Here is a 56,258-nt window from a genome sequence, read left to right on the forward strand (position 1 = left end):
TAGCAGGTCTTCACACCCTGCTGACTCTGGTCCCATCTCTTTACATAGGGCTGAAGGTTGCAGGGGGTTGCTATCTTTTATGGCTGGCGTTAAAAATGTTCCGTCGTCCTTCAAATCGTTTTAGTGATTCTGCCGGTACCGAGGAAATAAGCGCCTCAAAAGCTTTTATGACTGGCGTATTTACGCAAATCAGCAATCCCCATACAGCACTGGTCTTTGCCAGTATTTTTTCCGCAGCGCTTAGTGAAAATATTCAGCCTGTTATGTATATCATCTTGCCTACAATGGCATTCGTTATTGATGTGCTCTGGTATGCAGTCGTTGCATGCTTATTATCAACTGACGGGCCACGTCAGGCTTACATTAAATACCGTAAGTTTTTAGATAAACTCAGCGGAAGCGTTATGGCCCTTCTGGGAATACGACTGCTGTTGAAATAAGTCAGACGAGCACAATTTAGTCTCCTGACAAGAAATGTGCATGTCCGCTTTTCGCTCAAAGCGGACGTTCCTCATATCCCACTACCAAGCACATTGCTTTCTGCTAATCATCCAGTCAAAACCCCCTTCGGAGAACCGTTATCAGTTGGAGGAGAGATCGGAACGATCGCCTCGCGTTGTAGGATGAGAAATAACGATAAATTCTACGGGTAGCTGGCTGTCGTTTCTGGCCTGATGTTTTGCCTCGGGAGGAATTTCCAGACCCTGCTGGGCCTTGATCTCATGTTTAACCCCTTCCAGTTCCATCGTCAGATTGCCCTCAAGAACATAAAAAAACTGTCTGGAAATGGAGTGAAAGTGCCGCTTTTCATGCGTACCTGGAGGCATCTTTTCATGAATAATCAGCATATCTTGCCGGTTTACCAGATACCAGCCGTCGCAATCATCACCCCAGATATAATGTTCAGCATTGTCTTTTGAAATCATTGTCCTTCTCCTTTTTACACCCTTCGTTCAAATCTCGCCGAAGTGATTACTTATTGAGCAAATGTACGGTTTGTATATGTAGATGAAACTAGACCCGGCTACCGTGCCGGGCTTTTTTATGTCCCCACAAGATGCCATCACACTGCCCCCTTTTCAAATCCAGAATACTTTTGTGTGACCTGCCAGCAAGAGGGAGAATGCGTGACTGCTAGAATAAAGATGAACAAAAGGGATATCCCTAAATCCGAAAAAGCAGCGCGCACTATCCAGAATGCCAATCTGTTTGACTTCCACCTCAGTGATAGTGAAATACTGGCGATTGATAACCTGAACATAGGCCTGCGGGGCGGCCACATGCCTGATGAGGGCAATCGCAACATATTCCCGGCACTGATAACTAACTCATTATATTGAAGATTTTATTAACCTATGAAATAAAATCGATTAAAATAACATTTTTTAACACTGATAAAAATCGGTGGGAGATGGCTTCCGTTGCTTCTGGAAATTCTTAACGAGGTCTCTCCTTTAGCTGCGAACTTTTCAATGCCACTTTCTGATAGAATCTGAGAAAGGTTAACGACATACCAAGAATGTTAAATATACATTATATTTATATGTTTTATTTTTCCTTTGTTTGTTTTTTTAGTGCCATAAAAGTAGTTATTGTAATATTTTGTTATTCCTCCTGAATTATCCAAACCAATTACCCAGACAATTCCGCTCTTGATAAAAATTAAGCACGCATTCCTAAAAACCATTATACATATAGGGATAGAATCTTGTTCTAGCTTACGTCAAATATTTGGGTAAGCGAAAGAAAACATAAGACAAAGATGAAGAGTTTTAGATCTATTCGATGCTGCTGGCACTAATCCTAAGTACAAGCCAATTGATGAAATCCAGCGTCTAGAAGCATTGAAAAGGAAAACAGCTAAATGATCGTGCATTAGCATTGATGGATTTTTTGGTTTCTCCATTGAAGACAAAAAATCGTCCTTCACTTAGTGAAAATAATCCCTTACAAGCGCCTGAGAATGATTACAAGGAGAATCACCCCCTGCATTTTTCGCGCCTCTTGAGATTATGATTGTGCTTTAAATTTCCATCTAAAAAATGGCATCAAATAGGTATAAGTGACTAATGAAAAAATTAATTTTTGCATGTGCATTACTGGCTTCATTTGGCGCTAGCGCTGAATGTGATTCAAGCCACTGGATTAATGAAGTGGTTGGTGATGGGAAAGTTATCACGCTTGAAAATGAAGCTGTGCTTTTAGTTGATGATAGTGAAACTTACAACACTAATCTGTGGTTGCCTACTGAAGATCTCATTATTTGCTCGGTAGATGGCAATTCATTTAAAGTGCTGGATAAAGATAATGGCAATGACGGCTTTATTATAATGAGGCTGGCCAGTGGAAGTATTTAAGATGAAGCGCTTAATGCTCATAGCGGCTACAGCAACTGCTCTCACAGGCTGTGCTGAACATGCGCGCCATTACCAGTGTCAAAGCTACGCAGACAAAGCGAATGGGGCATCGTGGGGGGCAGCAGCAGCCGGAACATATATAGCCCAGATTCAAGCCAATATAGCAGAACGCCAGTATGAACGCTGTGAGACAGCTTTTGATCTAGTGGATGCGCAGAAAGCAACAACAGAGGTACAGTCTTACGACTCATCCCCGGTTCCTTCTAACGTGCCTTCAGCGCCAACTAGAGGTGATACCCGATTCAATGATCTGAAGGGTGTGCAGATAGCTTATACACACAATGGACTTCTAATGATGGGAAGTGAGCCATACAGCTTTGTGAAAGCTAGCCCTGTGAAGGTGCTCACTGAAGATGACACAGATACTTCAGCTAAGAAGGGTGACTCTACCCATAGTGAAGCCTATGTGAATAACTCACATACTTCAGGGGCATTAATCTTTTCAGACTCAACACAAAGTCGCTACTGGATCGGAACATTCAATATTCTGAACGGTAAGCCCGATAAAACAACATTGAACATAACTGAAGTTAAATTAGGAATCTGACAAATGAAAACAATATTAGCAGTGGTTTTGATTATAGCATCAGCTTCGGCTTTTGCTTGCCCTAAAGGTGAACATCCTCACGGTGGATATGGTAGCCATCATAAGGGGGGTTGGTGTTCTTTTGATAATGGTGACTATTAATGAAGAAAATCCTGTTAGGTGCTATTTTGTTGCTAACGCACAGTTACGCATGAACAATTTTTAGCGATAAATCCAATTTTCGCTCATGGCTAACCTAAACCCTACTGAAACAAGGCCATAACGACCTCTCTTACGCATGCGCAATTATCTTTTTACAATCGGCAGATCTGCCCACCGGGTCGTGTAGCGCGGCGAGAGCATCTCGCGCTTCATCTGCCACGCCTGCTGGATCCCCTGCCCGGCAAAATAGAGCGTCCCCTGCCCGCGTTTTTTGTTCAGCTCGTCCAGCACCGCCATCAGCGCCTCGCTACCCGGACGCGGCGCGTTAGCGTCAAAGAGATCGAGCTGCGCTACGCCCTGGCTGTAGAAGTCCCCAAGCATGACGCCCGCTTTCTGATAGCGATGCCCCTCGCGCCAGATGGTGTCCAGACAGCGTGTCGCGGCGTGGATAATATCCCGGCTGTCCTGGGTGGGGGTGAGCAGCTTCACCATTGCGCTGTTGCCGTAGTAAGATTCCCCTGCCACAAAGGGCGAGGTTTTCACAAAGGCCGAGATGAAGCGACAGTATTGATGCTGGCCGCGCAGCCTGGCCGCCGCCTGCGAGGCGTAGGTGCAGACGGCCTGCCTGACAGACTCATAGTCCGCGGTACGCTCGCCAAAGCTGCGGCTGCAAACAATCTCCTGCTTTGCCGGAACAAACTCATCGAACGCCAGGCAGGACTCCCCCCGCAGCTCCCGCACCGTACGCTCCATAACGACGCTGAACTGCTTGCGGATAAAACGGATATCACTATCGGCGAGCTGCAGTACGCTTTTGATCCCGTGCGCATCCAGCGCTTTCGCAAGGCGTCGCCCAATGCCCCACACCTCCCCGACCGGCAGCCGTTCCATCAGCCGCCGTTGGCGATCGACGTTAGAGAGATCCACCACGCCCCCCAGCTGCGGCCAGCGCTTGGCGGCATAGTTAGCCAGCTTGGCCAGCGTCTTGGTCTGCGCAATCCCCACCCCGACTCTCAGGTGGGTCTCACGCCACAGTGTATTGCGGATCTCCTGACCAAACTCCTCCAGCACCCGGCAGTTACGCACCCCGGAGAGATCGCAGAACGCCTCATCAATGGAGTAGACGTCCACGCGCGGGCAGAGCCTCTCCAGCGTACCCATGACGCGGCGGCTCATATCGGCGTACAGCTCATAGTTGCTGCTAAAGCAGGTGACGCGGTGGGCGCGAAACAGATCGCGCTGCTTGAAGAACGGTGCGCCCATGGTAATGCCCAGCTTTTTCGCTTCCGCACTGAGAGCGATCACGCAGCCGTCATTATTGCTGAGCACCACCACCGGCTTGCCTTGCAGATCGGGCCGGAAGACCGTTTCACAGCTGGCATAGAATGAGTTCACATCCACCAGGGCGAACATGATTCAGCACGTGAATTTGATAATGTGAGTGACGACGCCGAAGATTTCGAGCGCCTCTTCACTGCCAATGCGGATGGGCGTATAGCGGGGATTGCGGGGGTTAAGCTGAATAACGGGGCGAAGCTGAAGCTCTTTAACGGTAAACTCGCCGTCGACGGCGGCGATAACGATATCGCCATGGGCGGCGGTGCGGGCGCTGTCTACCACCAGCAGGTCGCCATCGTTAATCCCGCCGTCGATCATCGAGTCCCCCGCCGCTTTGACAAAATAGGTCGCGTTGGGGTGGTGGATCATTAATTCGTTTAGGTCGAGACTCTGTTCTACATAGTCCTGCGCCGGTGAGGGAAAACCGCACGGCACCAGATCGCCAAAGAGAGGAAACGCGAGAACTTCGCGCAGCTCTGCGGGCTTGTAAAATGTTAAACTCACGACGTCACCTTATTATAATAGTTACTGTGTATTTATACAGTAGATTTATATGATGTCGTGATCAAGTGGCTTAAGTAAACGCTGCTCGTCGCTTATCTAATCATGAATAATAAAAAGATATATTTATCAATGCATTAACGCATATGTAAATTTTTGACTTTTGTATTCAATCGCTTAATTTATACGCGCAACGTATTTAAATCCCCATCGACTGGCCGTCACTGTCCTCCGTCTCATGGCAGATGCGAAAAAACACAATATGTGATGTAAAGCATTAAGCCACAGCAGGCGGTTTCTATTCTCCCTCTCACCATGGCCTAAATGTGGCTTATGTTCTGTTGGTCCATAATTCAGGGTTTCAGAATGACTTTTGTCCAGCCATTATCACGATCGTCAAAATGCTTATATCCCTCGGGGGCGTCTGACAGCGCGAGACGATGTGAGATGATCTGCGCCGGATTGGCTCTGCCCTGATGGATAAGCCTGGCGAGCTGGCGGTTGTACGCTTTTACGTTACACTGACCGGTCTTAATTGACTGACCTTTGAACCAGAAAGTACCAAAATCGAAAGGCACTTTACCTTCTTTAGCCAGATCGGTCGCCCCCCCGGGATCCTGAGGGATAAAAACGCCTACCGCACCAATGCCGCCCGTGGCTTTGGTTGATGCGACAAGGCTATTCAAGGTGGCGGAGTTATCCTCGTGGCCATGCTTATTGCAGCATTGATAACCCACGCATTCGCAGCCGCAATCCGTGCCGCGCCCATCGGTTAATTCGAGAATTTTATTTACCGCATCATTACCCACACCGTTGATCGCCACCGCACCAAGTTGTTCGGCCAACGCCAGTCGGTCTGAATGGGTATCGACAACAAACACCTGTGATGCGCCTTTAATCATGGCCGAATGGGCAGCCATCAAGCCGACCGGGCCAGCACCGTAGATGGCAACACTCTCCCCTGGGCGTAATCCTGCCAGCTCAGTGGCATGCCAGCCGGTGGGGAAGATATCGGAAAGCAAAACGTAATCGTCTTCCTTCTCAACTGCATCCGGAGGCAGTAGCAGACAGTTAAAGTCAGCATAGGGAACGCGCAATAACTCCGCCTGTCCACCATCCCACTCGCCCATATCCGCAAAGCCATAGGCGGCACCGGCCGAACCCGGGTTTGCCGTCAGGCAGTAGCCGGTTAGCCCTTTCTCGCAATTTTCACAGAATCCGCAGCCGACATTAAAGGGCAGACAGACGTAATCACCGACTTTAATTCGCTCAACAGCGCTGCCGACTTCAATCACCTGTCCCAGATTCTCATGGCCGAAGATGCGACCCGGCTCGAAGCTGGTTCGCCCTTCATACATATGCAGGTCGGAACCGCAGATATTTGTGGTGGTAATACGGACAATCACATCAGTCTGGCGAACGATTTTGGGGTCCGGAACGTTTTTGACTGAGACGTCAAAAGGTCCGTTATAGACAACTGCTTTCATAGTGTTCTCCTCTCACGCACGATCGGTTTGAGGGTTGCGACTGCGTGACGCTTTGCTGTCGCGACCCTCCTATTGATGCTGCTTTTTCAATCAAAAAGCGTGGTTGAAGATGTAAGTGTAGAACAGCTCATGGGGCAGTTGGGCGAAATTAATGTCATGTAACTAATTGAAATATATAGCCGCTTCGCTAGAAGACCGGTTGTATTCCCGCCGATCGAAACATCAGCACACCGATTTATTCGGGTCTTCCCTGCTCTACCCAACTGGCCAGGTCATCAATTGCTTTCTGGTTTAACGCCGCAGAGGGATAGCCCGGCAATGCCTGAATATAACGGCGTATAGTGCGTACAGCGCCAGGGTAGCGCTGCACGTTATCAATCAGCGCCGCCGCCTCCTCATCCAGCGTTTCACTGCTCACAACACGCGTCACGATCCCAAGCTGCTGCGCCTCCTGCGCCGGAACCCGCCGTCCGGTGAGTACCAGCTCTTCAGCGATACGCGGTGAAATAAAGTGCGGCAGATAAGCGACCACGATAAGCGGTGCGAGATTATGGTCAATTTCATCAAAACCAAACTCAGCGCGCTCCGTTGCCAGCGTAATGCTGCTGTGCAGCGCAATGCCACTGCCAAAACCCAGCGCAAGCCCGTCAATCAGCGAGATGCTCACCCCGCTGAAGCCACGCAGCGCCGCATTGGCCTGCAATATGAGTCCCAGATTATCGCGTAACGGCACATTCGGCAGCCGCTCCTTCTGGTCTCGCCCCCAGGTAAAAACGTCGCCTTTTGCGCTGATAAGCAACACCTGCGCCTGGTCCTGCTCGGCCTGTTGCAAACTCGCGATAAAATCCAGCAGCAGCTGGCGCGTAAAATGGTTGCCGGTTTCCGGCGTGTCTAGCGTCAGTCGCGCTACGCGACCATCAAGCTGATAGTGGATCATGGTTGCCCTCCAGGCCTAAGTTTTCTCGTAAGGTATGACCGCGGTAGTCACGCTGGAACAAGCCGCGCCGTTGCAGCAGCGGCACCACGGATTCAACAAATCGATGCAGTCCGTCCGGTAAGGCGTCAATCATTAGGTTGAAGCCATCGGCCGCCTGCTGGCGATGCCAGCTCTCAATAAGATCGGCGACCTGCTCTGCGGTACCAACTACCTGCAAATGGCCGCCGCCGTTGCGCCATAACAGCTCACGCACGGTCAGGTTTTCCGCCCGGGTTAACGCGATTGCCGCCTGGCGAAAGCCTTCCGACCCGCGAAAATCAGCGTTGGCGAGGATTTTTTCCACCGGCAGTGGGCGATCGGGATCCAGCTCGGCCACGTCAATGCCTACGCGCAGCGCCAGTTTTCGCAGCTCGCTGTCGCCTGCCAGCCGGTCCAGCTCGGCTTTACGCGCCAGCGCTTCCGCTTCCGTGCCGCCAATAATGGGCATCAGTCCCGGTAACACTTTCAGCGAGCGTCCAACGGCTGCCGCCCGGCTTTTCAAATCGCTATAAAAATCACGCGCCTCGCTCAAGGTGTTTTGTGCGGTAAAAACGACTTCGGCATGCCGCGCCGCCAGCGTCCGCCCCGGCCCGGATGCGCCCGCCTGAAACAGGACTGGTTGCTGCTGCGGCGATGGCGGCAGCGTTAATGGGCCTTCTACCGAGAAGTGTTCGCCCTGATGGCTGATAGGCTGAATACGATGAATATCGGCATAAATACCGTTGGCTTTGTCATCGACAATCGCGCCCGGCTGCCAGCTGCGCCACAGCGCTTTCACCACCTGAACAAACTCCTCCGCCCGCTGGTAGCGCGCTTCACCCGGCGGTAAAGAGGCTGCGCCGAAATTTGCCGCGACCTGGGGCACAAAGGTGGTGACCATATTCCAGCCCGCGCGTCCGCTACTAAGGTGATCGAGCGTCATAAAGCGCCGGGCCAGGTTGAACGGCGAGTTAAAGGTGGTCGAGGCGGTGCCAACCAGCCCGAGCCGGGAGGTGACAGATGCAAGCGACGCCAGTACCGTTGCCGGATCCATCGCACCCAGCGAGGGGCGCTGATATGCCTCCTCTCCGGCTGCCAGGGTATCGGCGAGGAACAGAGCGTGCAGATGGCCCGCCTCCGCCGCCTGGGCTATCTCACGGTAGAACGTCGGTGTCAGGTTGGCTGCACCGGAGCGCGTTCCCAGACGCCAGGCTCCGGGGTGCATCCCCAGCCCGAGCACCGTGGCATTCAGAATAAGGGTGCTCATATCCGTAGGCCTTCCGCCTGCAACAGCGGCAGCACCGCTTGTGCAAAATAGGCCAGCTCCGGCTCGTAGTCGTAAAAACCAATCTGCACGCCGTCGATGCCGGCCGCATGTAGTTGCTTAAGCGCGGTGACGACATCCTGCGGGTCGCCGACGATCTGGATATGCCCGCCCAACACCCGGTCCGCCGGAATATGCTGTTTCCAGCCTTGGGCATCGCCACCCTTATGTCGCGCGGTATAGGCCGCGATGGATTCGACATCTGCCTGCGCCACGATGGCGTCGCGCCGGGCAAATGCCTCTTCACGCGTCGGACAGCAAATGATCAGAGGAAAGATGATGATCTTCGGCGTCTTGCCCTCTGCCTGGTAGGCTTCGCGAATCGCCTGGGTATGGGCTGGCAGCGCGGTTATCGCCTGCTCGAAGATGGCACCCGCCGGGCTTGAGGTGAAGACAATATCGGAATGCTTCGCCGCATAGGCAAAGCCCGCCGGAGAGGCGCTGGCGGATACCATAATCGGGCGGCCATAGCGCGGGCGCGGCGAGATATAGGCCTGCTTAAGCTGGTAAAAACGCCCAGAGAAGTCGAGGTTATCCTCTCCTTCCCAAAGGGTCTCCATAATGTGGGAAAACTCGCTGGCACGATCGTAACGTGCATCGTGATCCAGCCGATCCATACCAAACATCAACGGCTCTTTCGCGTCATAGCCGGTGACGATGTTGAGCCCAAAACGCCCCTGCGCAATGTGGTCCGCAGTGGCGGCAAAGCGCGCCAGATAGAGAGGGTGCAGGTTGCCATACAGCACGTTCACCGTTGATATGGTGATGATGCGCCGGGTCAGCGAGCTGAGTGCGACCGTTGTAATAAAGGGGTCGAGAAAGTTTTCACGGTAGTGCGCCTCGCCGCCGAACCCGCCCTTCTGTACCCACTGTTGCAGGCTGAAGACGAAATCAAAGCCATGTGCCTCTGCGGCAAGGGTCAGCCTGGCGTTGTACTCAAACGACCAGTCGGTGTCGCGCGGGTACGTTGACTGGGAAAAGCCGCCGGTCTGGGTTGGCAAAAATAGCCCCAGCATCAGCGGCTGCTTTACAGCCTGCGCCAGCGGGCTGTCCGGAAAATCCAGGGGACTCGGTCGGGATTCAGACATGGCAGCAATCCTCATTTTGCGTTGAAGCCGTTCCATATCGGCTGGAAGGAGGTATCCACAACCTGATCAAACGCAGGCAGCGGGGCGTCAATAGATTTGCTTTCGAGCAGCAGATGGCCGGTTTTCGCCAGCGCGCTTTCGGTCAGTACGGGAGAAAAGGTATGCGCCTGACGCTGTAGCGATGATTTGATGACCGCAACGCCTGGATTGCCATACTCCTTATTGGCGGTCTCCGCCACCGCGTCGAGATTGGCGGGCGTGACGATGTACTGCAACGCATCGACGATGGCCTTTACAACCTTATCGCTGGTTTCGCGGTTCTCTGCGATGTAGCTCTTCGTGGTTTGCAGGGTGGTGTAGCCCAGCCCCTGGAATACATCCGGTCCCTGCCCTTTGGTCAGGTCCAGCACGTACTCCCACTTATCGCCACCTTCAGTGGCTATCACGTTCCACGGCTCCATCACGAACGCGGCATCTATTTCACCTGCTTCCCCGGCGGTGAGCTGGCGATCGGCCCCGCGAATGGGAATAAGTTCTATATCCTTCTCGGGATCCAGCCCGGCGCTGGTGGCGATATAGCGCATTGAGACATCGGCAAAACCGCCGCGCGCCAGCGTGCCCACGCGTAACCCTTTCAGGTCCGCCACGCCCGGCGCGTGTCCGAGGGCTTTTACGGCCTCTTTACGCACTATGACGGCACCGGCGAAGTCGGTTTGCAGGTTGGCGATGCTGACGATCTCCTGCCCTTTCTTCACCGCTTTCAGGTTGTTTTCAAACGCGGCGTCGATAAATTGCACCGAGCCGCCAATCAGCGCGGCCGTTGCCGGCACACCGCCGGCGAAGTAGTCGATGGTGACGTTAAGCCCTTGCTGTTCAAAAAAGCCTTTTTCTTTGGCAATCAGCACTGGCAGACCAAGCAGCGAACGGTTGGAGATGCCAATATGCACATCCTGGGCGGCGCTGGCATACTGGGTCAGGCCGCTGAACAACAGGGTAGCGGCAGCCAGCTTTAGCGCCGGGCGTGAGAATTTTTTTATCATCATGGCTCCAGAAGGATTTCCCGGTGGGTTAATGAGCGGGCTGTTGCCGCCAGTGTAAGTAGTAAGAAGAGACCGCCAGCAAAACGCGGTCGAGCGCGAAAGAGACAATCATCAGTACAAACAGCGGCATCAGCATGCCGGTGGTATCAAAACCCCCTGCGGCCTCATCCATCATGAAACCGATGCCTGCCCGCGCGGAGATAAACTCCCCGACGATGGCACCGATAATGGCAAAGGAGAGCGAGACGCGCAGGCCGGAGAAGAGCCAGGGGATGCAGTTGGGCAACAGTACTTTGGCGAACAGCTGCCAGCGGTTTGCTTTCAGCACCTTCATCAAATTGAGCTGAACGATGTCGACGGACTTGATGCCCTCCCAGGTGTTAATCATCATCGGCACCACCACCAGCGAAAACGCCAGCAGAAATTTTGAGGCGAAACCGATCCCGACAAACATCACGATCAGCGGGGCCAGCGCCACGCGCGGCAGGCTGTTTAGCGCGACGATAAAAGGCTCCAGCGCCAGGCCAACGATACGACTCATTCCCAGCAGCAGTCCGAGTGCAATACCCGCGAGAGCGCCAACGACCAGGCCGCTGAGCGCTTCCGACAGCGTGACGCCGAGGTGAAAGGTGATTTTGTTCTCAGCCAGCGAGCTGACAAATGCCTGAAGCAGCATCGACGGGCTGCTGGTCCAGAACGGGTTGATCAAGCCAAGCCGCACGCCGCCTTCCCACAGCGCAATGGCACCAACGAAAATCAGCGCCTGCAGCAGGCGAATTTGCTGTGCTTCACGCATCGCGCTGCCCTCCGGTTACCGTGTGGCTTTTAATGTCCTGCCACAGCTGGTTGAGCAGAGATCCGAAACGAGACGAGCTCCGCAGCGTGTCGAAATGACGCGGGCGCGGAAACGTGATGTCATACTCCGCGACGATCCGGCCCGGACGCGCGCCCATGACCACAATACGGTCGGAGAGAAACAGCGCCTCCGCCAGGTCGTGGGTGACAAACAGCACGGTTTTTTTATGGGTTTCCCAGTAGTGGCTGAACAGCTCCTGGATAAACACGCGGGTCTGCGCATCCAGCGCGCCAAAGGGTTCGTCCATCAGCAGGATATCGGGACTGCTGACCAGCATCCGCGCCAGCGCGACGCGCTGACACATCCCCCCGGAAAGCTGGGCGGGATAGTGCTGCTCATAGCCTGTGAGGCCCAGGTCATCCAGCACCCGCTGGCTGCGTTCAGCAATATCACACTTCGCCACGCCCTGAATTTCCAGACCCAGTCCGACGTTATCGCGTACCCTACGCCAGGGCAAAAGGCCATGCTGCTGGAACATATAACCCAGCGAATAGACCTCTCCCGGCTGCTTTTCCGCCAGATGGATTTCCCCCTGCTGTACCGGAAGCAAACCGGCGATGAAGTTTAGCAGCGTGCTTTTGCCACAGCCGCTGGGGCCGACGATGCTGACAAACTCCTGCTCCCGCACGTTGAGGTTAAGGTTTTGCAGGATAGTCTGCCCGGTCGCCCTTTTTTTGAGCGCGGGAGCCTGAAATCCGAGATCGCGGATCGTCAGCACCGGAGGAGGCGAGGCTGGCAGTATGGATGCCAGCTGTGTGCGCCCGCTCATGGCGTATAGCCTGACTGTTGATAGAAGTACGCCAGCGCGGCTTCAGCGACGATGATGTCCTCCTGCGCCGTACCGGAACTGATACCGATCCCCGCCACAATTGCGCCGCCTTCCGTTACCGGAAAGCCGCCGCCGATAATAGAGAAGTGACCATCATTGGTGATGTGGATCCCAAAGGTTGGCTGGCCAGAGACACAAAGCTGGTTATAGATATGCGTCGGTTTTCGCGCCGTGGCGGCGGTAAATGCTTTATCAATAGCGATAGAGATGCTGGTTATCTTGCCGCCGTCCATGCGCCGGAACGCGAGTAAGTGCCCGGACTCATCAGTGACGGCAATACACATTGGGATGTTCAGCTCGCGGGATTTAATTTCCGCGCCGGTAACAAGCGTGTCCGCTTCTTCGACGGATAGGCGTTTTATATTAAGCATGGTGGGTCCCCTGGTGTTGAAGGTCAGTCGTGTGCAGATAGCGCTCCAGCATTTCGCGATCGAGGCCAGATAGCGCTGAATAAGGGGGATAAGGTTCGCCTGCGGAAACACCCAGCCACTCCATAGCGGCTTTCATGACGGGGGTGAGTCCGTGCCTCATCCACTGCGCCGGGAACAGGGCGAACTGCTGCTGAAGCGCTCTGGCGCGAGTCTGATCGCCCGCCTGCCAGGCGTTGATAAGTTGTCGCCCCAGTGCCGCAGCGGGCGGTGGCATGGTTGCCCCTGCCCCTCCTAACTCAAGGGTGATCAGCAGCATCTGCATGGTGGTGTAGTAGCGCGCCAGCCCGGCGTGATCTATCTGCTGGATCAGACGCGACACGCGGGCGAGATCGCGGGAACTCTCTTTCAGGTAGTGAATCTGTGGGATCTCTGCCAGCGCTACCGTGGCCTCGACAGAGACGTCTGCGCCGGGGCCGGCGTTAAGGTAGAGCATGATCGGTAGCTCCGTTTCCGCAGCGATGCGGGTGAAATAACTCACCAGATCGTGCTCCGACGGCGCGCCACCGAAGGGCCGCAGAGGGGCAAGGATTTGCACGGCCTGCGCCCCGGCACGAGCGGCATAGTCGGCCAGCTCTAGCGCGACACGAAAGGAGGGGTGAGAAATGCCTGCCACCACGGGACGTCGTCCGGCCACATATTCAATGGTGCGGTCAATCAGCGCCTTGCGCTGGGCCAGCGTCAGGCAGCTGTACTCCTGCGCCTCGACGCCCGCAGCGATAACAAAGCTGGCGTCGCAGACATCAACGACGTAATTTACCTGCGCCTGTAAACGCGGTTCATCAACCCGCAGCTGAGCATCAAACGGCGTTAAGGGTGGAACAATTAATCCAGGACTTATATTCATCAGGACGTCTCAATTAAGCAAATGACTATATGAGTTACTGCTTTCTAATATGACGCCACTATTACTTAGTGATGTTTGAATTCAAAACATCAAATAGTGATTTTAATTGCCAGAATAGGCATAAGTTAGCACGCAAAAAAGCTGGTCGAGATGATTTTCATATGCAAGATTACTAATATGAAAATATGAGGAAAGAAAATGATGTGTACCACTGACGCCGCAACAACGCCCTTTTTGTATGATGAAGCACCGGATTTCACTGCGCGCAGCACGCATGGTGATATTAGCCTGAGCGCTTTTCGCGGCCGCTGGGTGCTGCTCTTTTCTCACCCTTCAGACTTTACGCCGGTCTGCACCAGTGAATTAATTGCGTTCGCCCGCCAGTCTGAAAAATTCGCTGCCTTAAATTGCCAGCTGCTAGCGCTGTCTATTGATGGCTTATATTCACACCTGGCCTGGTTAAACAGCATCAAGGTTAATTTCAATATTGATATTCCATTTCCTTTAATTGAAGATCCCTCTATGGATATTGCCCGCGCTTTTGGCATGTTGCCTCGCCATTCGCATTCGTCGGGCACGGTGCGGGGGACATTCCTGATCGATCCAGAAGGCATTATTCGCGCCATCAGCTGGTATCCGATCACGACAGGTCGCTCGGTGCTGGAACATCTGCGCCAGCTGGAGGCGATTCAACTTAGTCATAACGCCCCCTTTTATACCCCGGCGGAGTGGCAGCCCGGCGACGATATGATTATCCCGCCACCGCGTACCATTGAAGGCGCTCGCGCCCGTCTTGCGGATACCAGCGCGCCAGACTGGTATTACAAAACCCAGAAAGGAAAATCCCATGAGTGAGCATGAGGAGATCGCCGCCCTGCTGCATCATCTGGGCCACCCGGTCCGCTTGCGCATTGCCCTGCTGCTGCAGGCCTCACAGCTCACCGTTTCCCATTTAGAGGAGCAACTCCAGATCAAGCAGCCTAATCTCTCCCAGCACCTGGCGGTGCTACGCAAATCGGGCGTGGTGCAATCCGTGCGTGAAGCAAAATCGGTAACCTATACGCTGGCCGCAGGATTACCACAAAGGCTGACGGCCGCTATTGTTGCCCTACAGCAGGATAGCGAGCCGCCTGTGTCTGCGCCCGCCGCCCTGCCCGAGAGTGAGACCAACCACATGCCGCATACCGCGGGCGATGAGTTGGTTTTTGCCACCATTAAGTATCCTGAGCGGCCCTGACAGGGGCCTGTCACTTAAGCATTCAGAAACCCACCGCCTGGCCGTCGCGACGGCTGTCGCTGGCAATAACGTAGCCGTCACTGCCCTCCGTCGTCAGCTTCCAGATAAACTGGCCTGATCCAAAGTCCATGTACGGGTCGTTAAGCGAGGTAAAGCGATGCCCGCGCTTTCCGAGCTGCTCCGCCACGCCCTGATGAAAACCGACCTCCAGGTCGAGGGAAAAATCGCGGTTCACCTTCCAGCGCGGCGCATCGCAGGCGGCCTGCGGCTGCTGCTGATAATCCAGCATCCGCACCAGCGTCTGAACGTGCCCCTGCGGCTGCATATCCCCACCCATGACGCCAAAGCTCATTTGCGGCTGGCCGTCTTTGGTAAGAAAGCCGGGAATGATGGTGTGGAAAGGCCGCTTGCCCGGCGCGACGACGTTGGCGGAACGCGGATCGCTTGAGAACCCCGCGCCCCGGTTTTGCAGGCTGATACCGTACTCCGGCACCACCACGCCCGAGCCAAAACCCATATAGTTCGACTGAATAAATGACACCATCATGCCGCTTTCGTCGGCGGTGGTGAGATAGACGGTGCCGCCGCTGGCGGGCATTCCTGGCAGGGGCTGGCTGGCCCGCGCCGGATCGATAAGCCTGGCACGTTCGGCCAGGTAGCTGTCATCCAGCATCTGCTCAGGCGTAATGTCCATCGCGCGCGGATCGCCAACGTATTTATAGATATCGGCAAAGGCCAGCTTCATCGCCTCAACCTGCAGGTGCTGGGACGCGATGCCGTCCAGCGGCAGGCTCGCAAGGTCGAAATGCTCAAGGATCCCCAGCGCGATCAGGGCGGCAATGCCCTGGCCGTTAGGCGGTAACTCGTGAACGTCGTAACCGCGATAGCGACGGCTGACCGGCGTGACCCACTCGGGGCGATACCCGGCGAGATCGGCAAGCGTCAGCGGCACGTCGCTTTGGGCAGCAAAGCGCACAATGGCTTCTGCCGCCTCACCTTCATAAAAGGCGCGTGCGCCCTGATCGGCGAGTAGACGCAGCATGCGGGCGGCAGCGGGCATGACAAACTTTTCGCCAATCTCCGGCGCGCGGCCGTTGGGCATAAAGGTGGCGGCAAAGCCCGGCTGATCCTGAAGCAGCGGCACGGCGGCGTGCCACTTGCGCGCCACCATCGGCGCAATGGTCACCCCACGTTCAGCGAGGTCGATGGCGGTCTCCAGCAGCTGGGAAAACGGCAGCTTGCCGAAGCGCTGGTGCAGCACCTCCCAGGCGGCAACGGCCCCCGGAATGGTCACGCTGTCCCAGCCGCGCACGGGCCGTTTGGCATGGCCCTGCGCATCCACACCATAGCGCCGGGCAAACCAGCTGGTATCCCAGTGCGAGGGTGCGGTGCCGGAGGCATTCAGGCCATGTAGCTGCTGCCCATCCCAGACCATGGCGAACGCGTCGCTGCCCAGCCCATTGGAGACCGGCTCGACGATAGTTAACGTCGCCGCTGCCGCAATGGCCGCATCCACCGCATTGCCACCGTTTAACAGAGCCTGGTTGCCAGCGTGTGCCGCCAGCGGGTGCGATGTTGCCACCGCATTACGCGCGAACAGCGGCGTGCGCGTGGTCAGGTAGGGGTTGTGCCAGTTAAATTTCATGCCCGCATCTCCTTGTCGGCTGCCATCGCCAGATAGCGCTCCGCCTCTGCGCGTAGCGCCTGTTTATCAACTTTGTTAGTGCCCGCTAACGGGAAGCTGTCGGTGAGCCAGATATGGCGAGGGTGCAGATAGGCGGGACCATGCGCCAGCGTCCAGGCCTTGATCTCCTCCGGCCCGGCGACGCTGCCCTGGCGGGGAATAATCCAGGCCACCGGCTTGCTGCCTTTAATGTCATCTTTTACCGCCACGACGCAGGCCTGCTGCACGGCAGGATGCTGCTCCAGCAGCTTCTCCACCTCGCCGGGATAGATGTTCTCACCGCCGCAGACAAACATATCGTCGCGTCGCCCAATAAAGGTGTAGAAGCCATGCGCATCGCGCATGAAAACGTCGCCGGTGATGTAGTAGCCATCCTTAGTGAACGGCGCGGAGACGTCCGGACGCTGGTGATATCCCTGCATCAGCGCCGGGCTTTTCATCTCCAGTACGCCGTGGTCGCTAAGCTGCCCCTGCTCGTCGCGTAGCCGTAGCGAAACTGCCGGATGAGCATAGCCGTTGGACTGCAACGGCGCGGTGCGCCCCTGCGGGTGGGAGCCAAAGACAATTGGGCCGCCTTCCGTGGTGCCGTAGGCGTTGATGATCCGCGCGTTCGGCCAGATCTGGCGGATCTGATTGAATAACCCTTCGTTAACCGGCGCAGATCCCATACGCACTACTCGCACGGACGAGAGATCGCTCGCGGCAAGCAGGGCCTGCTCTTTCATCATCATGGCGATCATCGGCGGTACGGCGGTGATCCAGGTGCAGCGGTAACGGGCAATGGCGGCGATATACTCGCGCACCTGAAACTGGGGCAGCAGGATGGTAGTCACGCCGCTGGCAAGCGTTAACAGGGCCAGCGCCAGGGCGTTCATATGATAAAAGGGCGCGGCGATCAGCACCCGCTGGTCCGCCAGCTCGTTAGCTGCCAGTCGCGTCTCCACTACCCAGCGATGGCTGGCGTGGGTGAGGCGCACCCCTTTCGGCATGCCGGTGGAGCCGGAGGTATACAGCAGCATCGCCAGCGAGTCTGCCTGCGGTGCAAAGGCGTCATAGTCGGTTACCGGCGCAAGCGTCAACAGTTCGCTGAAGCCCCACCGGCTACGTGTGGCGGCGAGGTTGGCCAGCAGCGCATCATCGCCCATGACCAGTCGAGCGTTGCAGTCGTCGAGAATTTTCTCCAGCGTTGCCGCCGGGAATTTTATGCTAATCGGCACGGCGACCAGCCCCGCCCGCAGGATGCCTAAAAACGCGGTGATAAACGCAATGGAGTTACGCCCGAGCAGCGCAACGCGCTCGCCCGGCTGATAGCCGCGGGACTGAAGCGCCGCGGCTACCGCGTTGGCCTGGGCGTCCAGTTCACCAAAGGTGATGGCACTCTGCCCTTCCCCCTGCGGCATGATAAAGGCAGGCAGCGGGTTGTGACGGGCCGACGGGGGCAGCGCGCCCAGATTGGTAACAGTCATAGCCTGAACTCAAGTAGGGTGTGAATGGCGGGCATGGCGATCAGCAGCCGCCCCAATTGTTGATGCAGCGGCAGCCCGGCGTTACGTGCGGCCTGGGCCAGCATCGACGCATTGCCGCCGCGAAAGTGGATAGCCGTAAACTGGCTGACGCGGCTCTCGTCCACGCTGGCAAGTCCGGCGGAAGAATCACGCCAGGCAGAGAGGGTCAGCAACTGCAGCCGAAAAGCGGGATCGGGCGCGCCGAGCCGTTGCCACGCCTGCGCCTCCTGCTCGACGTTCTGGCTCACAACGGTTACCGCCTCGATCCCCTCAACGCCATTGGCGTGGACAAGCCAGGGGGCGCGCCACACCCATTTCGGGGTGTGATGCTGGCAAAAGTAGACCCTTCCCGCCGCAAAGCTGCCGGGTGCAAGGCGTACCGTGCTGAAACGCGCCTCGCCCTGTTCGCCGTCGGCTGCCACCGCACGGGAAAAATGCTGTACTGGCTGCACCGTGAAACCCTGCTCGCGCAGCTGCCGCTCCGTTGCGGCGGCATCCGTGCTGCGAAACACCAGCCCATCGATACCGCGCGGGCTGTCCAGCAGCTCCTGGCGGATCCGCTCCCCGTTACGCGGGAGTCCGATAAGCTCCAGGTAGTGGCCGTTAAACATCACCAGCTGGTTCATCGATCCGAGCGAGTGATAGCTCTCCGGCGTCAGGGTAAAGCCCAGCGCGGCAAAGAGATCCCGCGTGGCCTCCAGCGCAAAATGGTTGTTGATCACCAGATGATCGAATACCAGTGGCATGGGCGGCTCCTCAGACAGCTGGCATGGCATAGAGGCCGCGGCCGCTCGCCACCAGCCGGTCTTCGCTGTCGTAAACCCAGGCCTCCGCGCTGGAGACCTGCTTGCCCACCTTGATGACTTTGCCTGTGATCCGCAGGTCGCCGCGCGCCGGGCGGTGATAGTCGATCCGAATATCCAGCGTCGGCACGCCTTTATCGGTATAGGCCACCAGCGCCCAGTCGGCGGTCAGGTCAACCAGCGCCGCCAGAATGCCGCCGTGGATATAGCCACCCGCCGGGTTGACCACCCACTCATCACGAAAACGAGCCGTAAGGGTGATTTCGCCTTTCGCCACCGCCAGCACCTCAAGACCCAGCCACTGGTGATAGGGACCCTTCAGCAGTTTTTCCTGCACGTCCTGCGCGCTTAACTCAACCATCTCGCTCATCTGCCTCTCCTTATGGGGTCACAATCACTTTGCCTAAGACTTCGCGGTCGCGGATCAGCCGCAGCCCTTCCGCCGCCTGCTCTAGAGGCAGCTCACGGTCGATTAGTGGTTTAATATCACCCTGCGCCACCAGCGTCAGCAGCGCTTCCAGGTCCTCGGTGTAGAAGCTGTTGGAGCCTTTGATATTCAGCTCGAAGCTCCAGACGTAGCGCAGATCTTCTGCCGGGTCGTAGCCCGCCGTCGCGCCGCAGACCAGCAGCGTGCCGCCGCGTTTTAAGCATTTGAGTGAGGGACGCCAGGTGTCGCCGCCGGTAAAGTTAATCACCACGTCCACGCCGCCCTCATAGTTACGGCGCTGGGGTTTGCCGTAGCGGCCAATCGCCCAGCGGGAGAAATCTTCTTCGCGGTAGTTAACGACATGATCGGCACCCAGCGCGGTCAGCGCCTCGCCCTTTTCTGCGCTGCCGACGCAGGCGATGACCTCCGCGCCGAGCTTTTTCGCCAGCACCACGCAGGCCGTACCGACGCCGCCGCTGGCACCGAGGATCAGCACGCGATCGCCCTGCTTAATGGTGTCATGGGTCACCAGCATGCGGTGCGCCGTGCCGTAGGCCACCGGCAGCGCCGCCGCCTGGGCGAAGGTGACCGCCTCGGGCAGCGCGATAAGCTGAGCGGCATCCACCAGGGCGTATTCCGCCATACCGCCGTCGGTCATTTCGCCCATCAGCCCCACGCCGGGTTTCAGCGGGTTGATCAGCACGCGGTCGCCGACTTTCCAGCCCGTCACGTCGTCGGCAAGCTCGTCGATGACGCCGGCAAGATCGAGACCCGGCACCACCGGCAGCGGTACCTTAATGCCCGGCATGCCGTTGACGGTAAAGACGTCGTGATAGTTAAACGAGGAGGCTTTCACCCGCACGATAGCGTGGCCTGGCTGCAACGTCGGGCGCGGTTTATCGGTGACGACGGACAGATTGTCCAGGCTGCCGTGCTGGTTAAGCACCAGCGCTTTCATGGTCTGACTCACGGTTATCTCCTGTTATTTTAATGATGCCGATGCCTTGTACGCCGCGTCGTCGTAGAGACTCTCCGGCACGTCGCCTTTCACGGTGCCGCTGGCGACAAAGACCTGGTGTTGACGCTTAAGGGTGGCGATATCCGCCGGTTCAAAGGTGACGCGGTTCATGCTGTCCCAGCGGCTGAAATAGACTTCCGCATCGCGCTGCGGCAGGTTGGCGTTTTTTTGCAGCAGCGAAACCACCTCCTGGCGGTGGGTTTTGCCCCACGCCAGGGTGTCGCGCAGCGCGGCGATAACCCGCGCTACCGTTTCCGGGTGCTGTTCAATTAGCTCGCTGCGCACCGCGCCGACGCCGATATAGGGTACGGTGTCGCTGTGGGTCAGCTTTTTCCACTCATCGGCAAAGCTGCCAAGAGGGGTGACTTTCAGCTCGTCCAGCTGCTCAATGGTCAGCGAACGCAGCGCGGCGGCATCCACCTGCTTTTGCACCAGATACTGGGCAAGGCGCGATTCGTTGCCGCCAATAAGCTGGAAGTCGTTAGGGGCGATCTGGTTGTTACCCTGTAACAGGGTGGCGGCGATCACCGCTACCGACGACCCGGCGGGCGACATGCCAATCTTTTTGCCCTTGAGCTGGTCGAGGGAGGTGATGGATGAGCCCTGCGGCACAACAAACTGCACGTCGGCAGGCTGCGTGGCGGCAAAGATTTTGATCGGTACCCCTTCGGCCGCGCTGCTGAAGACGCCCGCCAGCGGCGCGCCGAATGCTACATCAATGGAGCCTGACGCCAGCGCCTTGATGGGCGCATTGACGTCCGGGAAGTGAACAAACTCGGCGTCGATACCGCGTTTAGCCAAAAAGTCCTTATTTTCCAGTACGGTGCCGTAGCCCAGGCTGACGCCGCTGCTCCAGTAGCCGATGCGAACTTTTTCAGCCGCCGCCAAATTTAGGGCGAAGAAAGCCCCGGCAGCCAGCGTGGCCGCCTTTAACCAGTTTTTCATCTGTTATTCCTGTGTGTGTGATTTCCAGCGAAAGAGGCGACGCTCCAGCGGCTTAAGCAATCCGCCTTCCAGCAGCAGCATCAGCGAGACCAGCAGCAGCGTCCAGGCGAAGACCTGATCCGTCTGCACCAGATCGCCCGCCTGACGCAGCCGGTAGCCAATCCCGTCCGATGCGCCCAGCGTTTCTGCCACCAGCGATACACGCCAGCCAAAACCAAAGGCCAGCCGCGCGCCCGAGAAAAAGTAAGGCAGGATGGTGGGTAAATAGATTTTGAGCAGCGTCTGCACGCGGCTCATGCGGAAGCTGCGCGCCAGCTCCACGTACTGCCGCTCGACGGTTTGCGCCCCCTGCCAGACGTTGGTCAGGATCAGCGGCATAGAGGTCATAAACACCACGAAAACGGTAGTGGCGTTAGAGATGCCGAACCAGATAATGGCGAAAATCGCCCAGATAGCCGACGAGACCGTATTAAACACCGCCAGCAGCGGCTCGAAAAACTGCGCCAGCCTGCGGCTCGCCCCGAGAGCCAGCCCGGCGAGCGTTCCGACGACTGTAGCCAGTAAAAAGCCGCTGAACACCCGCGAGAAGGTGACGCCAATGTCATGCAGCAGCGTGTCGTTGCGCCACAGCATCAGCAGCGCATGAAAGGTTTTCTCCGGCCCGGGGAGCACAAAGGCGGGCATGTTGCGTGCCGCCAGTAGCCACAGCCCGACAAAGGCAGCCAGCAGGATCAGGCGCTGCGCGACGAGCGACAGCATTCGGTTGCGCTTATGCATCTATACCTCCATCCGCAGCAGACGAACCTTCTCCGCTACGTCGCGGCCGGTCGGCAGCCGGGGACGCGGCAGCGCCACGGTCACACACTGCTTAATGCGTCCCGGACTGGGTTGCAGAATGACAATGCGGTCGGCAAGGATCACCGCCTCCTCCACGTCGTGGGTGACCATCACCACCGTCATGTTCTTAAGCTCGCGAATACGCAGCAGCTCTTCATGCATGGCGCTGCGGGTCTGGGGATCAAGTTTGGAGAACGGCTCATCCATCAGCAAAATCTGCGGCTCCGCCACCAGGCTTCGCGCCAGGGCGATGCGGCTGCGCATGCCGCCTGAGAGCTGGTGCGGCCACTTATGCCCCACCTGCCCCATCCCCACCAGCTGCAGAGCGGCCTCTACACGCCGCTGACGCTCTACGCGCGACAGAGAACTGTTCTCCAGGGCAAAGTTGACGTTCTGGCGCACCGTGCGCCACGGCAGTAGCCGGTCCTCCTGAAAGAGATAGGCCACCTGCCGCCACTGGCTGAACTGCGCCACCGGCTCGCCCTGCAGCGCGATGTCGCCGCCATCGGCGGGCAGCAGGCCAGAGATCATATTCAGCAGCGTGCTTTTGCCGCAGCCGGAAGCGCCGAGCAGCGCGACGATCTCCCCCGGATAGACGCTGAACGAAATCGCTTTCAACACCTCTTGCGTGCCGAAATGTTTGTCGACCTGGCGAAGTTCAATGGCGGGCGCAACGGCGGCAGGCAGCTCTTCAAGAATGGCGCTCATGAAAAAACCCTCCGTTCCTGAACAGGCAGCAACGTACCGTCAGAGGTTAGCGTGGCGTAGATTTTTTCCAGCGTCATCGCCTGGAACGTCTCAATATGCCTGCGGGCGATAAACTCCACCCGCTTGCGGTCGCCTTCGATAAAGGCGTCGATCATGGCGTTATGGTCGTGGCGGATTTCCGGCTTGGTACGCTGAACGTTGAACCCCAGCGCCACCAGCCGCGCCATTTCATCCATCAGGGTCGAGAGCGTACGCAGCAGATGCTGGTTACCCGCCGCCTCGGCGATAGCCAGATGAAAGCGCTTGTTGGCATTCATAAACACATCGATGCGCGTAGAGAGCGGTGCAGCGACCTCTACCCGGCAGTCTGCCTCCAGCTGCCTGAGCAGGTCGATATCCACTTTACCGACGGCGAGACGCGCGGCCAGCGGTTCGAGCTGCACGCGCAGGGTGAAGATCTCTTCCACATCCTGAAGGGTGATAGGTGCGATGCGATAGCCCTTACGCGGGCGGGATTCGACAAGGTATTCATGGCTGAGCCGCGCCAGCGCCAGCCGGCAAGTGCTTTTACCCAGCTGATAACGCTCCATCAGTTCGGATTCGGTCACCAGCGATCCCGGCATCATGCGACAGGTCAGAATGTCGCGGCGGATCGCATGGTAAGCACGATCGCCTAAAGATAAAGATTCCGTCACAGCACTCCCCTTAGCCGCTTATCTCATCGCGGTGAGCATCTCACAGCGCCGCATTGACGCTCTTAGTGGGACCATTCTGGGGCAGGTTTGCGCCGGGTTCTAATAATTAAAACAGCAATATAAAGCAGGAAAAAGCATCAACTGGGCTGCTCAGCGGACGGATAAGGGCGTATCAGCGGCCTGTAGCGCGATCGGCGTTCAACTCTGCCGCTGAGCTGCCCAGATTAGTACGCTCATTCATATCGTTAGCGCAATATGTTCGTTTTGCATGGGGATGGCCTGCTCTACCTTGAGCGCCTCTGTTTCGCCATCACTCAGGAAGCCCTATGCGAGTAAAGTATCTGTTGCTGTCACTCACCTTTGCCGGCGTCGCCCAGGCGCAGGCCCTTGACGACGTGACCGTAGCCCTGGCCATCCCTCCTGCCGTCCACGACGGTGCGCCCTATGCGGCGGCGGAAGAGTTGGGATTGTTCAAAGCGCAAAACCTCAACGTTAAGCTGTTGGTTTTTCAGGGCGCGGGTGCGCTGCTGCCTCAGGTTGCCAGCAAGCGCGTGACCTTCGGTTACCCGGTCTCAGAACCGGTGATCTCCAGCTATTTCAGCGGTAAAAACCCGTTGCCGCTGCGCTACTTCTATAACGGCACGCCAAACCAGACGCTGGAGTATACGGTGCTGGCAGATTCGCCAATTAAAACCCTGGCCGATCTTAAGGATAAGAAGATCGGCGTCGGCGCGCTGACGTGGGGGACGCTGCCCAACAGCCGGGCCGCGCTGCGGGTCGCCGGGCTGGAGCCAGGCAAGAACGTCGAATTTGTGGCGGTCGGTGCGTTGGGTTCAGGCTTCCAGGCGCTGCGCAGCGGCAAGGTGGATGCGCTCAACTACAACAGCAGCTGGGGCGATATTTTTGAGTTAACCGGCACCAAAATCCGCCGCATCGCCTACCCGGCGGTGTTCCAGGAGAACCCCGGCAACGGTTTTATCGCTCATCAGGATACCTTCAAAGAGAACCCAGATTTAATCCGCCGCTTTGGCCGGGCCTATACCGAGGCGCAGTACGTCTGTGAAATCAACCCGACCTACTGCGTGCAGGCTTTCTGGCGGCAGCATCCGGAAAGCAAACCCGCTGACGCCGAGGGCAAGGGCCTGACCGAGGCGACGACGCTGCTCACCCGCCGCCTGCAGCGCACGCTTTACCGGCCGGACGGCACGCGCCGCCAGCCGGGCGAGTACGATCTGGCGGTGATCCAGCAGGCCATTGGCGCGATGGCGAAAGAGGGCGAGTTCCCCAGCGCAGATGTGCCAGTAGCGAAGATTTTTTCTAACGAGTTCGTCACGGCGTTTGACGATTTTGATAAAGATGCGCTGCGCAAGCGGGCGGAGGCGGCAAAATGAGCATCACCCTGCATATTGATATCCCTGACGGGCCGGTCGATCTGCCACGAAGCATATCGGCACGCGGGCTGGCGAGCGGCGTAGCCCGGCTTTCAACCTCGTTTACGCACCCGGACGGCAGCGTCTGGCAAAGCCATGCCGCGTTTGCCGTTGCCGCCGACGGCGAGCTGGATATTGCCACCGCCGTGCCGCTGGAGGGTGACTGGCACGATGCAGAACCCATGGCATCCGTCTGGGCGCTGCGTCAGGTTTCCGCCCCGGTAGACCCTGGGCTATCAGACAGCACGGCTCCTCGACGCATTGCGCTGCACCTTGTGGATGCCGCAGGCAAAGAAGCGCAGGCGACTATCGTGCAGCATCTTGTTGCGCCCGGCGTTACGCGCCGCGAGGTTCGCGAGGGCGATCTTTCCGGCACCCTTTTCACTCCGCCGGGAGAAGGCCCGCATCCGCTGGTTGTGCTGCTGAACGGCTCCGGCGGAGGAACACCTGAGCAGCGCGCCGGGCTATTCGCCTCCCATGGCTACGCGGCGTTTGCGCTGGCTTACTTTAAAGCGCCCGGACGCCCGGAGTACATTTCCGGCACCCCACTGGAGTATTTTGAGCAGGCGCTGGCGTGGGCCGCCCGTGAGCTTCAGCCGCGCGCCGGGTTTATCGCGGTCGCCGGGCACTCTCGCGGCGGTGAACTGGCCCTGCTGCTGGGATCGACTTTCCCCGAGCGTATCAGCGCGGTGATTGGCTATGTGCCGAGCGCAGTGATCCACGGCACGTTACGGGCTGGCCATCCAGACGAGCCGCGCGATGCCACCGCCTGGACGTGGCGCGGCGAGCCGCTGCGCAATATCTGGCGGGATAACCCTCAGGCTGACTGGCATGCATTTGACCATCCCCCCAAGCCGGACGCGCCCCTCCGCCAGGCTCCGGCGTTTCTGACGGTAGAGCGCAATAGCGTATTCACCGCGGCGGCGCGAATACCGGTGGAGCGCATCGCCGGACCCGTGCTGTTAATTTCCGGTTCCGATGACGGCTTTTGGCCATCGGAAGCGTACTGCGAGCGCATTAAGGCCGACCTGGTCGCGCGGGAGCACCCCTGGCCGGTTGAGCACGTTCATAACGCCGGTGCCGGGCATGCCATCGGCTTTCCGTTTGTCCCGACAACCGACATTGCCAAAGTGCATCCGGTCGCGGGGGTGGCGATCGACGGCGGCGGAACGCCGGTTGCTAACGCCCGGGCCAACCGCAGAAGCTGGGAGCGCGTGCTGGCATTCCTTGCCGCCGCGCTGGCAGAACACGAGGCGCAAACATGAGCGCTGCGCTGGAGTTGCGCGGCGCGGGCCTGACCTACGCCACGCGTCGTGGACAGATTGAAGCGCTGGGCAGCGTCGATCTGCGGGTTAAAGACGGCGAGTTTGTAGCCCTGCTGGGACCATCCGGCTGCGGTAAATCAACCATTCTTAAGCTTGCCGCCGGGCTGATGCCTCCGTCAGCGGGCCAGGTGCTGCTGGCGTCAGAAGAGGTGAGCGGGCCGGGCCGCCGGGCGGGGGTGGTCTTTCAGAAACCCAACCTGCTGCCGTGGAAAAGCGTGCTCAATAACGTGCTGCTGCCGGCCCGTACGCTGGGGTTGCCCACAGACCCGGCCCGGCAGCGCGCCCTCGAACTGATTGAGCTGGTGGGCCTCGCGCCGTTTGCCAACGACTATCCGTTCGAGCTTTCCGGTGGAATGCAGCAGCGCGTCGGCATTGCCCGTATGCTGCTGCACGATCCGCAGCTGCTGTTGATGGATGAGCCGTTTGCGGCGCTGGACGCGCTGTCGCGCGAGACGCTGATGCTGGAGCTACAGCGTATCTGGGAGCAGCAGCGCAAATCGGTGCTGTTTATCACCCACTCTATTCAGGAGGCGGTATTTCTGGCCGATCGGGTGCTGGTGATGTCGCCGAGACCGGGGCGCATTGTCGAAGAGCTGACGATCCCGCTATCGCGTCCGCGCACGCTGGAGACGCTGGGGGACGAAACGTTTATGGCCCTGTGCCAGCATTTACGGAGGTATTTTACCCATGCGTAGACTTCAACCGCTGATCTACCCATTGATTAGCCTGGCCGTGCTGGTATTTATCTGGGACGTGGCCGTCCGGCTGTTTGCTATTCCCGACTACCTGCTGCCCTCTCCCGCCGCGGTATTCGGCGCGCTGGCCAGCGGTTTTCAGGATAACAGCCTGTGGCCGCACATCGCGGTCACGCTGGGCGAGACGCTCAGCGGCTTTACCGTTGGCAGCGTGCTGGCGATTGCGCTGGGGGTGGCGCTGGCGGAGTCACGCACCTTTGAGCGGTTCGTCTATCCATTGCTGGTGGCGTTGCAGGCCACGCCCAAGGTGGCGCTGGGACCGATCATCCTGGTGTGGTTTGGTTTTGGCACAATGTCGAAGGTGGTGTTGGTCACCCTGGTCTGCTTTTTTCCACTGTTTGTGAATACCGTGAACGGTATTCGCCGCGCCGATCCAGAGCTGCTGGACGCCTGCCGCGCTTTTTCCGCTTCACGCTGGTATTTACTGTTTCATGTCAAACTCCCCTCGGCAGCGGGCGAAATTTTTGCTGGCCTGCAGATTGGTGTCGCGCTGGCGCTGATTGGCGCAGTGGTGGCAGAGTTTCTCTCGGCGCAGAGCGGGCTTGGCTACCTGATCGCTGCCAGCTCGGTCAGCATGAGTATGGCGACCATGTTCGCAGGCGTGATTTTGCTGGCTCTGATTGGGCTATGCGGCGCTGAGCTGGTGCGCTGGCTACAGCGACGATTACTCTTCTGGGAAGCGGATGCCGTGCATCGCCGCAGGCGGTAGAAAGACGGCCCCGGCCAATAACGCCCGGTGGCGCAAAGCTTACCGGGCCTACAAAACGCACCGCATTCACAGGAGCGCCACCGAGCATTTAGAACAATAATTGCCTGTCCATTATCAGCCATCGTAACCTGAGAATTAACCCTCTTTTATTACCGCCGCTCAAACATTAATCGTTATTCGTCAATAAGTTACTACTTTTCATTCATTTGTCGTATTTTCAAGATGATAATGAGAATTATTGTGTTAATATCCGGTTATTATTTGGTAAACGTGAGTTGTATGTCTCTGTTATATAAGACAACAAAATCGTTATATGCTTTCTTAATAACCTGTTTAGATGCATGCATACACGTTGATGGCAAGGACTACTCATGGAACCTATTGTTTATGTAGTAGATGATGATAATTCGGTAAGGCAATCTCTGGTCAGGTTGTTAATGGCAGAGGATTATCGGGTTGCAGACTTTCCCTCAGCGAAAGCCTTTCTCTCTCATGCGTTCAAACCGGAGCCAGGCTGTCTGATCCTCGATATGAATATGCCGGACGCTGACGGTTTTGACGTCACCGAATCGCTGACTAAACTCGGCTACCTTATTCCTATTATCTTTCTTACCGGGTTCGGCACTATTCCACTGTCGGTTAAGGCGATGAAGGCCGGTGCCTACGAGTTTATGACCAAGCCCGCCGTGCCGGGATTACTGCTTAAGGCCGTGGCGGATGCGCTGGCGCTGGCGGAAAAAAACATGGGCGCGTCGCAGGAGATACAGACCCTGACCGGCCGCTATGAGTCGCTGACCCCGCGTGAGAAAGAGGTCTTCCAGTTAGCTATTGGCGGCCTGCTGAATAAGCAGATCGCTACCGCCATGGGCGTTAGTGAGATCACCGCCAAAGTGCATAAAAAAAGGGTAATGGAAAAGATGGACGTGCGCTCGCTGGCGGATCTGGTTCGCTGTGCGGAGCGTCTTAATATCGTGAAATCGCAAAGCCGCTAGCGGTTGTGCTGCGGCTTTTGTTAACGTTGAAGCATTCCGGAGAGACCGATGACCAACCAGCCTGCTACTGAACCTCGCGCCCAGCTAAAGACCCTTTCATCCACGCTAAGAAAACTGCATAAAACGCTGATCGATCTCGAAACCAAGCGTTTTGGCGATCCCGGCAACGCCTTTGAGCACCTGCAGCTGCTGACCAGCCACCCGCAGTTTGCCTGGCTGCGGCAGATCTCCGAGGTTCTGGTAGAGATTGACGAGCGCCTGGACGACAAAGAGCAGCCGGTAGATGGTGCGGCGGTGGAAAGCGTGCGTAAAACGCTTGCCAACCTGCTGGGCGCGGAAAACAGCGGTGAGTTTCGCCAGAAATACCTCGATGCCCTTCAGGAATCGACCGAGGTAGCAACGGCGCATGGCGAACTGCGCAACCGTTTATCGCAGCTCGCCCCCTCTTCCTGACGGCTACTCGCCCTGCCCGTCATGCGCCGGCAGGGTAAACCAGAATCGGCTGCCGTGGTGCTCGCCCGGGGCGGCCTGCAACCGCCCTGCATGGCGCTCGATAATACTCTGACTGATGCTCAGCCCCATCCCCATGCCCTGCTCTTTGGTGGTGTAGAACGAATCAAACACTCGCTCCTGCACCTCTGCGCTCAGGCCAATACCGGTGTCGGTGATTTCGAGACAGATTTTACCCGGCTCCGGATTTTGCGAGCTAACGGTCAACGTCAGCTGACGATCATGTATGTCCGCCATGGCATCAATCGCGTTGACGATGAGATTAAGCAGCACCTGCTGGATTTGCACGCTGTCGCCGTGGATAAACGCATCCTGGGCCTTCAGCTGATAGTGCAGCGCAATTTGCTGCCGCTCCAGCTCGCTGCGTGAAAGCGCCACAATGTGATGAACAAGATGATGCAGGTTAAACCGCGAGCGGCTTGATGTCTGATTGCGCGTTAGCGCCTGTAAACCACGAATAATATTCCCGGCGCGTTCCCCCTCGCTGATGATCTCTTCAAGGCTGGTGCGCGCCTGAGGGAGCATAGCTGGCTCGCGGCTGAGCCAGCGCAGGCTGGCACCCGCATTGGCCACAATCGACATCAGCGGCTGGTTTATCTCATGGGCGATAGAGGCCGTCAGCTGTCCAACCGTGGTGGCGCGGGAGACGCGGGCAAGATCGGCCTGCGCCACGCGCACGGCATCTTCCGACTGGCGGCGAGCAGTGATGTCGGTGATCACGCCGAAATACTCCGCGACGCTGGGTTCATCCCCCACCGGATTGCCCACCCCCAGAATGTAGCGGCAATCGCCATCCGGGCGGAAAACACGGAACTCGGCGCGCATAGAGACGCCGTTACGCACGCTCTCGGTCACCAGCCGGCTGATACGCTGATAATCCTCCGGATGCACCAGCGTCAGGAAATCCGCCATAGAAATGGTGCGCTGCCGATCCGGCAGGCCGAGGATCCGCGCATACTCGTCAGAGACAAACATCAGGTCCTGATCGATATCCCAACGCCAGGTGCCGGTGTTGCTGATGCGCTCCCCGAGCATCAGGGAGGTCTGGCTGGCGCGCAGCTCTTTCTCTACCCGCCGCCGCTGCACGTTCTCCTCCAGCAGTTCGGCATACAGACGCGCCGTTTCAAGCGATACCGCCGCCTGCGCCGCCAGCATCCTGACGATGCGCGAATGCTCGGCGGTGAAAATCTCCGGCATAACCCGGTTTTCCAGATAGAGCACGCCGACCATTTTAGCCTGCTTGTACATTGGGACGCACATCACTGCCGCGCCGGAGGTGATCAGATAGGCGTCCTGGCTGAACGGGCTGAAGATCTCCGGCTTGCCGGTGCGGATCTCCTGGCCGGTACGCATCACCGCCGACAGAATCGACAGCGGCATATCCGTCGCAGAAGGCCGCTCTTTAACCAGCCGCACCTTCACGCCGTCCGAGGAGGTCTCCGCGCAGGCCTGGGTTTCCGGCACGTTGTTATCGAGAATACGAATAAGCAGGCCGCGCTGGGCACCTGCCCGCTCCAGCAGCAGGGTCATTAGCGTCTGGATCAACCTATCAAGGTCGATCTCCTCCGTCATGGCGCGAACCGCCCTGAGCACGCTCTCCAGATCGTGGATAACTTCATTCTGCGCAAAGGCAATGGTGTCGTAGGGCGTGCTCTGTCCGGATGGCGAAAGATGCGGATAGATGCGTTCAAGCTGACGCAGCTTCGCCATCGCCCCCCATCGCCGCCAGGCGGAAAACGCCCCACGGAAGTAGGCTTCGGAGGCAACCTGAAAACCAGATGCTTTGGCAAAGCTCCCGGCCAGCTCGCAGGCAAGGCCGTTGATATGATGAAACTCCGCGTCGCCCGAGAGCTTAATCGCCTTCTCATACTGGGCGATAGCCATGTCACTCTTCTGCTCCAGGCGCGCCAGCTCTGCGCCCAGCAGCGCCTCTTTATCGGCAAAGGTCGCCGGGTTGTGACGCGCCCACAGCACGATCTGTTGGTGATGGCCCCTCACCTTTTCCCGCTGCGCGGCGGTGGCGCTCTCCGGCGTCAGCGAGAGCGCCAGCGAAAGCGCACTGTAAAAATGGTAATCAAGCAGATGGATATATCCCGGCACGCAATCGACAACCGGCGTGGCTCTCTCCAGGCTGCGGGAGGCCTCGGCGTACTCCCCCGCCATAAAATGCGCCATGCCGCGATAGAGCCAGAACCAGAACAGCGTCAGGGGAATGTGCCGATGTCCACGGGTGGCCTCGTCGGCGATCAGCGACTCCGGGAAAACGTCCGCCCCGGTAAAGCTGCCTGAGGCATTGCGCAGGTGATTGACATACAGCCGCTGGAGCAGCAGCAGGATCTCAACATCCGGGAAGCGCAGCTTACGAATAAAGCCCAGGCCGCGCTCGATGGAGGTCAGCACGCCGTCCAGGTGATCGCCGCGGGTGAGAAAATTCATGGTCTGATGACGAATGATAAAACAGGCCGCGGTGAGATCGCCGTGGTCGACCGAGGCCGTAAAGCAGTTTTTCGCGCTCTCGATTGCCGAACCGATCGGCTTCACCCAGGAGGCTGCAAGGTCAACCGCCAGCAGCGTGCGCCCCTTAAAGTTGTTAAAACCGTGCTGCATTACTAGCTCATGGGCAAGCTGGCTCCAGATATAGCCGTTTTTATACTCGTTGTAGCGGCGGCCAATCAGCACGCCATACCAGGCAAACGCCGTCGTCGAGGCACCGCATAATCCCCGATCCAGCGTCATGTGGATAACTTTGCAGAGCAGCAAAAAGTGCAGCCGTGGACAGGCAAAAGCGGCAAACATGCTGGCGCTGATCATCAGGCTCATGATCGCCTCCGCCTCCCGATCCTCCGTTAGCGCTAGCGTCTGGAAGGCGGCGACCGGATCGCCGTCAACCCTGGATTCAATCGACCGCCACGCCTCGTCGCAGTCGCGGGCATTGGGGTGGCGACTGAGGTCGATGCCAAAGGCAGCAAGGCTGGACAGGGCCGTCTCCAGCGCCAGCGGCATATCGGACTGGCGCATGTAGATTTCCGCCATCATGCAGGCGGCCACCGCTTTTTGCTGCGGGCGCGGGGCGTGCATCAACCCCTGGCATAGCGCCAGCGCAGACGGGAGATTACCCTGCAAAAACTCACACTCCGCCTCGTCGAAATCGAGCTGGAAATCCTCATCCGGCTCTTTGCGCAGCGCCTGCTCTTTTAACAGCTTCGCCGTCCGCAGATAGCGTACGGCAGAGGCGTAATCGCCGGTGTTTTTGGCCCGCTGGGCGGCAAGACGGCAGATCGCGCGGTAGCTGTCCCGCTCCGGCGAAAAGCGAATGACGTTAATGGCCGAGGTAATATGGTGGACCGCCAGGAACAGCCGATCGCTGCTGTCGCTCTGACCCGCCGCGGCGGTGAACAGGCGTGCAGCAGAGACATTAAGCTGGCTGATTTCGTCAGGTTTAAGCAACGCCCGCGCCGCCTTGTGCACCCGGTCATGGGTAAAGGTATATTCATCGCCTGCCAGGCTAATCAGCCGGGCGGAAACGGCGGGTTGTAACTGCTCATGAAGATGTTCCGGGGCGATCTCCTGCATCTGGCTAAGCAATGCAGGCTTGCCCGTTCCTCCCACGCACGCGAGGCAGCCCAGCAGCCTGCGCGCCTGCTGGGGCATCTCTGCCAGCTGCTGCAGCACCAGGCTGGCCACGTTTTCGGTGTAGTTTCGCGCCCGGATAGCTGGCAGATCGTAATACCACTTCCCTTGCTTTTTGTTATGGGTGATAAGCCCGTCTTTAACGATGCGCTGGAAAAACTCACGGGTGAACAGCGGATTGCCGCCGGTTTTTTCATGGATAAGCGTTGCCAGCTCGTACAAACCGGCCGTCCGGGTCTGAAAAATGTCCGCCAGCCAGCGCGATACGGCCTTCACGCTCAGCGGCTCCGGCCGGATATCGACCAGATGACGCGCGTCGGCGCGCAGCGTTTTTAGCAGCGGTTGCTCGCTGCCGTCGGGAAACGCGTCGGTATCAGAGTGGGCGACCACCATAAGCAGCGGCAGCGCGCCGCTGGCGCTGGTCAGGTATTCCAGAAGCTGAAGGCTGGCCTGGTCTATCCAGTGAATATCATCAATCAGCAACACCAGCGGACACTCCGCCGTGGCGAACGCCTCCACCAGCCGGGAAGCCATCTGGTTGAAGCGCGCCCGGGCATCGGTGGAATCCAGGTCACCCACCGTGAGGGAGCGGTTGTCCAGCAGCAGGCCCAGCTCCGGCACCAGCTTGACGGCCAGAACGGCGTAGCTGCCCAACGCACGGTTGAGCCGCCGCTTCCAGTGCGCAACGTCATCAGCGCCCAGGCCTAACAGGTACAGCGTTAAAGCGCGAAACGCCGAAGCGATAACGGTATAGGGTACGACCGCCGAGTACTGGTCGGCCTTGCTCATGGCCAGCAGCACGCGCCGGTTCTGGAGCGTTTTCAGCGCCGAGGCGATAAGCGATGACTTGCCGCTACCGAGCGGCCCGCTAATCACCACCAGCGAATGACTGCCGCTCTCGATGACCTGGTCAAACGCCGCCAGCAGCTGCTGCTGCTGTGGATGCGCCAGATAGAGGTTATCCGGCAGAAAGCGTCCGGGCAGACGATCCTGCAGACCAGGCGTAAACGGCGCGATATCACCATTTTCAGCAAGGTTGGCCTGACAGCGGCGCAGGTCGGCGATCAGCCCCTCCACCGTCTGGTAACGGTTCGCCGGCGACTTCTCCAGCAGTCGTAGAATGATGGAAGAGAGCATCATCGGCACCGCGGGCCGAACCTGGTGCAGCGGCCGGGGAACGGAGGCGATATGGTGATGCGCCCACTCCGCCTGCCCGCCTTCGCTGAGATCAAAAGGCAGTGCCCCGGTGAGCAGTTCATACAGCACGATGCCCAGACTGTAGAGATCGCTGCGGCTGTCTACCCTATCGCGAGTGCGGGCGGTGTGCTCCGGAGACATATAGGCCAGCGTACCGCCGGGCACCGTCAGACTCGTCTGGCTGGTATTTTCTGGTGAAGCCGTTGTCAGTCCGAACCCGGCCAGCCGGTAAGCGCCACCGGGATCGATGAAAAAGTTGCCGGGTTTGATATCGCTGTGAACCAGCCCCCGGGCATGCATCTGCCGCAGCGGCGTGCAGAGACCTAACGCCATCGCCAAAAAGTCCGCGATATTGCCCACCCGCAGGCGGGTGGTTTGCGCCAGCGTTCTGAAGGGAAACGGCGCATAAACCAGGGCATAGCGGCCATGGTGACTGGTAGAGCTTATCGGTCTCACCGCCCAGACGCCGGAGAGCTGCATCCGCAAGGCAAACTCATTTTTGAGCAGCCGGGTGGCCTGAAACTCTGCCTCATCGCTGGCGGCGCTGGCCAGAATAAAACTCTCGCCCGAATGCAGGGGGTGACACAAGGTCCAGGCGACACAGCCCTCCTGAGCCAGCGACGTGAAGATAATGTCGTCGGTTAAGGTAAATACGTCACCATTCATCAACTTTCCGGCGGCAGAGAGTTTCTCGCTCATCAGCGCTCCTCGCGTAAAGAGAGTTCACGGCGGATATGTTCCAGCAGCGTATCAATATTGATGGGCTTACGTAAAAGCGCGACGGCGTCATCTCCGGTGAAATACCACTGGCTGCTTTCATCTTCATGCCCGGAGATAAAGATAACCGGGGGCGGATCGGGTTGCGATACTACCGTAGCATAAAGCTCCAGGCCGCTCATTCCCTTTAATTTGACGTCGAGGATCAACAGATCGGCGCTCGCCAGCGCCGTGTCGTCACTGAGAAATGCCTCTGCGGATTCGAAGGCGCAGGTATCGTACCCCTCCGACAGCAGTAAGTTACTTAATCCGCTGCGAACGGAACGTTCATCGTCAACAATGACAATGCGCGGAGAGAACGCCATGCCGTGATCCTCTGACTAAGCTCACGCGAAGGTGAGTGGCGCTCCCTACGGTAGGTTTTTGCCTTCGGGGGGAGGAGTGCCGCTGATTTTGGGCACGCATTCATGACGAAACCATGCCAGGGTGACCGGCTGACGGCGTAGAAGACGACGACATACCGGAATAAGCTGCTCACCCACCAGCATACCGAACAGCCCCAGCAGGGCGATGACCGGTGGTGCAGGCGAATGAACGTGTAATGCGCCATAGATGACACCTGCCAGAAGGCCGGTCGCCAGCGAAACAACGTATGATTTCAACATATTTAGCCTGCCCAGGTAAAGGCGTTGACGAGCTGTTCGCCTGCCAGCATCCCCAGCAGGCCGACCAGCGCGATGGCGGGCGGTGCAGGCGAGCGCACCTTCAGCAACGCGTAAACCAGACCAATCAGCACACCCGCGCCAAGGGAAATAAACTCTGCATTCATAGCAGCTCCCGTCATGGAAATATAAAAACGGGCCGGGACACACGTCCGGCCCGCATCGGCATTATTTGTTGGCCGGAACCGGTGCCAGGGTGCGATGCGCGCCCTGTGCGCGGGCTGGTGCTTTGTGCACCATGGTGTAAGCGTAATCAACGCCCATACCGTAGGCACCGGAGTGCTCTTTCACGATATCCATCACCGCGTTGTAGGTCTCTTTATGCGCCCAGTCGCGCTGCCACTCCAGCAGAACCTGCTGCCAGGTTACCGGAATCACGCCCGCCTGGATCATGCGCTGCATGGCGTAGTCGTGTGCCTCTTTAGAGGTGCCGCCGGAGGCGTCAGCCACCATATAAATTTCATATCCCCCTTCCAGCATGGCGCACAGGGCGAAGGTGTTGTTGCACACTTCGGTCCACAGACCCGACACCACCACCTTCTTCTTGCCGTTTTTCGCTAGCGCGTCGCGCACCTTCTGGTCGTCCCAGGAGTTCATGGAGGTACGCTCAAGAATGTCGTGCTCCGGGAAGACGTCCAGCAGCTCCGGGAAGGTATTGCCAGAGAAGCTTTCGGTTTCAACGGTGGTGATGGTGGTGGGAATGTTGAAGACTTTAGCCGCTTTTGCCAGGCCAACCACGTTGTTCTTCAGTACCTGACGGTCGATAGACTGCACGCCGAACGCCATCTGCGGCTGCTGGTCGATAAAGATAATCTGGCAATTTTCCGGAGTCAGTACTTCAAGCTTAGAGTTGGTCATGTGAGTTCCCATTGTCGTGTATGTTGAGACGGATTGTTCTTGAAACTGATTGTTATCGACACGGATAGTAGAACCACTGAACCGGCATAACTATTATCTCTGTGTATAACTATACGTTCGTATAGGTATACGTTCGTATAACTAGACGCCTGATCCCCCTGCTGAAGATAATCCCACCACTTTTACAGTCCGGCGCATCACGTTTCGGACGCTTCAGCAGGAGAACCCAATGGTCTCGCTCGGCAAGGCAGAACTCATTTTACTCAACGGTAAATTTCATACGGTAGACAGGGAAAACCCGGTCGCCGATGCGGTGGCTATCCGCGACGGCAAGTTTCTGGAGGTCGGCACGGCGGCGGAGGTGATGCAGCACCAGGCGGAAGGCACCCGCGTCATCGATCTGAAAGGCAGCACCGCGATCCCAGGCCTGAACGACTCCCACCTGCACCTGATCCGCGGCGGGCTGAACTACAACCTCGAGCTGCGCTGGGAAGGCATGCCGTCGCTGGCGGACGCGCTGCGTATGCTCAAAGAGCAAGCGCTGCGTACCCCCTCTCCGCAGTGGGTACGGGTGGTTGGCGGCTGGTCGGAGTTTCAGTTTGCCGAGCGCCGGATGCCGACGCTGGATGAGATCAACGAGGCCGCGCCGGATACGCCGGTATTTATTCTGCACCTCTACGACCGCGCCCTGCTCAACCGCGCCGCGCTGAAGGTCGTGGGCTACACCAAAGATACCCCGAACCCGCCGGGCGGCGAGATCCAGCGCGACAGCAACGGCAACCCGACCGGGATGCTGATTGCGCGCCCGAACGCCATGATCCTCTACGCTACCCTGGCGAAAGGGCCGAAGCTGCCGCTGGAGCAGCAGGTCAACTCCACCCGCCAGTTCATGCGTGAGCTGAACCGCCTGGGCCTGACCAGCGCCATCGACGCCGGCGGCGGCTTCCAGAACTACCCGGAAGATTATGAGGTGATCGCCGAGCTGCACGCCAAAGAGCAGATGACGATCCGCATCGCCTATAACCTCTTTACCCAGCGTCCCGGCCATGAGCTGGAAGATTTTGAGAAGTGGACCGATATGCTGACGCCGGGCCAGGGCAGCGACTTCTTCCGTCACAACGGCGCAGGTGAGATGCTGGTCTTCTCCGCCGCTGACTTCGAAGATTTCCTCGAACCGCGCCCGGATCTCGCCCCCGGTATGGAAGACGAGCTGGAGCGCGTGGTACGCCATCTGGTCGAGCACCGCTGGCCGTTCCGCCTGCACGCGACCTACAACGAATCCATCAGCCGCATGCTGGATGTGTTCGAGAGAGTGAACCGTGAGATCCCCTTCAACGGCCTGCACTGGTTCTTTGACCATGCCGAAACGGTCACCCAGCACAATATCGACCGCATTAAAGCGCTGGGCGGCGGTATTGCGGTGCAGCACCGTATGGCCTTCCAGGGGGAATATTTCGCCGAGCGTTATGGCATGGAGGCGGTGCGCCACACCCCACCGGTTGCGAAGATGCTGGAGACCGGCGTGCCGGTGGGGCTGGGTACCGACGCCACCCGCGTCGCCAGCTACAATCCGTGGACCGCGCTCTACTGGCTGGTCTCTGGCCGCACCGTGGGCGGCATGCAGATGTATGACGTGAATGCGCGCCTCGATCGCGACACCGCCCTGATGCTCTGGACCCAGGGCAGCGCCTGGTTCTCCAGCGAGCAGGGTAAAAAGGGCCAGATCAAAGTGGGCCAGCTGGCGGATCTCGCCGTGCTCAGTAAAGACTACTTCCGCGTGCCGGAGGAGGAGATCAAAGGTATCGAGTCCGTGCTGACCGTCGTGGATGGTAACATCGTCTACGCCGCAGGTGCTTTCACCTCTGAAGCGCCGCCGTCGATCCCCGTGCTGCCAGAGTGGTCACCGGTGGTCAACGTGCCGGGCCACTATCGTAGCGCGCCGCCGCAGAGCCGCGTAGGCCTGATGCCTGCCGTGCACCACTGCAGCGGCCCGTGCGGCGTACACAGCCACCAGCATGACGTGGCCCGCCGCTCCTCGGTTCCAGTTTCAGACGACAGCGCCTTCTGGGGCGCGCTCGGCTGTAGCTGCTTCGCTTTCTGATGCCCATGAAAAGCGCATCGGCTTTTTCGCCCCGTATTGATGCGGGGCTGTTCTTCCTGCGCCTCACCGGTAGCCTGCTGCTGCTCTACGTGCACGGTTTGCCGAAGGTGATGCACTTTAGTGAAGAGCTGACGCGGATCGAGGATCCGTTTGGACTAGGCCCGTGGGCAAGCCTCTTACCGGCTATCTTCGCCGAAGTGGTTTGCCCGCTGTTCATCATCTTAGGCGTCGGTACACGGCTGGCCTGCCTGCCGATTATTGGCGTGCTGCTGGTGGCGATGCTGGTGGTCCATCCTGGCTGGAGCATCGCGGAAGGCCAGTTTGGCTGGCTGCTGCTGATCGTGTTCACCACGCTGGCGATTACCGGGCCGGGTAACTGGCGGCCGCACGCGAACCGAGCACAGGAGTTACGCTATGGCGCAGGTAAATGAGATCCACGCGGCAACAGCACAGGCGGCCTCTGCGGCAGCGCAGCCAACCGGGGCATCATCCTGGCAGCCGCTGCGCAACCGCGTGTTCCGCATGCTGTGGATCGCGACGGTGGTCTCCAACATCGGCTCATGGATGAACGATGTCGGCGTGAACTGGACCATGCTGACGCTCAGCGCAGATCCGCTCTCCGTGGCGCTGGTGCAGGCGGCGAGCAGCCTGCCGATGTTTCTCTTCGCCCTGCCCTCAGGGGTGATGGCGGATATCGTCGATCGGCGTAAATACCTGCTCTTTTCCCAGGTATGGGTCTTTATCGCGGCGGCGGGCCTGACTCTGCTCTCCTTCGCCGGTTACGTAACCCCGACGGTGCTGCTTGTCGCGGCCTTTTTGCTCAGCGCGGGCGCGGCGATGAGTTCGCCGCCTTTTCAGGCCATCGTGCCGGACCTGGTAGAGAAAAGTGAGCTGGCACCGGCTATCGCTCTGAACTCGCTCGGCATCAATATCAGCCGCGCGATTGGCCCGGCGCTGGGCGGGCTGGTGCTGTCGTTTGCCGGTCCGTGGGTGGTGTTTTTACTGAATGCGCTGTCGGTGTTGGGCGTCGCGTGGGTGCTCTACCGCTGGAAAGCGGAGCCTACTATTCAGCGCCTGCCGCCGGAGCACTTCTTCCCGGCCGTCCGTGCAGGGCTACGTTACGTGCACGCCGCGCCGGTACTGCGCAACGTGCTGGTGCGCACCGTGGCATTTTTTCTTTTCGGCAGCGCCGCCTGGGCTTTACTGCCGCTGGTGGCGCGCCGTGAGCTGGGACTTGGTCCCGGTGGCTACGGCATTATGCTGGCCTGTATTGGCATCGGGGCGATTTTTGGCGCAGTTGTGCTGCCGGTCTTGCGCAAACGGCTTAACCCGGATCGCCTGATGGTGCTGACCAGCCTGTTTTATGCCGCCGCCATGCTGGCTCTGGCTTTTATCCGCCACTTTTGGCTGCTTAACGCGTTTCTGTTCATCACTGGCTTTGCGTGGATTGCGGTGCTCTCCACCCTCAACATGGGTGCGCAGCGCAGCGCGGCAAAATGGGTCAAGGCGCGAGCGCTGGCGGTCTATCTCACGGTATTTTTCGGCTCAATGACCCTCGGCAGCGCCATCTGGGGTCAGCTGGCGTCGCATTTCACCATCCCGGTCTCGCTCAGCGTGGCAACGGTAGGCATGGTGCTGGCCAGCCTGACCGTTTTCCGCTGGCGGCTGGATGAGAATCCCGATCTCAATCTGGATCTGCGTGAAGTCGACAACCTCGCCCGGACGCTGGATGTTTCGCACGAGCGCGGCCCGATTATGGTGATTTATGAGTATCAGATAGAGGCCGACGACGTGTATGACTTTGTCGTCAGCATTCAGGAGATGCGCAGGGTCCGCCAGCGCGGCGGGGCGCTAAGCTGGTCGGTGTATGAAGATATTCAGCGGCCAGGCATTTTTCTTGAGACGTTTGTTATTGGAACCTGGATTGAGCATTTGCGTCAGCAGGAGCGCCACACGGTGAACGATCTGCTGATTCAAAGCAGAGTGCATGCTTTTCATCGGGGTAGTGAACTCCCCAAGGCTCGCTACCTAATAGCACCCATCACCTAAACAGCACAACCCATAACCCGTTATTACTATTGAGGATCTGATATGAGCACAATCAAGACGCAGGATGGCACGCAGATTTATTACAAAGACTGGGGTTCAGGCAAGCCGGTACTCTTCAGCCACGGCTGGCCGCTGGATGCCGACATGTGGGACAGCCAGCTGAACTTCCTGGCCGAGCGTGGCTATCGCGTCATTGCCTTCGATCGCCGCGGCTTTGGTCGTTCAGATCAGCCGTGGGAAGGCTATAACTACGACACCTTTGCCTCTGACATCAACGACCTTATCACCACTCTCGATCTGCGTGACGTTACGCTGGTCGGTTTCTCGATGGGCGGCGGGGACGTGACGCGCTATATTGGCCGTTACGGCAACGAACGCGTGAAAGCGCTGGTGCTGCTGGGCGCGGTCACGCCAATTTTTGGCAAAGCGGCCGACTATCCGCAGGGTGTCGATCAGAGCGTATTTGAAGGCATTCGTGACGGACTGCGTAAGGATCGCGCCCAGTTTATCAGCGACTTCTCGACTCCGTTCTACGGCACTAACGCCGGTCAGAATGTTTCTGAAGGCGTGCTGACGCAGACGCTGAATATTGCCCTGCTCGCCTCGCTGAAAGGCACCATCGACTGCGTGACCGCTTTTGCCGAGACCGATTTCCGCCCGGACGTGGCGAAAGTGGATGTGCCTACGCTGGTGATCCACGGCAGCAATGACCAGGTGGTGCCGTTCGAAACAACCGGTAAAGTTGCAGCGGAAACTATTCGCGGCGCAGAGCTGAAAGTCTACGATAACGCCCCGCACGGCTTCGCCGTCACCCACCAGGATCAGTTGAACAACGACCTGCTGGCTTTCCTGCAATCGCTGTAAGCAGTGCATACAGGGGGGAGCGCCAACGCGCTCTCCCGCACGCATTGATAGGTTACAGCAATCGTTTTTGATATCTCTTCCGCCCGCAATTTTTGATCCATACTTAAGCTAAATATGCATATTTCCTTTTTGCTTTATCAACAATAGAGGAGGAAGTCATGCAGTTAGTGAGTGATAAGTATGTAGTGTCTTCTGGGGATTTAGATTTTCTTGCCTTCAGCTTTGCTCAGATGCGTTCGCAAGGACGACATCTCTGCACGGAGGCAATCACAGGCAATATGGATAATGATTGCAAGGCGTTGTTCCTGCAACGTTACGATCGTTATCTTGAGCAGCTTGAGGAAGACTTAGTGACAGCGTAGTCCCCTGCCGGGTGGTTGTTGCCACCCGGCACCGATCCCTCCATAAATCTCATACTCAGAAAAGCAAAGCGCTTACTCTCATAAGATGTATATTGAGCTATTAATCAACTTGTTGGACCGAAAAGGTTAATGGCTATGGATCCCAGAATACTAAGAGCAATCGCCCTCCGTGTCGCAGGTGAATACGAAAAAAGCCGGATACTTCTTCGGGAGCTTACCGAGTTCCCGGCGCTAAAAGCGGAAGCGCTGCTTAATATCGCCTGGTCATACGACAATGAGGGGCTGGAAGAGCGCGCCGCTGAGTATTATCAGGCTGCGCTGAACGAAGGGCTGGTGGGCGATAATAAGTTTGAAGCACTGCTCGGCCTCGCCTGTACCTGGCGCTGTCTGGGGAAGTACGAAATAGCTAAGCAAGGGTTCGAAGAGATTATCAGAGACTACCCTGATGCCAGTGAAGCGATACCTTTTTATGCCCTGTGCCTGCATAACCTCGGTGAACACGATCGCGCGATGACGGTGATGCTTGAGCTGATATCAAACCACCCTCCTACGCCGGCCGTTCAGCGTTATGCCAGGGCATTGAAATTTTACGCGCAGAATTTGCGGGGGTAAGCCACTGTACAAGCTACGAATTGTTATCTAAGTGGCTTATGCCGGAAAGGCGATATAATATATAACCTCTCCGGCCAAAGTGAAATTTATCGAAAAAAGCCACTACTGGGAATTAACCAGACACATCACTCGCTACAATATTGCTGTTATCCCAAAGATACCGACTCTTATTACTGCTCACTGCATCACCTGCCACCTTTAGTTTATTTCTTGGCGTATTAGACCGATACAGCAGGGTATAATTATTTACCGTATCAGTATAGGTTTCAGTAGCAGTTGGAGCCGTGTGATTATATGAAGCCACCAGAATATCGCTGTTTCCTGAATTTTTTTCACAAAAAGATATTGCACTGATGTTATTGTTAGACCCAGTCTCATACAGAATAGCGATTTTTCCTGCAGGCATGCCGCTTATTAAGATATTATCCAGCGAGTTGAAGCGCGAGTTCAACTGAAATCGAAACGCATTTCGCACATTATTTGTGTTCATGCCGGTAAAATCAACTCTAAAGTCAGACATAAGATTATACTTAGCCTTACCTAAAATTCCGCCCATAAAACACCCTTTGGCCTGAAATCCCTCAACAATATTATGTTCACAACCAATATCCCCCGTTGTTTGCTGTCCCATACCAAAGCCATAGACACAGGTGATAGCTTTATTGTGCAGTACTTTATTCCATTTCGCGTTGTTCTTAAGTTCAATCCCGTATAGAGACATATCTATAGCAGTGCAATCTTGTATTGCACTATAATCACAGTCAACAAGCAACATACCAACACATTCTTTTTTCCTTTTTAATTCTGTTGTGCTGGCCGCTGCCCAGTCAATAAAAGCCTTGGAGGCCTGAGCAACGCAATTTTTAAATATTATGTTATCAGGTCGTGATGAGGACGCGCTCTCTTGCATAGCCATAAAACCCGTACCTACGAAGTCATAAACAGACGAGTCCTCAACAGAGCAGTTGTGACAGGATGAAAATTTAAATCCATGCTTATAATTGTTGCCTGTAGGTGGGTATAGCGTGTAAGAGCAATCAAGCCTCACACTTTTTATATGGATATTGCTGCAATTTATCCATGTCAAGAAATTGCCTGCTGATTTATTTTTCAGAATCGATACGTTAGGGCCTCCGCCTATAACGGTAAACGGACGGGCACGTCCATTCCTGGTATAAGCACTGGTCAGATAGGTCCCCGGCTCTATGATGCCGGTCCCGCCATTATCAGCAAGATATTCAAAAAAGTTCCTGACGCTCTGAGAGTCATCTGCGCTCCCATCACCTACGGCATTATAATCGGCTTTCAGACTTACGATTCCGCTAGTTGGCATACTCATATACTAACCTCTCATATCCTAAACTATAAATTAAATTTTATATTTATCGCCTTTTTATGTTGCTTATTAAAACAGCGCATCCATTATTATTAATTAAGAGCCAGCCGAGTTTTTTATTTAGAGCAAATGTGAGGTAGCTTTCGCACTTGCATATAAAAATTGACGCTGCGGGTGGCAGAGGGATGTGATAGTGTGATTCAACCTAATATCAAAGAGAGATTTTTTTGATGCAAGAAATTAATTTTTACATGGTAGACGCCTTTGCTACCAGCACCTTTACCGGTAACGCCGCCGCAGTTTGTCCGCTCACGGAATGGTTGCCCGATGAAACATTATTGAAGATGGCTAAGCAGCATAACCAGTCAGAAACAGCCTTCTTTGTCGCCACTGATACTGGCTTTGAGCTGCGCTGGTTTACCACTCAGGATGAAATTAATCTATGTGGTCATGCTACCCTCGCCGCAGCCCACGTCATTTTTGAACATCTCGGCTACCCGGACACGACTATCCATTTTGCTACCCGGTTTGTTGGCCCACTGACGGTAACGCGCAGTGGCGAATGGCTGACGCTTGATTTTCCTGCCTGGCAAACAGAGCCGGTTATGCCGCTGCCTTTACTGCTGGAGACGTTGGGCATTACGGAGTGCAAAGAGGTCCGCGTGGCGCGTGATTACCTCGTTGTCCTGGAGAATCAACGTCAGGTTGAAGCCGTGCGGCCTGACATCAACGCCATGCTCCCTCTCGGCAAAATGGTCTGTATAACAGCACCTGGCGAAGGAGAGTACGATTTTGTCAGCCGCTTCTTCTGCCCGGGCGAAGCCGTCGCAGAAGATCCTGTCACCGGCTCTGCGCATAGCATGCTCATTCCTTACTGGGCGGAAAAACTTAATAAGACAGAGATGCTGGCACACCAAAGTTCAGAGCGTGGAGGAGACCTGCGCTGCAAGCTAGTGGGCGACCGGGTTCATATCGGTGGGCAGGCAGTAACCTATCTGATTGGTAAGGTGCTGTTACGTTAAAACGTGCTGGCATTCGTCGCCGTAATCCGTACCATACGCGACATAGAATGAATGACGACCCGGTCAACCGAGACAGTACACCATGCAAGAGCAACAAGAAGTTAACAAGAAAGAGCAGTACAACTTAAACAAATTGCAGAAGCGCCTGCGCCGTAACGTGGGCGAAGCCATTGCCGACTTCAATATGATTGAGGAAGGCGATCGCATTATGGTGTGCCTCTCCGGCGGTAAGGACAGCTACACCATGCTGGAGATCCTGCGCAACCTGCAGCAGAGCGCGCCGGTTAACTTCTCGCTGGTGGCGGTAAACCTCGATCAGAAGCAGCCGGGCTTCCCGGAGCATATTCTGCCTGCCTACCTGGAACAGCTGGGCGTCGAGTATAAGATTGTCGAGGAGAATACCTACGGCATCGTTAAAGAGAAGATCCCAGAGGGGAAAACCACCTGCTCGCTGTGCTCACGCCTGCGCCGCGGCATTCTCTACCGCACCGCTACAGAGCTGGGCGCAACTAAAATAGCCCTCGGCCACCATCGCGACGATATTCTGCAAACCCTGTTCCTGAATATGTTCTACGGCGGCAAAATGAAAGGGATGCCGCCGAAGCTGATGAGCGATGACGGCAAGCATATCGTTATCCGTCCTCTGGCCTACTGCCGGGAGAAGGACATCGAACGTTTTGCCCAGGCCAAAGGCTATCCGATTATCCCTTGCAACCTGTGCGGCTCTCAGCCGAACCTCCAGCGTCAGGTGATCGCCGACATGCTGCGCGACTGGGATAAGCGCTACCCGGGCCGCATCGAAACCATGTTTAGCGCCATGCAGAACGTGGTGCCGTCGCACCTGAGCGATATCTCGCTGTTTGACTTTAAGGGTATTACTCACGGTTCCGAAGTGGTGGACGGTGGCGATCTGGCGTTTGACCGTGAATCCATTCCTATGCAGCCTGCGGGCTGGCAGCCGGAAGAGGACGAGACGCCTCTGGATGCCCTGCGCCTCAACGTGCTGGAAGTCAAATAACCTGATTGCTCTCCGGCGGTTTATCGTCGGAGAGCTTCCTTGCTGCCCTGCTCTACTTTAGCAGCATCACCCGGCAGCTCTTGCCTTTGATCTTACCGCTCTGTAACTGCTTCCACGCCTGGCGAGCCACGCTCTGCCGCACCGCCACATAGACATGCGCCGGATGAACGGTAATTTTGCCGATATCCGCCCCGTTTAATCCCATATCACCGGTCATTGCACCCAGCACGTCGCCCGGACGCATTTTGGCTTTTTTACCGCCGTCAATCACCAGGGTCGCCATCTCCGCCTCCAGCGGTACTACCTTGACGTTGGCGGGCGCGCTGAGCCAGTTCAGCTTCAGTTGCAGCATTTCAGCGAGGATATTGGCGCGCTGTGCCTCTTCCGGTGCACAGAAGCTGATCGCCAGCCCGCTGTTACCGGCGCGAGCGGTACGGCCGATGCGGTGTACATGCACTTCCGGATCCCATGCCAGCTCGTAGTTCACCACCAGCTCAAGGGATTTGATATCCAGGCCTCGGGCGGCCACGTCGGTGGCGACCAGCACGCGAGCGCTGCCGTTGGCAAAACGCACCAGGGTCCGGTCGCGATCGCGTTGCTCCAGATCACCATGCAGGGCCAATGCCTCCTGACCGGCGTCGTTCAGCGCGTCACATACCTCCTGGCAATCTTTTTTGGTATTGCAGAAGACCACGCAGGAGGCAGGCAGATGCTGGCTGAGCAGCTTCTGCAGCAGGCTAATTTTGCCCTGACGGGAGACCTCAAAGAACTGCTGTTCGACGGCGGGCAGCGCATCTACGGTGTCGATCTCAATGGTTTGTGGCGAGCGCTGAACGCGGCCGCTGATCGCCGCGATAGCCTCAGGCCAGGTTGCGGAGAAGAGCAACGTCTGGCGCGACGCTGGCGCAAAGCGGATCACCTCATCAATGGCGTCGCTGAAGCCCATGTCCAGCATTCGGTCGGCTTCATCCATCACCAGGGTTTGCAGAGCGTCGAGGTTAACGGTGCCCTTCTGCAGGTGATCGAGCAGACGGCCCGGCGTGGCGACAATAATATGCGGGGCATGCTGTAACGAGTCGCGTTGCGCGCCAAAAGGCTGGCCGCCGCAGAGCGTCAGAATTTTAATATTTGGCATATAGCGCGCCAGCCGACGAAGCTCGTTGGCAACCTGATCCGCCAGCTCGCGGGTCGGACAGAGGATCAGAGATTGAGTCTGAAAGCGGCTGGCATCGATGTGCTGCAGCAGGCCGAGGCCAAACGCCGCCGTTTTACCGCTGCCGGTTTTTGCCTGCACGCGCACATCCTGACCCGCCAGGATCGCGGGCAGCGCCGCAGCCTGTACAGGCGTCATGGTGTGATAACCCAGCTCATTAAGGTTATCGAGCTGGGCTGTGGGCAGGGTATTCAGTGTTGAAAAAGCGGTCACAATATTTTCTCGCGGTAAAAGGCTACGTCAGCAGGCGCGTATCCTCTCAGATCTGCCTCTTTAACGCGACATTTTAATCGGTTCCTCATTAGGCGGCGGGTCGGGCAGCGGCTGTGGCCGGGGAATGGGTTCCGGAACCGGGACCGGATCGGTTGGCACCGGATCGGCGGGCAGAGAGTCAGTGGGATTCAATAAGGTAAGGCTGGACATGTTTTACCTCCTGGTGATGGCATCGCTCCCTTTAAGGGTAGAAGCTGATGAACAAGAGGCAAAAAAAAGCCGACTATTTGAAGTCGGCGTCGTACGAATCAATTGTGCTATGCAGTAATTCAAAAAAGGAAGTAAGACAATATGGAGCGCAACGCCCATCGCTTGACGTTGCATTCACCTGCGAGAGAGATATTGCCTTAAGCGTGCGGTCTGTTTATTGATTTCGCGCAAGTAAAACGGCGTTTTTATGTTCAACTTTTGTTAAAAATGTGAAATTTTACAGCCATTTACTGCGGTGCAGCCACCAGGTTACGCCGCCGATGAGCACTACCAGCATCAGGCAAAATAGCGGGAAGCCCATATGCCACTCGCCGCCGGGGATCCCGCCCAGGTTTACGCCAAACAGGCCGGTCAAAAAGGTACTGGGTAAAAAAACCATGGCCATTAACGACATGGTATAGGTCCTGCGCGCCAGCGACTCCTGCATCACCTGAGTGATCTCATCGGTCATGACCGCCGTGCGAGCAATACAGGCATCGATTTCATCAAGCCCGCGGCCCAGCCTGTCGGCGATATCCTGCATCCGCCGACGTTGATCGTCATTCATCCACGGAAAGCGCTCGCTGGCCAACCGGGCATAGACATCGCGTTGAGGCGCCATATAACGACGCATGACGATAAGCTGCTTACGCAGCAGAGCCAGAAAACCGCGCGGCGGGATCTGCTGATCGAGCAGGTTATCTTCCAGATCGATGATTTTATCATGCAGCTGCTCAATAAACTCGCTGGCGTGATCGGTGAGGGCGTCACAGACGTCTACCAGCCAGCCGCCGCAGTCAGCAGGCCCGGTCCCCTCCTCCAGATCTCTGACCACGTCGTCCAGCGCCAGCACTTTACGCTGGCGGGTAGAGACAATGAGGCGCTCGTCCATATAGACCCGCATGGCGACAAGCTGATCGGGACGTTCATCGGTACTGCCGTTAATGCAGCGCAGCGTGATTAGCGTCCCTTCGCCCATACGGGTAACGCGCGGGCGCAGACTCTCTCCCGCCAGCGCATCGCGTACGTTATTAGGCAGTAGCGGCGTGGATGCCAGCCACTGGGCGCTCTCCGGCTGGGTATAGTTTAGATGTAGCCAGCACGGGTGTGCGCCGTCAATAACGTCATCATTGCCCAACGGCTTAACGCCACCTTTGCCATCCAGCAGCCAGGCAAAAACCGCATCCGGCACGTTAACGTCCGATCCCTTAATCGCCTCCACGGCTCCTCCACATTCAGCATGCTAATAGTGACAGTCTAGCCGGATGGTGAAAGTAAGTAATCTGAAAATTAGCCATCGTACTGAATTTGCAGGGGAATGCGTGAAGAGCCAGCCGCCGTAGAGTCCGCTAAGCGGTAGTTACGGGTTCTGCTTTGCAGGTCAGTCACCTGGCGTTTAAGTACGTCAGAGGAGCCAGCCAGCTCATCTACCATCGTGGCGTTACTCTGGGTAACACGTTCCAGTTCGGAGAGCGCCTGGGTAATCTGCGCGATGCCCTTCTCCTGCTGCAACGTGGCGACGGCGATCTCATCCATCAGCTTGCTCAATAATCCAGAGCCAGAGACGATATCGAGCATATTCTTTTCCGCCTCGCCAACGACGGTTGCCCCTTGGGTGACATTTTGCGCGGTAACGTCGATGAGGGATTTAATGCTTTTTGCCGCCTCAGCGCTACGGTGGGCAAGATGGCGGACCTCACCGGCAACGACCGAGAACCCTTTTCCATGCTCACCTGCCCTTGCCGCTTCTACCGCTGCATTCAGCGCCAGAATATTTGTCTGAAAGGCAATGCCATCGATCAGGGAGATAATCTCCGTCATCTGGCGTGCACAGTCGGTAATAGACTGCATGTTCGAGGCTACCTGCGTCATTAGCTCCCCGCCCTGACGTGCGCAGCGAGTCGCTTCAATCGCCTGTTGGCTGGCAAGCTGGGTGTTGTTAGCATTATTTTTGGTGCTGGCGGCCATCTGCTCCATGCTCGACGCCGTCTGGATAAGTGCCGCAGACTGCTCCTCTGTTTTTACCGACAGTTCGGCGCTGCGAGCAGAGAGCTGGTGAGAGAGATCTAAAGCGGACTGGGATGAGGCGCGAATTTCACGCACCAGAGTAGCAATACTGCTGGCGAGGTTGTTAATGCCAGGGATCAAACGTCCCGCACAGTTATTACCAAACTCTGGAATAGTGACAGAGACGTTCCCGGCCGTTACCTCATCAATGCTTTTTTTAACCGTATTGATGGGTGAAACCAAATAGGCGGTCATGTAAAGCCACATAAAAAGCAGGGTTAGCGCAGATATCATACTCGTTAGCAGCGGCAGGGTGCTATTTTTCGTGAGAACGATCACTAATATATTCATTAGCCCAAATGAAGCGAGCAAGAAAAGCATTATGAATGTGCGCACGCTTGTATTTCGGAACATAAAACAACCCTGTTGTACATCAGTAAAAGATATCAGTTTTATAACATTCGGAAATGGCTTTTTCATCTCAATTTTTAATTCATAACATGTTTACCGTTAAGTGATGTTAATTTGCAAGATGTTAGCATATTCATCTGCTATAGCATTCAATGGCAGCAATAACATGCAAAAATAGAGCAAATAAGCACCACTTTACAGCAAAATATATCATACAAAGAAAGCTTAAGATTTCTTAATAATAAGGAGAATGCACTTAACTGAAATAGATTTAAGCACCGCTTAAATGATTTAAAAGGTGAATATATAAACGCTTACGGGTGGCGAAAATTAGCACACCTCAGAAGCAAGCCGACAACGTGTTGAAAAAATGACTTTTTAATATTTCATTTATCGGCAAAATGGTAAGCAGGAATACTTACGTTGAGTCATACACACAGCAAAAAATAAAAACAGGAAGCATACAGTGGCATGTCATTTTGATTCTCTGAATATGTTAGCGACCCCGATATGGATTGTTGCGCCGGAAAGTGAAGAGTTAATCTTTGCTAACCAGCAGGCGCAGTCCGTATCGAAAGGCACTACTCTGGCGTCCATGCGCAGCGGCGAGTATTCTGCCGTAGCACATCAAAGCCTCACCGCCTACGCCACCAGCCTGAAAAACCAGGAGGATATTATTGAGGTCTGGTCTCTTCCCTCTGACGACGGAGCACGTACGCTAAGCTGTAAGCTCTCTGCGGTTGAACTTGAAGATTGGGGCGAGGTTATCGTATTTGAAGGGCTGACGCCGCGCGGTAACACTGGCTTAAAGGCGAGCCGCTCAGCCGCCTACCGACCACGAAAAAATGGGTTTTATGCCCGGTTCTTTTACACTACGTCTGCCCCTATCGTCCTGGTCGATCCTGCCCGAGAGGGACAGATTGTTGATGCCAATCTCGCGGCGCTACGCTTTTATGGCTACAACTATGAAACGCTCTGTACTATGCACATATGGCAGATTAATACGCTCGGTCGTAATATACTGCCGATCGTCGCGGAAATTGCTCACCTGCCCGGAACACACAAACCTCTCTCTTTTACCCACCGTCTTGCCGATGGATCGACTCGTGACGTACAGGTCGCGGTCGGTCCCGTCGAAATTTATGGCGAACGGCTGATACTGTGTGTCGTCCATGATATGAGTGAGCAGAGAGATCTTGAGCAGGCGCTGGAGAGTGCCGAGCGTCGGGATCCCTTAACCCGGTTATTCAACCGCCGCGAGGCGGTACAGCAGCTTGAGAGGCAGCTTCCCGTAGCCAACAATGTCAGCCTCCTGCTGGTAAATATCGATCGCTTCAGAGATATCAATCAGCGCTACGGGCATAAAAAAGGGGACGAGGTGCTAATTCATCTTGCCCAGGCGTTGAATACATGGGAGCGCAGCGTTGTTTTTCGCTGGGATGGTGGGGAGTTTCTGTTGCTGCTTCCTGACACCGCCCTGGCGGCAGCGCTGAAGGCTGCAGAGGATCTTCGTGCCGAGGTTGAAAAGATGGCGATACCTGATATCCCTCCGCTTACCGTCAGCGTCGGCGTCGCACAGTATCTGGCCGGGGAGAGCCTGGACTCGCTGTTCCAGCGCGTCGATGAGGCGTTATATCAGGCAAAAAACAGAGGCCGCAACAGCGTGTTTGCGGCCTGATCGTTTATGAGAGCTTAATAAACGGCTTTTTTTAGGGGAGCTGGCTATACGCCTCGTCGCTAACCGGCTCCAGCCACTCGTTAGATGCTCCCTCGGCAGGGATCTCGACGGCAATGTGCGCGAACCAGCTGTCGTGCGCTGCGCCGTGCCAGTGCTTTACGCCTGCCGGAATATGCACAACGTCGCCGGTCTTGAGTTCGCGAGCAGGCTGGTCCCATGCCTGATACCAACCTCTACCGCCGGTCACCAGCAGGATCTGTCCCCCTTTGTGGTGAATATGCCAATTATTTCGGCAGCCCGGCTCAAACGCCACGTTACCCATGTTTACCCCCTCGGTGGAGAGCATGGTGAGGTAACTGGTCCCGGTAAAATACTGAGCATAGGTCTCGTTCTTTTCCCCACGGGGGAAAACGCTATTACCGTCAAATGTCTCTTTCATGGTGACTCCACTTTCGCTCAACGTGATGAATGCAGGGAGTATAACGAAGGGTATCAGCGACGATTAGGGGCAAAAACAGGGACGGACTTATGAGCCAAACTCATAGATAAAGCCCGTTCCTGTTTATCTTAAACCTCTTCTCTTAGCTTTATGTTTTTGTTGAGCGCAACGCTAAGCAGCAGCACAACGATCATCAGCGCGGCCACAAACACAAAGGCATGAGGTAGCGAGCTATGATGGGCAATAAAGCCGATCATCGCCGGACCAGCCAACACGCCGATATAGCCCAGCGTGGTGACTGCGGGCACCGCAAACCACTACCCGCAGTTGACCAAAGCGAGCAATAATAGCGTCGCCGCAGAGGCGTCCGGCGGTCATCGCCACGGCAAAACAGGTAAAGCCCAGCCCGCATAGCGAGTCCGGTAGCTGCATTTTTATCGACACGGGAACCACCAATCTGGCGATGGCGGAGGCGCTCCCCGCTGAGCTGGCGCTTACCGTAGTGACCAACTCGCCGGAGATTGCAGCGGCGCTGCTGAAAAAGCCGCTGTATGAGGTGATTATCCTGGGCGGCCAGGTTCAGCGCGCCTCAGGCGGCTGCGTAGGCATGCCAGCCATCTCCCAGATACAGGGGATGCTTTTTGATCAGGGATTTATCGGCGGCTGTGCGATGGCCCCGGAGTCGGGCCTGACGGGATTTGACTATGCCGACTGTGAATTTAAGAAGGCAGTGATTGCCCAGTGCAACGAGACCATCGTCGCGCTTACGGCCAATAAGATCCCCGCCGTGGCCCGCTACGTGGTCGCTGCCTGTAGTGAGATCGACATCATGGTCGTCGAGGAGAATATCAGCAAAGCCTATGCCGATGCCTTTCGCGGGCACGATATCCGAATCTATACGGTGTAATAATTTGCCACCATGCCGGCGAATACCCGTTCTCTTTTTATTCTTCAATTGACTGGAGTGTGTCATGTTCAGCGGACTTAGCGCGTTTCCCCTCACGCCCATTACAGCGTCAGGTTTCGATGAAAAGGGATTTAGCAAAATTGTGCAACGGATCGTCGCAGCCGAAGCCGACTCTATCGGCGTGTTAGGCTCTACCGGAAGCTATGCCTACCTGACCCGGGAGCAGAGAAAACACATTGCCACCCTGGCCGTAAAGCACGCCAATAATATTCCTGTGATGGTCTGTGTCGGCGCTGTCGGTACGGAACAGGTACTGCATCTGATCGATGATGCGCAAATGGCAGGTGTCAGCGCCCTGCTGCTGCCAGCCCTCTCGTACCAGCAACTGCGGGAAGATGAAGTATTTGCGCTGTTTGACACCGTTACGCGCCACACCTCCCTGCCTGTATGTGTGTACGATAATCCCGGCACTACGCACTTTGCGTTTTCCGACGCGCTGTATGCGCGTATAGCGGAGCTGCCTGGAGTGAGTTCTATCAAGATCCCTGGCCTGCCTGAGGAGCCTGAGAAGGCTGCGGCCCGGGTCGCGCAGATCAGAGAGCGACTGCCGGCAAAAACAACCCTTGGTATTAGCGGTGATGCGTTTGCGGGGGTTGGGCTGAATGCTGGCTGTGAGGCGTGGTATTCGGTATGTGGGGGGCTTTTCCCTCGTGTGGCAAAAGAGATTACCGAGGCCGCTGCACGCGGCGATCGCCAGCAGGTCACCCAGCTGACCGAGCGTCTTGCCCCGCTGTGGCAGCTATTTCGTAAGCATGGCGGCAGCATACGCGTTATCGCCGCCGCAGCAGGCGTGCTGGGTTTGACCAGCGGCGATTGCCTTCCGCGCCCGCTGCTGCCGCTTTCAGCAGAGCATACCGCGGAAATCGCCGCTGTTATTAATGCACTGGGACTGGAATAGGCTCTACAGGTAAATATCCGGGCGATTAATCTGCCAAACAAAATTCGTACGGTTGAGAGGCTGGTAACCCAGCTTCTCATATAACCACGGCGCGCTATCGGTCACTAACATGATGCGTCTCAATCTAGACATCAACGGATGTGCCTGGCAGCACTCCACTAACCAGCGCCCCAGCCCCTGGCTTTGATAATCTAATAATACATACACATCGCAAAGATAGCCGAATGTGGCGTAGTCCGTTACCAGTCGGGCGAAACCAATCTGCCGCTCGCCGTCAAATAGACCAAAGCAGAGGCTATGCTCTATAGATAATTTGACGGTTGCAACGTCAATACCCGGTGCCCATGAGGATTGAGTAAGATAATTTTGGATTGCAGAAATATCCAACCGACGCTTATCCGTGGTAACGCAAAAATCACCTCGAATATATTCTACACATTGCTCGCTCATCAGGTTCTCCAGGCCACTATCAGCGGCTTTTTTCATACACCGTCATGGTAAATTCAAGCGCGTCGTGGGTGTCATTCATATAGGCATGGGGCGTATCGGTTCTGGCCACCGCCGAGCAGCCCTCCTTAATGAGGTAATCACGCCCATCGACCCGTAGCGTTAGCTGGCCCCGGTTAACAAACAGCAGTTCACAGGTGTCAGCCGGATGACCGGATGAGGCAAACGCTTCGCCGGGATACATTACCCACTGCCAAAGCTCCAGCATATCCGGCCCGCTGGTACCGGCCATCAATTTCGCACTTCCGCCTTTTTCGCCCTGCCACAGCACGGGGATCTCATCCCGGTCGATAAGATGAACCGTCGGTTCGCTGGCAACGTTCACGACGTCAGCTACGGAGACGTTCATTGCAGCAGCGATTTTGCACAGCAATGCAATGCTGGGATTAGCCCTACAGCCTTCGATATCCACCAGCATCCCCTTGCTGACGCCGGAGCGGCGGGAAAGTTCATCCAGCGACAGTTTCTTTTGGCTGCGATAGAGCTTGATGCGCTGGGAAACCGCTTCGTTGATGGCGCTAACGTCGGCACCACTCGCGGTCGTTATATTGACTTTTTTGGTCATCGGTCGATATCATAGAATAAAACAGTCATTACAGGATTATGCGATGTCTTCTATGTTACCGTCAATTAGCCCGGAGCTGGCACGTATCGCTCCAGGGTTTCGTGCGCTGAGTATCTATGTCAAAGCCGCTCCGCTGTGTGATCTACAGGTTGGAGAGCTGGCGCTGAAAGAGGCCTGTCAGGCCGTGCTTGACGGTCAGCCAGCATGGGCCGAAAACCACCTGAACGCCTGGGGTGACGTGTTCAAAGCGTTTGGTGCTAAGCCCAGGCGTACCCCCTGCTCTGCCGAAGCACTGCGCAAGCGGGTGCTGCGGGACGGCACGATGGCAGCGCTGGATCCGGTCGTTGATCTCTATAACGCGGTCAGCCTGCGCTATGCCGTACCGGTGGGCGGAGAAAATTTCGCTGCGTACAGCGGCTTACCGCGATTGGTCATTGCCGAGGGAACAGAAGCGTTCGATGCCATGAAAGAGGGGCAGCCCACCGTCGAGTCGCCCGAGCCGGGAGAGGTTATCTGGCGTGACGATATTGGCGTAACCTGTCGCCGCTGGAACTGGCGTCAGGGCGTTCGCACCCGCCTGAGCGCAGCCGATAAAGAGATGTGGTTTATTCTGGAGAGCCTGCCGGAGATGCCCCTCGATGAGCTATACGCCGCCGGCAAGATGCTTACCGACGGCCTTACGCAGATGATGCCTGGGGTGGCGTTTGAGGCCACACTGGTGAGTGTTGATTCTATACCGGCCTGATGTTCTGATTCATGCGGAAGAGATTGGTTGAGTCATACTTATTCTTCAGCTCGACAAGTCGATCCCAGGTCGCACCGTACGCGAAGGCGATGCGGTCGGTCTCATCATGGGTGAGGAAATTAATGTATGCCCCGTTGCTGGCAAAGGGTTGTGATTTAGCGAAAAATTCTCTCGCCCAGGCGATGCAGCGCTCATCCTCGGCAGCGGTTTCCCAACGGCCATGCACATTCATGACGTAGTTGGCGTCCCGGTTTGAGTAGGCCATCGCGTCGGGGGCTACGCTGGCCGTCTGGCCGCCAATCGTTCCAATGAATATCTCACACTGAGGCGACGGCAGTTTGGCCGCGTATTCAATAATGGCATCGATAACGCCATCGTTGAGCTGCGAGAAGTTGTGCGACTTCCAGTAGTTGCGCGCCCCTTTGACCAGCAGCGGATCGAAGGCCTGCTGCCAGGCGACATAGGGCTGCACGCCGATGTGTTCGCCGAGCACCGTGCCG

The 56,258-nt window shown here is 56.7% G+C and carries 59 protein-coding genes and 1 pseudogene (2 of these 60 only partly in view); 24 read left to right on the plus strand and 36 right to left on the minus strand.

From position 1 onward, the window contains the following. Positions 1-440, plus strand: the 3' portion of a protein-coding gene (locus tag RTN40_RS01095) for a LysE family transporter (RefSeq protein WP_312226824.1). 178 nt of this gene lie to the left of the window's left edge; the window shows 440 of its 618 coding nt (coding positions 179-618); its start codon lies beyond the left edge, outside the window; its stop codon occupies positions 438-440. A 141-nt stretch (positions 441-581) separates the two neighbouring features. Here the strand turns inward: RTN40_RS01095 and RTN40_RS01100 are convergent, their stop codons facing one another. Further along, a complete protein-coding gene (locus RTN40_RS01100; RefSeq protein ID WP_312226825.1) occupies positions 582-926 on the minus strand; it encodes a cupin domain-containing protein in 345 nt (114 codons plus the stop codon). Positions 927-1,127: 201 nt separating this feature from the next. Here RTN40_RS01100 and RTN40_RS01105 point away from each other — a divergent pair, with 201 nt between their 5' ends. The 3 genes from RTN40_RS01105 (at position 1,128) to RTN40_RS01115 (ending at position 2,964) form a co-directional block, all read left to right on the plus strand. Then, on the plus strand, positions 1,128-1,340 hold the full coding sequence (locus RTN40_RS01105) for a hypothetical protein (RefSeq protein WP_312226826.1): 213 nt from the start codon (positions 1,128-1,130) through the stop codon (positions 1,338-1,340). A gap of 729 nt (positions 1,341-2,069) precedes the next feature. Beyond that, positions 2,070-2,357, plus strand: a complete 288-nt coding sequence (locus tag RTN40_RS01110; RefSeq protein ID WP_312226827.1) for a hypothetical protein — start codon at positions 2,070-2,072, stop codon at positions 2,355-2,357. Between the two features lies 1 nt (position 2,358). Beyond that, entirely contained in the window at positions 2,359-2,964 is a 606-nt protein-coding gene (locus RTN40_RS01115) for a hypothetical protein (protein ID WP_312226828.1), read from the plus strand. 285 nt (positions 2,965-3,249) lie between these two features. Here the strand turns inward: RTN40_RS01115 and umuC are convergent, their stop codons facing one another. The 11 genes from umuC to RTN40_RS01170 all read right to left on the minus strand — a co-directional run bounded on the left by umuC (position 3,250) and on the right by RTN40_RS01170 (position 13,798). Then, entirely contained in the window at positions 3,250-4,518 is a 1,269-nt protein-coding gene (umuC, locus tag RTN40_RS01120; protein ID WP_312226829.1) for a translesion error-prone DNA polymerase V subunit UmuC, read from the minus strand. 3 nt (positions 4,519-4,521) lie between these two features. Next, a complete protein-coding gene (locus RTN40_RS01125) occupies positions 4,522-4,947 on the minus strand; it encodes a translesion error-prone DNA polymerase V autoproteolytic subunit (protein ID WP_312226830.1) in 426 nt (141 codons plus the stop codon). A gap of 350 nt (positions 4,948-5,297) precedes the next feature. Beyond that, positions 5,298-6,431, minus strand: coding sequence for a glutathione-independent formaldehyde dehydrogenase (locus RTN40_RS01130; RefSeq protein ID WP_312226831.1), 1,134 nt, complete (start codon positions 6,429-6,431; stop codon positions 5,298-5,300). Positions 6,432-6,666: 235 nt separating this feature from the next. Then, positions 6,667-7,368 (minus strand): enoyl-CoA hydratase/isomerase family protein, encoded by a 702-nt coding sequence (locus RTN40_RS01135; RefSeq protein ID WP_312226832.1) that lies wholly within the window; start codon positions 7,366-7,368, stop codon positions 6,667-6,669. Then, on the minus strand, positions 7,349-8,653 hold the full coding sequence (locus tag RTN40_RS01140; protein ID WP_312226833.1) for an LLM class flavin-dependent oxidoreductase: 1,305 nt from the start codon (positions 8,651-8,653) through the stop codon (positions 7,349-7,351). Before RTN40_RS01140 ends, RTN40_RS01135 begins: the two co-directional genes overlap by 20 nt. Next, a complete protein-coding gene (locus tag RTN40_RS01145) occupies positions 8,650-9,798 on the minus strand; it encodes an LLM class flavin-dependent oxidoreductase (protein ID WP_312226834.1) in 1,149 nt (382 codons plus the stop codon). The genes RTN40_RS01140 and RTN40_RS01145 overlap by 4 nt, the downstream gene beginning before the upstream one ends. An 11-nt stretch (positions 9,799-9,809) precedes the next feature. After that, positions 9,810-10,841 (minus strand): ABC transporter substrate-binding protein, encoded by a 1,032-nt coding sequence (locus RTN40_RS01150; protein ID WP_312226835.1) that lies wholly within the window; start codon positions 10,839-10,841, stop codon positions 9,810-9,812. Between the two features lie 25 nt (positions 10,842-10,866). After that, complete coding sequence (locus RTN40_RS01155; protein WP_312226836.1) at positions 10,867-11,634, minus strand: ABC transporter permease; 768 nt, start codon at positions 11,632-11,634, stop codon at positions 10,867-10,869. Further along, on the minus strand, positions 11,627-12,463 hold the full coding sequence (locus RTN40_RS01160) for an ABC transporter ATP-binding protein (protein WP_312226837.1): 837 nt from the start codon (positions 12,461-12,463) through the stop codon (positions 11,627-11,629). Before RTN40_RS01160 ends, RTN40_RS01155 begins: the two co-directional genes overlap by 8 nt. Next, positions 12,460-12,894, minus strand: coding sequence for a heme-binding protein (locus RTN40_RS01165; RefSeq protein WP_312226838.1), 435 nt, complete (start codon positions 12,892-12,894; stop codon positions 12,460-12,462). The genes RTN40_RS01160 and RTN40_RS01165 overlap by 4 nt, the downstream gene beginning before the upstream one ends. Next, entirely contained in the window at positions 12,887-13,798 is a 912-nt protein-coding gene (locus RTN40_RS01170) for a dihydrodipicolinate synthase family protein (protein ID WP_312226839.1), read from the minus strand. The genes RTN40_RS01165 and RTN40_RS01170 overlap by 8 nt, the downstream gene beginning before the upstream one ends. 198 nt (positions 13,799-13,996) lie before the next feature. On the opposite strand from RTN40_RS01170, the gene RTN40_RS01175 reads away from it, so the two are divergent. Then, entirely contained in the window at positions 13,997-14,653 is a 657-nt protein-coding gene (locus RTN40_RS01175; RefSeq protein ID WP_312226840.1) for a peroxiredoxin, read from the plus strand. After that, positions 14,646-15,035 carry a metalloregulator ArsR/SmtB family transcription factor gene (locus RTN40_RS01180; RefSeq protein WP_312226841.1) on the plus strand — a complete coding sequence of 130 codons (390 nt, stop codon included), beginning with the start codon at positions 14,646-14,648 and terminating at the stop codon, positions 15,033-15,035. Before RTN40_RS01175 ends, RTN40_RS01180 begins: the two co-directional genes overlap by 8 nt. Positions 15,036-15,057: 22 nt before the next feature. On the opposite strand, the gene RTN40_RS01185 is transcribed toward RTN40_RS01180, so the two are convergent. From RTN40_RS01185 to RTN40_RS01225, 9 genes are read right to left on the minus strand one after another with little or no spacing between them, the layout of a single operon-like run. Further along, positions 15,058-16,680, minus strand: coding sequence for a gamma-glutamyltransferase family protein (locus RTN40_RS01185; RefSeq protein WP_312226842.1), 1,623 nt, complete (start codon positions 16,678-16,680; stop codon positions 15,058-15,060). Then, positions 16,677-18,185 carry a class I adenylate-forming enzyme family protein gene (locus RTN40_RS01190; RefSeq protein ID WP_312226843.1) on the minus strand — a complete coding sequence of 503 codons (1,509 nt, stop codon included), beginning with the start codon at positions 18,183-18,185 and terminating at the stop codon, positions 16,677-16,679. The genes RTN40_RS01185 and RTN40_RS01190 overlap by 4 nt, the downstream gene beginning before the upstream one ends. Next, complete coding sequence (locus tag RTN40_RS01195) at positions 18,182-18,970, minus strand: VOC family protein (RefSeq protein ID WP_312226844.1); 789 nt, start codon at positions 18,968-18,970, stop codon at positions 18,182-18,184. The genes RTN40_RS01190 and RTN40_RS01195 overlap by 4 nt, the downstream gene beginning before the upstream one ends. Before the next feature lie 10 nt (positions 18,971-18,980). Continuing rightward, a complete protein-coding gene (locus RTN40_RS01200) occupies positions 18,981-19,397 on the minus strand; it encodes a PaaI family thioesterase (RefSeq protein ID WP_312226845.1) in 417 nt (138 codons plus the stop codon). A gap of 10 nt (positions 19,398-19,407) precedes the next feature. Next, the gene (locus tag RTN40_RS01205) at positions 19,408-20,424 is read right to left on the minus strand and encodes a zinc-binding dehydrogenase (protein ID WP_312226846.1); all 1,017 of its coding nucleotides are present in this window, start codon (positions 20,422-20,424) and stop codon (positions 19,408-19,410) included. A 12-nt stretch (positions 20,425-20,436) separates the two neighbouring features. Next, positions 20,437-21,417 carry an ABC transporter substrate-binding protein gene (locus tag RTN40_RS01210; RefSeq protein ID WP_312226847.1) on the minus strand — a complete coding sequence of 327 codons (981 nt, stop codon included), beginning with the start codon at positions 21,415-21,417 and terminating at the stop codon, positions 20,437-20,439. A gap of 3 nt (positions 21,418-21,420) precedes the next feature. After that, positions 21,421-22,194 (minus strand): ABC transporter permease, encoded by a 774-nt coding sequence (locus tag RTN40_RS01215; RefSeq protein ID WP_312226848.1) that lies wholly within the window; start codon positions 22,192-22,194, stop codon positions 21,421-21,423. Beyond that, entirely contained in the window at positions 22,195-22,962 is a 768-nt protein-coding gene (locus tag RTN40_RS01220) for an ABC transporter ATP-binding protein (RefSeq protein WP_312226849.1), read from the minus strand. It abuts the gene before it with no gap. Further along, positions 22,959-23,657 (minus strand): GntR family transcriptional regulator, encoded by a 699-nt coding sequence (locus tag RTN40_RS01225; protein WP_312226850.1) that lies wholly within the window; start codon positions 23,655-23,657, stop codon positions 22,959-22,961. Before RTN40_RS01225 ends, RTN40_RS01220 begins: the two co-directional genes overlap by 4 nt. A gap of 326 nt (positions 23,658-23,983) precedes the next feature. Here RTN40_RS01225 and RTN40_RS01230 point away from each other — a divergent pair, with 326 nt between their 5' ends. The 6 genes from RTN40_RS01230 (at position 23,984) to RTN40_RS01255 (ending at position 29,321) form a co-directional block, all read left to right on the plus strand. Continuing rightward, positions 23,984-25,048, plus strand: a complete 1,065-nt coding sequence (locus RTN40_RS01230) for an ABC transporter substrate-binding protein (protein WP_312226851.1) — start codon at positions 23,984-23,986, stop codon at positions 25,046-25,048. Next, positions 25,045-26,352, plus strand: coding sequence for an acyl-CoA thioester hydrolase/BAAT C-terminal domain-containing protein (locus RTN40_RS01235; protein WP_312226852.1), 1,308 nt, complete (start codon positions 25,045-25,047; stop codon positions 26,350-26,352). Before RTN40_RS01230 ends, RTN40_RS01235 begins: the two co-directional genes overlap by 4 nt. Continuing rightward, positions 26,349-27,107 (plus strand): ABC transporter ATP-binding protein, encoded by a 759-nt coding sequence (locus tag RTN40_RS01240; protein ID WP_312226853.1) that lies wholly within the window; start codon positions 26,349-26,351, stop codon positions 27,105-27,107. The genes RTN40_RS01235 and RTN40_RS01240 overlap by 4 nt, the downstream gene beginning before the upstream one ends. Beyond that, the gene (locus tag RTN40_RS01245; protein ID WP_312226854.1) at positions 27,100-27,876 is read left to right on the plus strand and encodes an ABC transporter permease; all 777 of its coding nucleotides are present in this window, start codon (positions 27,100-27,102) and stop codon (positions 27,874-27,876) included. Before RTN40_RS01240 ends, RTN40_RS01245 begins: the two co-directional genes overlap by 8 nt. A 371-nt stretch (positions 27,877-28,247) precedes the next feature. Next, on the plus strand, positions 28,248-28,868 hold the full coding sequence (locus RTN40_RS01250; RefSeq protein ID WP_312226855.1) for a response regulator: 621 nt from the start codon (positions 28,248-28,250) through the stop codon (positions 28,866-28,868). Between the two features lie 48 nt (positions 28,869-28,916). Continuing rightward, positions 28,917-29,321: a hypothetical protein gene (locus RTN40_RS01255; protein WP_312226856.1), complete on the plus strand. Its 405-nt coding sequence runs from the start codon at positions 28,917-28,919 to the stop codon at positions 29,319-29,321. Between the two features lie 3 nt (positions 29,322-29,324). On the opposite strand, the gene RTN40_RS01260 is transcribed toward RTN40_RS01255, so the two are convergent. The 5 genes from RTN40_RS01260 to RTN40_RS01280 form a co-directional block, all read right to left on the minus strand. Beyond that, positions 29,325-34,904 carry an AAA family ATPase gene (locus tag RTN40_RS01260; protein ID WP_312226857.1) on the minus strand — a complete coding sequence of 1,860 codons (5,580 nt, stop codon included), beginning with the start codon at positions 34,902-34,904 and terminating at the stop codon, positions 29,325-29,327. Next, positions 34,904-35,287 carry a response regulator gene (locus RTN40_RS01265; RefSeq protein ID WP_312226858.1) on the minus strand — a complete coding sequence of 128 codons (384 nt, stop codon included), beginning with the start codon at positions 35,285-35,287 and terminating at the stop codon, positions 34,904-34,906. Before RTN40_RS01265 ends, RTN40_RS01260 begins: the two co-directional genes overlap by 1 nt. Before the next feature lie 45 nt (positions 35,288-35,332). Then, positions 35,333-35,587 carry a XapX domain-containing protein gene (locus RTN40_RS01270; protein ID WP_312226859.1) on the minus strand — a complete coding sequence of 85 codons (255 nt, stop codon included), beginning with the start codon at positions 35,585-35,587 and terminating at the stop codon, positions 35,333-35,335. Positions 35,588-35,589: 2 nt separating this feature from the next. Beyond that, positions 35,590-35,751, minus strand: a complete 162-nt coding sequence (locus tag RTN40_RS01275; RefSeq protein WP_312226860.1) for a DUF1427 family protein — start codon at positions 35,749-35,751, stop codon at positions 35,590-35,592. A gap of 61 nt (positions 35,752-35,812) precedes the next feature. Continuing rightward, positions 35,813-36,502, minus strand: coding sequence for a hydrolase (locus RTN40_RS01280; protein ID WP_312226861.1), 690 nt, complete (start codon positions 36,500-36,502; stop codon positions 35,813-35,815). Positions 36,503-36,731: 229 nt separating this feature from the next. Between RTN40_RS01280 and RTN40_RS01285 the strand changes: the two genes are divergently transcribed. From RTN40_RS01285 to RTN40_RS01310, 6 genes are all read left to right on the plus strand, one after another. Then, complete coding sequence (locus tag RTN40_RS01285) at positions 36,732-38,603, plus strand: amidohydrolase (RefSeq protein WP_312226862.1); 1,872 nt, start codon at positions 36,732-36,734, stop codon at positions 38,601-38,603. Between the two features lie 5 nt (positions 38,604-38,608). Then, positions 38,609-39,034: a DoxX family protein gene (locus RTN40_RS01290; protein WP_312226863.1), complete on the plus strand. Its 426-nt coding sequence runs from the start codon at positions 38,609-38,611 to the stop codon at positions 39,032-39,034. Further along, positions 39,018-40,652: an MFS transporter gene (locus RTN40_RS01295; protein ID WP_312226864.1), complete on the plus strand. Its 1,635-nt coding sequence runs from the start codon at positions 39,018-39,020 to the stop codon at positions 40,650-40,652. Before RTN40_RS01290 ends, RTN40_RS01295 begins: the two co-directional genes overlap by 17 nt. A 42-nt stretch (positions 40,653-40,694) precedes the next feature. Further along, positions 40,695-41,516 carry an alpha/beta hydrolase gene (locus RTN40_RS01300; protein ID WP_312226865.1) on the plus strand — a complete coding sequence of 274 codons (822 nt, stop codon included), beginning with the start codon at positions 40,695-40,697 and terminating at the stop codon, positions 41,514-41,516. Between the two features lie 158 nt (positions 41,517-41,674). Beyond that, entirely contained in the window at positions 41,675-41,878 is a 204-nt protein-coding gene (locus RTN40_RS01305) for a hypothetical protein (protein ID WP_312226866.1), read from the plus strand. Positions 41,879-42,013: 135 nt separating this feature from the next. Continuing rightward, positions 42,014-42,490 carry a tetratricopeptide repeat protein gene (locus RTN40_RS01310; protein WP_312226867.1) on the plus strand — a complete coding sequence of 159 codons (477 nt, stop codon included), beginning with the start codon at positions 42,014-42,016 and terminating at the stop codon, positions 42,488-42,490. A gap of 112 nt (positions 42,491-42,602) precedes the next feature. Here the strand turns inward: RTN40_RS01310 and RTN40_RS01315 are convergent, their stop codons facing one another. Further along, on the minus strand, positions 42,603-43,829 hold the full coding sequence (locus tag RTN40_RS01315; RefSeq protein ID WP_312226868.1) for a right-handed parallel beta-helix repeat-containing protein: 1,227 nt from the start codon (positions 43,827-43,829) through the stop codon (positions 42,603-42,605). A gap of 227 nt (positions 43,830-44,056) precedes the next feature. Here RTN40_RS01315 and RTN40_RS01320 point away from each other — a divergent pair, with 227 nt between their 5' ends. Together RTN40_RS01320 and ttcA are read left to right on the plus strand one after the other, a co-directional pair. Further along, positions 44,057-44,848, plus strand: a complete 792-nt coding sequence (locus RTN40_RS01320) for a PhzF family phenazine biosynthesis protein (protein WP_312226869.1) — start codon at positions 44,057-44,059, stop codon at positions 44,846-44,848. A gap of 82 nt (positions 44,849-44,930) precedes the next feature. Next, positions 44,931-45,866, plus strand: coding sequence for a tRNA 2-thiocytidine(32) synthetase TtcA (gene ttcA, locus RTN40_RS01325; RefSeq protein WP_312226870.1), 936 nt, complete (start codon positions 44,931-44,933; stop codon positions 45,864-45,866). Positions 45,867-45,918: 52 nt separating this feature from the next. On the opposite strand, the gene dbpA is transcribed toward ttcA, so the two are convergent. The 4 genes from dbpA to RTN40_RS01345 form a co-directional block, all read right to left on the minus strand. Beyond that, on the minus strand, positions 45,919-47,292 hold the full coding sequence (gene dbpA, locus RTN40_RS01330; protein WP_312226871.1) for an ATP-dependent RNA helicase DbpA: 1,374 nt from the start codon (positions 47,290-47,292) through the stop codon (positions 45,919-45,921). Positions 47,293-47,352: 60 nt separating this feature from the next. Next, a complete protein-coding gene (locus RTN40_RS01335) occupies positions 47,353-47,502 on the minus strand; it encodes a hypothetical protein (protein ID WP_186370524.1) in 150 nt (49 codons plus the stop codon). Between the two features lie 277 nt (positions 47,503-47,779). Next, on the minus strand, positions 47,780-48,763 hold the full coding sequence (gene zntB, locus RTN40_RS01340) for a zinc transporter ZntB (RefSeq protein ID WP_312226872.1): 984 nt from the start codon (positions 48,761-48,763) through the stop codon (positions 47,780-47,782). A gap of 68 nt (positions 48,764-48,831) precedes the next feature. Further along, the gene (locus RTN40_RS01345; RefSeq protein WP_409418502.1) at positions 48,832-49,842 is read right to left on the minus strand and encodes a methyl-accepting chemotaxis protein; all 1,011 of its coding nucleotides are present in this window, start codon (positions 49,840-49,842) and stop codon (positions 48,832-48,834) included. Positions 49,843-50,452: 610 nt separating this feature from the next. On the opposite strand from RTN40_RS01345, the gene RTN40_RS01350 reads away from it, so the two are divergent. Continuing rightward, positions 50,453-51,637: a sensor domain-containing diguanylate cyclase gene (locus RTN40_RS01350; protein WP_312227195.1), complete on the plus strand. Its 1,185-nt coding sequence runs from the start codon at positions 50,453-50,455 to the stop codon at positions 51,635-51,637. 31 nt (positions 51,638-51,668) lie between these two features. Here RTN40_RS01350 and RTN40_RS01355 read toward each other — a convergent pair whose 3' ends face one another. Both RTN40_RS01355 and RTN40_RS01360 read right to left on the minus strand, forming a co-directional pair. Next, the gene (locus RTN40_RS01355) at positions 51,669-52,076 is read right to left on the minus strand and encodes a cupin domain-containing protein (RefSeq protein ID WP_312226874.1); all 408 of its coding nucleotides are present in this window, start codon (positions 52,074-52,076) and stop codon (positions 51,669-51,671) included. 128 nt (positions 52,077-52,204) lie between these two features. After that, entirely contained in the window at positions 52,205-52,384 is a 180-nt protein-coding gene (locus RTN40_RS01360) for a hypothetical protein (RefSeq protein WP_312226875.1), read from the minus strand. Between the two features lie 77 nt (positions 52,385-52,461). On the opposite strand from RTN40_RS01360, the pseudogene RTN40_RS01365 reads away from it, so the two are divergent. Beyond that, positions 52,462-52,983: pseudogene (locus tag RTN40_RS01365) on the plus strand (DeoR/GlpR family DNA-binding transcription regulator); the annotation flags it as partial. A 64-nt stretch (positions 52,984-53,047) separates the two neighbouring features. Further along, positions 53,048-53,941, plus strand: coding sequence for a dihydrodipicolinate synthase family protein (locus tag RTN40_RS01370; RefSeq protein WP_312226876.1), 894 nt, complete (start codon positions 53,048-53,050; stop codon positions 53,939-53,941). Positions 53,942-53,944: 3 nt separating this feature from the next. Here RTN40_RS01370 and RTN40_RS01375 read toward each other — a convergent pair whose 3' ends face one another. Both RTN40_RS01375 and RTN40_RS01380 read right to left on the minus strand, forming a co-directional pair. Then, positions 53,945-54,391 (minus strand): GNAT family N-acetyltransferase, encoded by a 447-nt coding sequence (locus RTN40_RS01375; RefSeq protein WP_312227196.1) that lies wholly within the window; start codon positions 54,389-54,391, stop codon positions 53,945-53,947. Positions 54,392-54,410: 19 nt separating this feature from the next. Next, positions 54,411-55,013, minus strand: coding sequence for a helix-turn-helix domain-containing protein (locus RTN40_RS01380; RefSeq protein ID WP_312226877.1), 603 nt, complete (start codon positions 55,011-55,013; stop codon positions 54,411-54,413). Between the two features lie 43 nt (positions 55,014-55,056). On the opposite strand from RTN40_RS01380, the gene RTN40_RS01385 reads away from it, so the two are divergent. Continuing rightward, a complete protein-coding gene (locus RTN40_RS01385) occupies positions 55,057-55,758 on the plus strand; it encodes a B3/4 domain-containing protein (protein ID WP_312226878.1) in 702 nt (233 codons plus the stop codon). Here the strand turns inward: RTN40_RS01385 and RTN40_RS01390 are convergent. Further along, positions 55,745-56,258 carry the end of an FAD-binding oxidoreductase gene (locus tag RTN40_RS01390; protein ID WP_312226879.1) on the minus strand. The gene runs 872 nt beyond the window's last position, so the window shows 514 of its 1,386 coding nt (coding positions 873-1,386); its start codon lies beyond the right edge, outside the window; the stop codon is at positions 55,745-55,747. The two genes, RTN40_RS01385 and RTN40_RS01390, sit on opposite strands and share 14 nt — an antisense overlap.

The organism is Pseudescherichia sp. (assembly GCF_031987975.1).
In the GTDB taxonomy this organism is placed as follows: Bacteria; Pseudomonadota; Gammaproteobacteria; order Enterobacterales; family Enterobacteriaceae; genus Pseudescherichia.

Bases quoted from the DNA above. Each gene is read 5' to 3' on its own strand.
- RTN40_RS01100 (WP_312226825.1), bottom strand. From the start codon at position 926: ATGATTTCAAAAGACAATGCTGAACATTATATCTGGGGTGATGATTGC.
- RTN40_RS01110 (WP_312226827.1), top strand. From the start codon at position 2,070: ATGAAAAAATTAATTTTTGCATGTGCATTACTGGCTTCATTTGGCGCT.
- RTN40_RS01115 (WP_312226828.1), top strand. From the start codon at position 2,359: ATGAAGCGCTTAATGCTCATAGCGGCTACAGCAACTGCTCTCACAGGC.
- umuC (WP_312226829.1), bottom strand. From the start codon at position 4,518: ATGTTCGCCCTGGTGGATGTGAACTCATTCTATGCCAGCTGTGAAACG.
- RTN40_RS01130 (WP_312226831.1), bottom strand. From the start codon at position 6,431: ATGAAAGCAGTTGTCTATAACGGACCTTTTGACGTCTCAGTCAAAAAC.
- RTN40_RS01135 (WP_312226832.1), bottom strand. From the start codon at position 7,368: ATGATCCACTATCAGCTTGATGGTCGCGTAGCGCGACTGACGCTAGAC.
- RTN40_RS01140 (WP_312226833.1), bottom strand. From the start codon at position 8,653: ATGAGCACCCTTATTCTGAATGCCACGGTGCTCGGGCTGGGGATGCAC.
- RTN40_RS01145 (WP_312226834.1), bottom strand. From the start codon at position 9,798: ATGTCTGAATCCCGACCGAGTCCCCTGGATTTTCCGGACAGCCCGCTG.
- RTN40_RS01150 (WP_312226835.1), bottom strand. From the start codon at position 10,841: ATGATGATAAAAAAATTCTCACGCCCGGCGCTAAAGCTGGCTGCCGCT.
- RTN40_RS01155 (WP_312226836.1), bottom strand. From the start codon at position 11,634: ATGCGTGAAGCACAGCAAATTCGCCTGCTGCAGGCGCTGATTTTCGTT.
- RTN40_RS01160 (WP_312226837.1), bottom strand. From the start codon at position 12,463: ATGAGCGGGCGCACACAGCTGGCATCCATACTGCCAGCCTCGCCTCCT.
- RTN40_RS01165 (WP_312226838.1), bottom strand. From the start codon at position 12,894: ATGCTTAATATAAAACGCCTATCCGTCGAAGAAGCGGACACGCTTGTT.
- RTN40_RS01170 (WP_312226839.1), bottom strand. From the start codon at position 13,798: ATGAATATAAGTCCTGGATTAATTGTTCCACCCTTAACGCCGTTTGAT.
- RTN40_RS01175 (WP_312226840.1), top strand. From the start codon at position 13,997: ATGATGTGTACCACTGACGCCGCAACAACGCCCTTTTTGTATGATGAA.
- RTN40_RS01180 (WP_312226841.1), top strand. From the start codon at position 14,646: ATGAGTGAGCATGAGGAGATCGCCGCCCTGCTGCATCATCTGGGCCAC.
- RTN40_RS01185 (WP_312226842.1), bottom strand. From the start codon at position 16,680: ATGAAATTTAACTGGCACAACCCCTACCTGACCACGCGCACGCCGCTG.
- RTN40_RS01190 (WP_312226843.1), bottom strand. From the start codon at position 18,185: ATGACTGTTACCAATCTGGGCGCGCTGCCCCCGTCGGCCCGTCACAAC.
- RTN40_RS01195 (WP_312226844.1), bottom strand. From the start codon at position 18,970: ATGCCACTGGTATTCGATCATCTGGTGATCAACAACCATTTTGCGCTG.
- RTN40_RS01200 (WP_312226845.1), bottom strand. From the start codon at position 19,397: ATGAGCGAGATGGTTGAGTTAAGCGCGCAGGACGTGCAGGAAAAACTG.
- RTN40_RS01210 (WP_312226847.1), bottom strand. From the start codon at position 21,417: ATGAAAAACTGGTTAAAGGCGGCCACGCTGGCTGCCGGGGCTTTCTTC.
- RTN40_RS01215 (WP_312226848.1), bottom strand. From the start codon at position 22,194: ATGCATAAGCGCAACCGAATGCTGTCGCTCGTCGCGCAGCGCCTGATC.
- RTN40_RS01220 (WP_312226849.1), bottom strand. From the start codon at position 22,962: ATGAGCGCCATTCTTGAAGAGCTGCCTGCCGCCGTTGCGCCCGCCATT.
- RTN40_RS01230 (WP_312226851.1), top strand. From the start codon at position 23,984: ATGCGAGTAAAGTATCTGTTGCTGTCACTCACCTTTGCCGGCGTCGCC.
- RTN40_RS01235 (WP_312226852.1), top strand. From the start codon at position 25,045: ATGAGCATCACCCTGCATATTGATATCCCTGACGGGCCGGTCGATCTG.
- RTN40_RS01240 (WP_312226853.1), top strand. From the start codon at position 26,349: ATGAGCGCTGCGCTGGAGTTGCGCGGCGCGGGCCTGACCTACGCCACG.
- RTN40_RS01245 (WP_312226854.1), top strand. From the start codon at position 27,100: ATGCGTAGACTTCAACCGCTGATCTACCCATTGATTAGCCTGGCCGTG.
- RTN40_RS01250 (WP_312226855.1), top strand. From the start codon at position 28,248: ATGGAACCTATTGTTTATGTAGTAGATGATGATAATTCGGTAAGGCAA.
- RTN40_RS01255 (WP_312226856.1), top strand. From the start codon at position 28,917: ATGACCAACCAGCCTGCTACTGAACCTCGCGCCCAGCTAAAGACCCTT.
- RTN40_RS01260 (WP_312226857.1), bottom strand. From the start codon at position 34,904: ATGAGCGAGAAACTCTCTGCCGCCGGAAAGTTGATGAATGGTGACGTA.
- RTN40_RS01265 (WP_312226858.1), bottom strand. From the start codon at position 35,287: ATGGCGTTCTCTCCGCGCATTGTCATTGTTGACGATGAACGTTCCGTT.
- RTN40_RS01270 (WP_312226859.1), bottom strand. From the start codon at position 35,587: ATGTTGAAATCATACGTTGTTTCGCTGGCGACCGGCCTTCTGGCAGGT.
- RTN40_RS01275 (WP_312226860.1), bottom strand. From the start codon at position 35,751: ATGAATGCAGAGTTTATTTCCCTTGGCGCGGGTGTGCTGATTGGTCTG.
- RTN40_RS01280 (WP_312226861.1), bottom strand. From the start codon at position 36,502: ATGACCAACTCTAAGCTTGAAGTACTGACTCCGGAAAATTGCCAGATT.
- RTN40_RS01285 (WP_312226862.1), top strand. From the start codon at position 36,732: ATGGTCTCGCTCGGCAAGGCAGAACTCATTTTACTCAACGGTAAATTT.
- RTN40_RS01290 (WP_312226863.1), top strand. From the start codon at position 38,609: ATGAAAAGCGCATCGGCTTTTTCGCCCCGTATTGATGCGGGGCTGTTC.
- RTN40_RS01295 (WP_312226864.1), top strand. From the start codon at position 39,018: ATGGCGCAGGTAAATGAGATCCACGCGGCAACAGCACAGGCGGCCTCT.
- RTN40_RS01300 (WP_312226865.1), top strand. From the start codon at position 40,695: ATGAGCACAATCAAGACGCAGGATGGCACGCAGATTTATTACAAAGAC.
- RTN40_RS01305 (WP_312226866.1), top strand. From the start codon at position 41,675: ATGCAGTTAGTGAGTGATAAGTATGTAGTGTCTTCTGGGGATTTAGAT.
- RTN40_RS01310 (WP_312226867.1), top strand. From the start codon at position 42,014: ATGGATCCCAGAATACTAAGAGCAATCGCCCTCCGTGTCGCAGGTGAA.
- RTN40_RS01315 (WP_312226868.1), bottom strand. From the start codon at position 43,829: ATGAGTATGCCAACTAGCGGAATCGTAAGTCTGAAAGCCGATTATAAT.
- RTN40_RS01320 (WP_312226869.1), top strand. From the start codon at position 44,057: ATGCAAGAAATTAATTTTTACATGGTAGACGCCTTTGCTACCAGCACC.
- ttcA (WP_312226870.1), top strand. From the start codon at position 44,931: ATGCAAGAGCAACAAGAAGTTAACAAGAAAGAGCAGTACAACTTAAAC.
- RTN40_RS01335 (WP_186370524.1), bottom strand. From the start codon at position 47,502: ATGTCCAGCCTTACCTTATTGAATCCCACTGACTCTCTGCCCGCCGAT.
- RTN40_RS01345 (WP_409418502.1), bottom strand. From the start codon at position 49,842: ATGATATCTGCGCTAACCCTGCTTTTTATGTGGCTTTACATGACCGCC.
- RTN40_RS01350 (WP_312227195.1), top strand. From the start codon at position 50,453: ATGTTAGCGACCCCGATATGGATTGTTGCGCCGGAAAGTGAAGAGTTA.
- RTN40_RS01355 (WP_312226874.1), bottom strand. From the start codon at position 52,076: ATGAAAGAGACATTTGACGGTAATAGCGTTTTCCCCCGTGGGGAAAAG.
- RTN40_RS01370 (WP_312226876.1), top strand. From the start codon at position 53,048: ATGTTCAGCGGACTTAGCGCGTTTCCCCTCACGCCCATTACAGCGTCA.
- RTN40_RS01375 (WP_312227196.1), bottom strand. From the start codon at position 54,391: ATGAGCGAGCAATGTGTAGAATATATTCGAGGTGATTTTTGCGTTACC.
- RTN40_RS01380 (WP_312226877.1), bottom strand. From the start codon at position 55,013: ATGACCAAAAAAGTCAATATAACGACCGCGAGTGGTGCCGACGTTAGC.
- RTN40_RS01385 (WP_312226878.1), top strand. From the start codon at position 55,057: ATGTCTTCTATGTTACCGTCAATTAGCCCGGAGCTGGCACGTATCGCT.